Raw genomic sequence first — 57671 nt, forward strand, 5'->3', positions numbered from 1 at the left:
CCCGCCCCGCCGACCCCGAAGACCCCGAACTCCCCACCCCCGACCTGAGCCCCGACTTCACCATCGACACCACCGACACCGACTACACCGTCTTCCAGATCACCCTGCCCACCGACGAAGCCATCGGCGCCACCCGCATCATCGACGCCATCGCCACCGCCCACAACACCTCCCGGGCCACCGCCTTCACCGAACTGCTCCACGGCACCGCCGGCGAGGTGAAAGTCACCCTCAACTGCCACCGCAACCTCGACACCGGCGACATGCACCTCGAAAACCACAAGCTCACCGGCATCGCCCCAGGTACCTGGATGCGCCGGGTCACCGACCTCACCGTCCCCTCCCACTCCACCCACCACGGCCGCTTCGCCACCGAAGCCCAGAAAGCACTCATCGCCGGTATCGACGGCACCTGCCGCGCACCCGGCTGCGACAACCCCGCCGCCACCGCAGACGCCGACCACATCCACCGCTACGACAACAACCCGCACACCGGCACCCGCGAGATGCAGTCACTGTGCCGACGCTGCCACATCCTCAAGACCCTCGGACTGACCGACTACACCCGCCTGACCGACGGCACCACCATCGTCTCCAGCATCGACGACAACCACACCGTCACCACCGTCCCCACCGGACCACTGGCCCACGCCAACCTCACCTTCGACCGACGCCTCGCCCGCAAAACCAGCACCAGGAAAGAGCACCAGAACCTCCGCGACACCTGGAACTACATCACCCGCTTCGCCTTCCAGAACGTCGGAGCCTCCGCCATCATCGTCGAAGAAGCCCCCACCCCTTCTAGTTGATGATCTCCCCGAACGGGGTCTCCAGCCTCACCCGCCACTGCTCCAGGGATTCCGGAGTCTGACGGGTCCATTCGGTAATCTCCCGCACCACCCGTAGCGGGGCCTTACTGCGGTAGGAACGGGTCGGGTTTCCCGGGAACTTCTTGTCCGTGACATTCGGATCATCGAGGAAGTCCCCCCACCGGTTCCACCTCGTAGACATGCGGCGATCCCCCACGCAACGCCGCGATCTCGGCCGCCATCCCGGCACCGTCCACCAGCGCGGTGAAGTACACGTGATTCATCACGACCTCGGGCCGGTAGTTCGTCCGGAACCCCGGCGTGAGAAGCTCCCCGACCACAAGAGCGGCAGCCGTGCCGTGGAAGAAAGGACCCTCGTCAGGAGACATGTGCCCCCACTCGGACTCGAACCGAGACTGAGCGGATTTTAAGTCCGCTGCCTCTGCCAATTGGGCTATAGGGGCGCACACACAACTTACCCGTTGCGTGCGATGACCTCTGACAGCAGCCCGTCGAGAATGTCCTTCTCGCTCACCGTGACGGTCTCCAGTCCCTGCTCCAGGAAACGGGACGTCACGGCGTCCACCACCAGGCAGCCGCCACCGATGACGTCCGCGCGTCCCGGGTGCATCACCGGGTAGGCGCGGCGTGCCTCCACGGTGTCCGCCAGCACCCGACGGGCCGTCTCCCGGAACCCCTCCAACGGGAGAACCGCCATATGCGTCCGCGAAGGATCGTAGGCGTCCAGGCCGAGGTGCACCGCCGCGAGCGTGGTCATCGTGCCGGCCACACCGACCAGCCGGGTCACCGATCCGAAATCGACATGCTCCGCCGCCTCCGCGAGCTGCCCGGCGATGCACTCTGCCGCAGCATCGGTCTCGGACGCCACGGGCGGATCCGAGTGCAGGAATCGCTCCGTCAGGCGCACACAGCCCATCCGAGTCGAGTAGGCACCACCCCGGCCGGCGTCCACCACGAACTCCGTGGAACCGCCGCCGAGGTCGAAGACCAGCGTGTGACCGTCCTGCGGGGGCAGGTCGATGACCGCACCGGCGAAGGAGAGTTCCGCCTCCCGCTCACCAGAGATGACCTCGGCCTGCGCCCCGGAAAGGACCCGCCCCAGGTGACGCCGCGTCATCTCGAAAAACTCCTCACGGTTGGAGGCGTCCCGGGTCGCCGAGGTCGCGCCCATGACCACATCGACCGCACCGAGCGAGACCATCCGGTCGGCGTAGACCTCCAGCGCGGCGTCCACCCGGGCGAGAGCCTCGTCGGCGAACCGGCCGGTGGCGTCGACACCCTGGCCGAGCCGCACCACAATATTGTCGCGGTTCAGTTCGGTGAGGGAACCGTCCTGCTCAACCCGCGAGACGAGGAGGCGGATGGAGTTCGTCCCGCAGTCGATCGCGGCGAAGACGCTCACTTGAGCTCCTCATCCTCATCGAAAGCAGCCTCGACAGAGGTACCCAGGGACTCCGGAGTGGGCCAGTCCGCCGGAATCGCGGTACCGGAGAGCTTCGGGTTGTTCGCCGCAGCCAGTGCCACGGCTTCCGTCCCGAGTCGCACCCGGTCCGGGCCTTCGGCCAGGGCGTAGGCGATGAGCACGTGCAGGCACTTCACCCGGTCCGGCATGCCGCCGCCGGAGAAATCCGTGCCCAGTGATTCGATCGCGTTGCGCTCGGCCAGGTAGTGCTCGTGGGCGGCCCGGTAGTCCGCGGCCAGATCAGCATCTTCCCCGAGACGTGCCTGCATCGTACGCATCACACCGGCGACCTCGAGGCGGGACGCCTCCGCGGTCAGGCGCTGGTCGGTGAGGTAGTAGAGCGTCGGGAACGGCGTGCCGTCGGGGAGCTTCGGGGCGGTCTTCACCACGGCAGGCTGGCCGTCCGGGGTGCGGTAGGAGACCTCGATGGCCCCCCGGATCTTCCGTCCCAGCTGGCGGGACATGATCTCGAAGTCCTCGTCGGACACGCTCATCGGGTGATTCTTCTCTCTGTTGCTCGTGCAGTTACTGTTCGGGCGCAGGATCCGGCGCCACCGGCAGATTCGGTGACTCCCCCTCCGGCGGCGGGGCGTCCTTGTCGGCCTCGTCCTCGGCGTCCGGCGGAGTGGCGACCGAGCCCCACAGCTGGCTGTACCAGGGGGTCTCCGGCTCGTCCGATTCCGTCACCTCACCGGGCACGTAGTCGGCGCCCGAGTCGATGCCCGGATCCAGCAGCCGCCACGCGGTCTCCCCCGGCTCGACCAGACCGAGGCGGGTACGGGCCTGCTCCTTGAGGTAGGCCTCGCTGCCGTACTTCTCGATCTCCTCGGTCAGCGCCTGCTGCTCCGCCTCCTGGCGGTCGATCTTGGCATTGACCTCGGCGATGTCCGCCCGCTGCTCGAAGTAGTTGCGCAGTGGCTGGGAGACCGAGACCATCACCGCGGCCAGGACGAGCACGGTGATCACCAGCACACCAGGATTCACCGAGGACTTCAGCTGCACGAACGACCGTGCCATCTGACGCGGTGCGTCCCTCGCCGCGCGGGCACGGCGGGACCGCGCCTCGGTGGACCGCGGCGCGGGGAGGTGTTCCGGTGACTCCGACATACCGCGGATTCTACTTGGCGGTGAAGCGCGGGAAAGCCGACGCACCGGCGTAGGTGGCGGCGCCCTCCAGGTAGCTCTCGATACGCAGCAGCTGGTTGTACTTCGCGACGCGCTCGGAGCGGGCCGGGGCACCGGTCTTGATCTGGCCGCAGTTCAGGGCGACGGCGAGATCGGCGATGGTGGTGTCCTCGGTCTCACCGGAGCGGTGGGACATCATCGAGCGGTAGCCGTTGTTGTGGGCCAGCGCGACGGCGTCGAGGGTCTCGGTGAGGGTACCGATCTGGTTGACCTTGACCAGCAGGGCGTTGGCGACGTTCTTGTCGATGCCCTCCTGCAGGCGGGCCGGGTTGGTGACGAAGAGGTCGTCACCGACGAGCTGCACCTTGTCGCCGATCTCGGCGGTCAGGGTAGCCCAGCCCTCCCAGTCATCCTCGTTCAGCGGATCCTCGATGGAGACCAGGGCGTACTCCTCGACGAGCTCCTTGTAGACCTGCGCCATCTCGGCCGCGGAGTGCTGGCCACCTTCGAAGTTGTAGACACCCTTGTCGTTGTCGTAGAACTCGGACGCGGCGACGTCGAGGGCCAGGGCGACATCCTTGCCCAGGGTGTAACCGGCGGCGCTGACGGCCTCGTCGATGAGGTCGAGGGCTTCACGGGTGGAGCCGACGGAGGGGGCGAAGCCACCCTCGTCGCCCAGGCCGGTGGACAGCCCCTTGTCCTTGATGACCTTCTTCAGGGAGTGGTAGACCTCGGCGCCGGTGCGCAGTGCCTCGGAGAAGGTCTCCGCACCGATCGGGGCGATCATGAACTCCTGGACGTCGACACCGGAGTCGGCGTGAGCGCCACCGTTGAGGATGTTCATCATCGGGACCGGGAGGACGTGGCCGTTCGGGCCACCGACGTAACGGAACAGGTGCAGGTTGGCGGACTCGGCCGCGGCCTTGGCGACCGCGAGCGAGACACCGAGGATGGCGTTCGCGCCGAGGCGGGACTTGTTGTCGGTGCCGTCGAGCTCGATGAGCTTGGTGTCGATCAGTCGCTGGTCATCGGCCTCGTAGCCGGCGAGCGCCTCGTCGATCTCGCCGTTGACGAAGTCGACGGCCTGCTGGACACCCTTGCCCAGGTAACGGTCGCCGCCGTCACGCAGTTCATGGGCCTCGTGGACACCGGTGGACGCGCCGGACGGGACATCTGCCCGACCGATGCTGCCGTCCTCGAGGAACACCTCGACCTCGACGGTCGGGTTGCCGCGCGAATCAAGGATCTCGCGGGCGTTGATCTGCATGATTTCTGCCATGAGTGGTCAGCCTCCTCGGCTGGGTGAAGGAGCAGGAACGTGGTCGCCCACCATTGTTCCACAGTGGCCCCGGCGTCAGTTCGCGGACTGCCCGAGCGCGTAGTTCGCGGCGGCGTCCCGCACGTCGGCGAGGTACCGGTCGGAATGGTTGTAGGCGAAGACCGCGCCGGCCCAGTCCTCGGAGGTAGAGAGGTCACGGTCGCCCGCGCACAGCAGTCGACCTGCAGCGACTGCTGCGTCCGCGATGTCCTGGGGATCGCCGTCGCCGTACAGACGCCAGGAGTCCGGCAGGAACTGCAGCGGCCCGAGGGCCCGGTCGTACTCGGTGTCCCCGTCGAGCCGGCCGTCGTCGGTGTCGGGGATCTCCATGAAGCCGCCGGTGCCGTCGAGCCGTGGGCCGATGATCTTCCCGTCCTCGACCCCGTAGGTCCCGTGGTGGCTCTCCGCGTAGCCGAGTCCGGCCAGGGTGTTCCAGCGCAGGCCACAGTCCGGCAGCTCCGCGCTGACGGTCTCCGTGGCGTCGAGGTAGGAGGTGAGGAAGTCGTCCGGGATCTGCAGGGCGGACGCTGTCCCGGCGACATCCTCGACCGGGCCCGCGGCAGCCGGCGGGACATCCGCCGGCACCTGCAGGGGGTCCGGGCCGGAGTCACGGGTACCGACAACCAGGGCGCCGACCACCACGATGACCAGCACCAGCGCAGCGACGACCCCGGCGCACCCCGCAGAACGCCTCACTCGGCCGCCCGACAGAGCACGGCACCTAGGGACGCCGCGGACAGCTGGACCTCGGTCGGACCGGCATCCCCTGCGACCGACAGTGAGGCCATGTCCGGGTAGGGGCGTTCGCCGACCTCGATGACCGCACCGGGGATGATGCCGTGGTCCTCCAGATAGCGCAGCAGAGCTCCGTCCCGGTCGCTGACCCGGTCAACGAACAACCGGTCACCGACCGCGGCGTCCGCCAGGGGGACCGTGACGGATTCGGCGACCCGGCCTTCCGGATCCGGGATCGGGTCACCGTGGGGATCGCGGTCGGGGTGCCCCATGGCCGCGTCGATCCGGGCGATGAAGCGGTCCGAGACGGCGTGCTCCAGGACCTCGGCCTCGTCGTGGACCTCGTCACGGCCGTAGCCGAGCTCCCGCTGCAGGTAGGTCTCGAGCAGCCGGTGCCGGCGGACCATCTGGAGCGCGAGCAGACGTCCCTTGTCCGACAGAGTGATGTCCCCGTAGGGGGCGTGCAGGACGAGGTCCTCGGCGACAAGCCGCTTCACGGCCTCGGAGGCGGTCGACCGGCGCTGGCCCAGTTCGGACGCCAGGGTCGACAGGGAGGCCCCGCCGGACTCCCCGGACCCGGCGCGTCCCCATTCCTGGAGGTCGTAGATCTTCTTGAGGTAATCCTGCGACCTGTCGGGGAGTTCGGAGACATGCATGGCGGGGAGTTTACCCGAGGGCACCCTCTCCCCACCCTGCCTGACGCTGCTCCAGCTGACGCCGGAACGTCGAAACCGCGGTCATGAGCCGGTTCTCGGCATCGCCGGGCTTGTCGGACTCCAGCCCGACCATCGGGTAACGGATGTCGGTGGGGATCTCGGTGTCCGGCAGACCGGCGGCGCGGGCGACGGCGATGACCTCCTCCGCCGCAGCCAGGGGGGACGCCGCGGCCTGCAGTCCGGTGACCGCCGGGAACTCCTCGGCCTCCGGTTCCTCCCGCTTGTAGGGCTCCTTGCCCTCGCGGACGCGACCCTCGGCCCACAGCCGGTCCTGCTCCTCGCGGGACACCGGCCGCTCCGCCTCCTCGAAGAGGTAGGGGGCACGGTTACGCATCTTCGCCACGAAAGCACCGGCGACGTGGCCGATGTCGAAGATTCCCCGCCGGTTCGCGATCTCGGCGTGGAAGAGGACCTGCAGCAGCAGGTCGGACAACTCCTTGCACAGTTCCTGTTCGTCGTAGCTCCCGGCGGCGTCCCCTGCCTCGATGACCTCCGCGAGTTCCTCGGTCTCCTCGCGCAGGTAGGTCAGCAGGCTGGCGTGGGTCTGCTCCTGTTCCCACTCCCCCTGCCGTAGCGCGCGGGCCATGAGGGCGACCGCGTCCTCCAGCTCGTCGATGACCGACCCCGGCACCTCGGTGCGGGTCGTGCGTCGCATCCCGGCCACGGCGACCGTGTGCTCGTCGGTGCCGACGATCTCCCCGTCGACGTATCCCCCGCCGGAGACGTCGATCTCAGGTGTCTCAGGAACCTGGGGTGCTGCGGCGGTCGCCGCCGACTCCAGCTCACGGTCCGGCTCCATCGCGACCAGCAGACTGGGTGAGCGCACCAGCTCCTCGCGACGGTTCAACCGCGCCACGACCTGCTCGTTCTCGGGGTCGGTGGTGACCAGGACCTCGGCCTCCTCGACGGTGTGGCCGCCCAGATCGGCGATCACCCATCGGATCCGTACCGGCACCTCCTCGGTGTACGAAACGTCGCCACCGAGCAGCGGGACGGCATCGACCGGGAGCATCGCGGGGAACCGTGGATCCAGGAGTACGACTGACATGCACGTAAGTCTAGCGGGTGACGGGCTCTCCCTCACGCAGGTTGCATCGCGGAACCCCTGCGAGGTCCGTCAGCGCGTTCGCGCACCACTGCAGCAGGTCGTCGTCGCGGAGCGGAACGGCCCGCATTCCGGAGCCCTCTTTGGGTGCCGGAATAAGCACCGTCTTCGGTGTCGGCCGGTACACCGCCGCCGGGAAGAGACGCTTGAGACGTACCTGACCGGAGTCCGGGAGATTGACTGCGGAGAAGCTGATCTTCGTACCCGTCTGGATCACCTCGGTGATGTCCAGGTCACGGCAGAGCATCCGCAGCCGGGAGACGACGGTGAGCCGCTCGACCTCCTCCGGGAAGTCGCCGTAGCGGTCGACGAGTTCCTCGAGGACTCCGGCCAGGGTGTCGTCGTCGGCAGCCTCGGCGAACTTGCGGTAGGCCTCCAGGCGCAGCCGTTCACTGGCGATGTAGGTGACCGGGATGTGGGCGTCGACCGGCAGGTCGATGCGGATCTCCTTCTTCTCCTTGTCCGAGCCGTCGACGACCTCGCCGTCGGCCATCGCGCGGTAGGCCTCCACCGCCTCACCGACGAGGCGGACGTAGAGGTCGAAGCCGACCCCGGCGATATGACCGGACTGTTCCGCACCGAGCACATTGCCTGCGCCACGCATCTCCAGGTCCTTCATCGCCACAGCCATACCGGCGCCGAGGTCGTTGTTCTCGGCGATGGTGCGCAGCCGGTCGTAGGAGGTCTCGGTGAGCATCTCCCCCTTGGGGTAGAAGAAGTAGGCGTAGGCGCGTTCGCGGGAGCGTCCCACCCGGCCGCGCAGCTGGTGCAGCTGCGACAGACCCATGTGGTGGGCGTTCTCGACGATCAGCGTGTTCGCGTTGGCGATGTCCAGGCCGGTCTCGACGATGGTGGTGCACACCAGCACGTCGAACTCCCGGTCCCAGAAACCCTGGACCGTGGTCTCCAGCTGCTCCTCACTCATCTGGCCGTGGGCGACGACGACGCGCGCCTCCGGGACGAGTTCACGGATGTGCGCCGCGGCGTCCTCGATGGACTTGACCCGGTTGTGGACGTAGAAGACCTGTCCGTCGCGCAGCAGCTCACGACGCACCGCCGCGGCGACGTGCCGGTCGTCCTGCGCGCCGACGTAGGTCAGCACAGGGTGCCGGTCCTCCGGCGGGGTGAGGATCGTCGACATCTCCCGGATGCCGGTCATCGACATCTCCAGGGTTCGCGGGATCGGGGTGGCGGACATGGTCAGCACGTCGACGTGGGTGCGCAGCGAGGTGATGTGCTCCTTGTGCTCCACACCGAAACGCTGCTCCTCGTCGACGATGACCAGGCCCAGGTTCTTCCACTGCACACCGGTGGCCAGCAGGCGGTGGGTGCCGACGACGATGTCGACGGTGCCGTCAGCCATACCGGCGAGAGTCTCCGTCGACTCCCTTCCCGAGGTGAATCGGGACAGTTCCCGGATCGTCGTCGGGAAGTCCTGCATCCGGTCGACGAAGGTGCGGTAGTGCTGCTGGGCCAGCAGGGTCGTCGGAACGAGGACCGCGACCTGCTTGCCGGACTGCACCGCCTTGAACGCGGCGCGCACCGCGACCTCGGTCTTGCCGTAGCCGACGTCGCCGACGATGACGCGGTCCATCGGCACCGGCTTCTCCATGTCGTCCTTGACCGCCTCGATGGCGTTGTACTGGTCCTCGGTCTCGGTGAAGGGGAAGGCCTCCTCCATCTGCCGGGTCCACTGGTTGTCCGGGTCGAAGGCGAAGCCCGGTGCCGCCTGCCGGGCGGCGTAGAGCTGCACCAGCTCCGCAGCGATCTCCCGGACCGCGCCGCGGGCCTTCTTCTTCGCGGTCTTCCAGTCCGAGCCGCCCATCTTCGACAGGGCGGGCTTCTCGCCGCCGACATAGCGGGAGAGCATGTCGAGCTGGTCCATCGGCACGTAGAGCTGGTCGCCAGGACCGCCGCGCTTGGACGGCGCATATTCCAGGACGAGGTACTCGCGGCGGGACGCATCGTCCCCCTTGCCGATGGTGCGCTCGGTCATCTTCACGAAGCGGCCGATGCCGTGCTGGTCGTGGACGACGAGGTCACCGGGCTCCAGGGCCAGCGGATCGACCCGGTTGCGCTTCTTCGCGGCCTTGCGCTTACCGGTGGCACGGGAGTCCACCCGGTTTCCGGTGACATCGGACTCGGTGATGAACAGCAGGTCGCGGGTGTCGACACCGCCGTGGGCGACGGCGGCGTAGATGCTCACCGTGCCGGTGCCGGGGGTGTCGGCGGTGGAGCGCTTCGAGCGGCGCATCCGCCCCTGACCGGTGATCCCGTCGAGGTCCACACCGACGGCCTCGGCGGCGATCCCCGCTTCACGGAACCGCCGGAGCATCCGGGCGACGACGGTGGCGTTGGGGGCGGCGTAGGCGACCCGGCCGTCGGCCTCGACCCGTTCACGGACCGTGGCCATCATCCGGCCGATGGCGTCGACGTCGCCGTGCGGGGCGGGTGCCGGGTCGAAGTCGAGGAGCAGTGGCTCGGCGTCCTCCTCCGCGTCCTCGGTCTCCCAGTCGGCGAGGCCGGTCGGCGAGACCGTCCACCAGGGCCGGCCCAGGGCGTCCTGCGTCTTCTCGAGGCTGCGGACACTGCGGTAGCCGGCCCGGTCGACGGAAGCCGTGTTCTTCCTGTCGATCGCGGCGACATCCACCGGGGCCGCGGCGCCCATGGCGGCGACCTCCCACCCGGCGGCGAGGAACTCTTTTCCGGTGGCGATGAGATCCTCGGCCCGACGGGCGACCGCGCCCGGGGTGAGTTCGACCGTGTGGGTGCCTTCCGGCATGAGCTCGGGCAGCGTCTGCATCGTGCCGTCGAAGAGCACCGGGATGAGGGACTCCATGCCCTGCACCGGCATGTGCTGACTGATCTTGTCGAGGGCGTCCGCGAGCTCAGGGTTACCGGCGTTCTCGCGGGCGAGGACGCCGGCGCGCTCGGCGATCGCGTCGGTGATCAGCAGCTCCCGGACGGGGTGGACGAGAACCTCTCCGGGGTCGACGCCGGGGACAGTGCGCTGGTCACCGACGGAGAAGACGCGGACCTCGCTGATCTCATCGCCCCAGAAATCGACACGCACCGGCATCTCCCCGGTGCCCGGGAAGATGTCGAGGATGCCGCCACGGGTGGCGAACTCACCGCGGCGTCCCACCACGTCGGCGTGGGTGTAGCCGAGCTCGACGAGGCGTTCCTGCACCTCGGAGAAGTCCAGCTCCTCCCCCTCCGCCAGGCGGACCGGGGTGATGTCACCGAGACCCGCCATCACCGGCTGGACGGCGGCGCGGGTCGGGGCCACGACCACCTTCAGCTCACCATGTGCCAGGCGGTGCAGGACGCGCATCCGCTCGGCGACGGTGCCGATGCCCGGCGAGAGACGCTCATGGGGCAGTGTCTCCCAGGCGGGAAACTGCGCGACGACGTCGCCGAGCATCGCAGTGAGTTCGGCGGTGAGGTCCTCGGCCTGGCGTCCCGTGGCGGTGATGACCAGCACCGGTGCGTGCTGGGCGAGGGTGCCGAGGGCGAAGGGCCAGGAGGCTTCCGGCCCCTGGATGTGCAGGCGGGAATCGCCGACGTGGGTGACCAGCCCCCGGAGTTTCGGATCGCCGGCGAGGGTACGGAGGACGCCGGACAGGGCGGGGCTGGGACTCGTGCTCATGGTGGTCCATCGTAGTGGTGGCGCGGACGCGGAAGGCGTGCGGTGGGTACGGTACAGTGTCGCTGCAGGACCCGGCGTCTTCCTCCAGGCCGACCGACCTTCCCCCATGGTGTAATGGCAACACTCCGGTTTTTGGTACCGGCATTCCAGGTTCGAGTCCTGGTGGGGGAGCAACGGTAAGTACAGTGGTTCGACATGACCGAAACCTCCCACGCTGTCATCGTGCTCGCCGCCGGCGCCGGCACCCGCATGAAGTCGAAGACCCAGAAGACACTGCACGCCATCGGCGGTCGCACGTTGCTCTCCCACAGTCTCCACGCCGCGGATGCACTCCACCCGTCCCGGATCGTCGCCGTCGTCGGCCACGGTCGGGACCAGGTCGGCCCGGCCGCCGAGACCATCGGTGAGGAACTGGACGCCGAGCTCGCCATCGCCGTGCAGGAGGAGCAGAACGGCACCGGGGACGCCGTCGCCGCCGGCATGACGCAGCTGGAGGACTTCGAGGGCACCGTCATCGTCACCAACGCCGACGTCCCGCTACTCACCGGCGACACGCTCACCGAGCTGCTCGCCGCTCACACCGAGGTCCCCACCGCCGTCACCGTGCTGACCATGCGGCTGCCCGACCCCTTCGGCTACGGGCGGATCATCCGCAACGAGCAGGGTGAAGTCACCCATATCGCCGAGCAGAAGGACGCCACCGACGCCGAGCGCGAGGTCGACGAGGTCAACTCCGGCGTCTTCGCCTTCGACGCCGGCGTCCTGCGGGACGCCCTGACCCGGCTGAACACCGACAACAAGCAGGGCGAGCTGTACATCACCGACGTGCTCGGCATCGCCCGGGACGCCGGCCGTCCGGTCCGCGCCCACATCGCCGACGACGCCCGCGAACTCGCCGGCGTCAACGACCGGGTGCAGCTCGCCGCCGCGGGTGCCGAGCTCAACCGGCGCACCGTCGAGGCCGCGATGCGCGGTGGCGCGACCGTCGTGGACCCCGGCACCACCTGGATCGACGTGGAGGTGCAGGTCGGCCAGGATGTGACGATCCTCCCCGGTGTCCAGCTCAAGGGCCGCACGACGCTGGCCGACGACGTCACCGTCGGACCGGACTCCACCCTCGTCGACGTCACCGTCGGTGAGGGTGCCTCCGTGGTCCGCGCCCACGCCGTCGAGGCGGTCATCGGCGCGCGGGCGGACGTCGGACCGTTCACCTACCTGCGACCGGGCACCGTCCTCGGCGAGGAGAGTAAACTCGGCGGCTTCGTCGAGTCGAAGAACGCGACCATCGGCAAGGGCTCGAAGGTGCCGCACCTCAGCTACATCGGGGACGCCACCGTCGGCGAGTACTCCAACATCGGCGCGTCCTCCGTCTTCGTCAACTACGACGGCGTGAACAAGCACCACACCACGGTCGGCTCCCATGTACGCACCGGCTCCGACACGATGTTCATCGCGCCGGTGACCGTGGGCGACGGCGTGTACTCCGGTGCCGGCACGGTCATCAAGGACGACGTGCCCGCGGGTGCGCTCGTCGTCTCCGGTGGTCACCAGCGCAATATCGAAGGCTGGGTGGAGCGTAAGCGTCCCGGAACTCCGGCCGCAGAGGCCGCGAAGAACGCCCGCGAGAGCGCCGATTAGGGGGTCGGTTGGGCCCCCGCCCGGCCGCGCCCTAACATGATCCGTGTCATACCGCCTGCGTGCACAGGCGTGACCACCCCACCGAAAGGTCAGAAGAAGCCGTGTCCCACTGGATCGACAACCAGAAGAACCTGATGCTGTTCTCCGGTCGCGCCCACCCTGAACTGGGTGAAGCTGTGGCCCGTGAGCTGGGGATCGCCGTGACCCCGACCACTGCCCGCGATTTCGCCAACGGAGAGATCTTCGTCCGGTTCGAGGAGTCCGTCCGTGGGTCGGACGCCTTCGTGCTGCAGTCCTACCCGCAGCCCCTGAACAAGGCGATCATGGAGCAGCTCATCATGATCGACGCCCTGAAGCGCGGCTCCGCCAAGCGCATCACCGCGATCCTGCCGTTCTACCCCTACGCCCGCCAGGACAAGAAGCACCGCGGCCGCGAGCCCATCTCCGCCCGCCTCATCGCCGACCTGATAAAGACCGCCGGCGCGGACCGGATCGTCGCCGTGGACCTCCACACCGACCAGATCCAGGGCTTCTTCGACGGCCCGGTCGACCACATGCACGCGATGCCGATCCTCACGGACTACATCCGCGAGAACTACGGCACCGACAACATCGCCATCGTCTCCCCCGACGCGGGCCGGGTGAAGACCGCCGAGAAGTGGTCCAACATCCTCGACGGTGCCCCGCTGGCCTTCGTGCACAAGACCCGCGACATCGACGTCGCCAACAAGGTCACCGCCAACCGCGTCATCGGTGACGTCGAGGGCCGCACCTGCATCCTCATCGACGACATGATCGACACCGGCGGAACCATCGCCGGCGCCGTCGAGGTGCTCCGCAAGGCCGGCGCCTCCGACGTCATCATCGCCACCACCCACGGTGTCTTCTCCGACCCGGCCCGTGAGCGCCTCAACGCCTGCGGCGTGTGTGAGGTCATCACCACCGACACCCTCCCGCAGAACACGGAAGGCTGGGACAACCTCACCGTCCTGCCGATCGCGCCGCTGGTCGCGAAGACGATCCACGAGATCTTCGAGAACGGTTCGGTCACCACGCTGTTCGAGTGATAGACTCATCGCGTCTCGGCGAGGGCCGGTGAAATCACCGGCCGTTATCGGCGCGAATCCGTTCCCACTGCTTCTCCGTCAGGACAGCACGCGGGGCGAAAACGCCGCGGCCCAGGCCGCGGCTTCTGTCGTTTCAGGAGCCGTTCCTGCCCGCAGCTGAGTCCGAACGTAGTTGTCCCGGTCAGTCGTCCTGACCAGAAACAGAAACGGAGAGCCACATGGCCACCAAGATCATCGACATCGCCGCCCAGCCGCGCACCGAGTTCGGTAAGGGTGCCGCCCGCCGCCTGCGTCGCGCCTGGCGCGTCCCGGCCGTCGTCTACGCCAACCACCAGGAGCCGGTCCACGTCAGCTTCGACCTGCTCGAGTTCCAGGGCATCCTGCGTAACCACGGCGTCAACGCCCTGGTCGACGTCGACGTCGACGGTGAGAAGCACCTCGCCCTCATCAAGTCCGTCGACCAGAACGTGCTGACCTTCGACATCGACCACGCCGACCTGCTCGCCGTGAAGCGCGACGAGACCGTCGAGGTCGACGTCCCCGTCATCGTCGAGGGCGAGCCGACCCCGGGCACCGAGTACATCCAGGACGCCGACACCGTCTCCGTCGAGGCCAACGTGCTCTCCATCCCGGAGGAGCTCACCGTCTCCCTCGAGGGCAAGGAAATCGGCGACCAGATCCTGGCCGGCGACATCACCCTCCCGGCCGGTGTCACCCTCACCTCCGACGCCGAGACCCTCGTCGTCAACTTCACCGCACCGGAGGACAACGAGGCTGAGGCCGACGCCGCCGCCGAGGAGACCGGCGCCGGTGCCGAGGCTCCGGCCGAGGACGCCGCTGCCGAGGCCCCCGCCGAGGACGCGGAGTAGTCACACTCCCCATCCCCCGGCCGCAGCCGGGAACCCCGCCACCCCTTGTGCCCACCGGCATGAGGGGTGGCTTATTTCGTCACCGTATGCTGTGCCATGATGGTGCCCGTGAACACCAACGGAGCCTCCCCACTGCTCGTCGTGGGACTGGGGAACCCGGGTGCCGACTATGAGGGCACCCGGCACAATATCGGCGCGGCGGTCCTCGATGAACTGGGTGACCACTTCAGCGTCAACAAGAAGGTCAACGCGCACGTCGACGAGATCCGCGTGGGCGACCGCAAGGTCGTCCTGGCGAAGCCGCGCAGCTTCATGAACCTCTCCGGCGGGCCGGTGAAGGCGCTGGCCGGGTACTTCAAGGTGAAGCCCGCGCAGGTCGTCGTCATCCACGATGAGCTGGACCTCGACCTCGGTGCGGTGAAGCTGAAGAAGGGCGGCGGGCTCAACGGGCACAACGGCCTCAAGGACATCGCCAAGTCGCTGGGGACGCAGGACTTCCTGCGGATCCAGGTGGGTATCGGCCGTCCGCCGGGACGCATGGCCCCGGCGTCCTTCGTCCTCAAGCGGTTCTCGAAGGCCGAACAGGCCGAGGTGCCGGTCATGTGCGCGGACGCTGCGGACCTGGTCACCGGTCTCGCCGCGGGAACGGTGACGGCATGAGCATCCTCGACGCGCTGAAGGGACTGTTCCGGCGATCCCGGACTGCTCCCACGAAGCCGAAGAAGGAGTCCGTGTGGGACGCGCTGCCCGCCGCCCAGTGGATGGTCGTCGGGCTCGGTAACCCGGGCGCGAAGTACGCGGCTACGCGCCACAACATCGGCTACCGCGTCGTGGACGAACTGCTGCGCCGCCACCGGGAGCAGCTCATCGGTGTTCCCGGTGTGAAGGCGAAGGTCGCCCGCACCGGAGTCGACGAGCACGGCGTCCTGCTGGTGCGCTCCGCGACGTACATGAACGAGACCGGTCTGGCCGTCGCCCCGCTGGCCACGTCGTACGCGATCCCGGCAGACCACGTCATCGCGATCCATGACGAGCTGGACCTGCCCGCCGGCAAGGTGAAGATCCGGATCGGCGGTAACGAGAACGGGCACAACGGGCTGAAGTCGATCTCCGAGAAGCTCGGGACGCGGGACTACGTGCGCATCCGGGTCGGCATCGGGCGCCCCTCCGACGGGCAGTCCGTGGTCGACCATGTGCTGGGTCGTCCCGGCGACGGATCCCTGGCGCGGGAGCTGCTGGAGGACGCCGTGCGCACCGCCGCTGACGCCGTGGAGATCATCGCACGACGGGGTGTGCCTGCCGCGCAGAACGAGATCCACGGGAGGTAGGGTGCGGAGGTATGGCCTCTGTTTCCCCGCTCTCCCCGCGGTCCTTCCGCAACGACCCTGACTACTTCCTCCCCCAGGCCCTCGGTGGTTTCGTGGCGTCCCACCCGGACGCCACCTGGAACACCGCCGGGTACATCGCGCGTCGTTCCCCGGTCGTCGACGTCGACGGGAACCCCGCCGTCGCCGTGATCTCCGGCGGAGGTTCCGGCCACGAGCCCATGCACGCGGGTTTTCTCGGTGAAGGCATGCTCGCCGCCGCCGTGCCCGGCCTCATGTTCACCTCCCCGAATGCGGTACAGGTCACCGAAGCGACCCGCGCCGCCGACGCCGGCCGGGGCGTGGTCCACATCGTGAAGAACTACACCGGGGACGTCATCAACTTCCGCGTCGCCCGGCAGGGCCTCCCCGGGATCGACACCCGGGAAGTCATCGTCGCCGACGATGTCGCCACCTCCTCCGACTCCGGTCCGGGTCGCCGCGGTACCGGAGCAACGATCCTCGTGGAGAAGGTCGCCGGGGCGTCCGCGTTCCGCGGCGACGACCTCGACGAGGTCACCCGCCTGGCCCGCGTGGTCGCCGAGGGGTCGCGGTCCATGGCCGCAGCCCTGACGCCGGGACACCTGCCGACGAGCGGGCGCTACACCTTCGACCTGGGCGAGGAGGAGATGGAGGTCGGCGTCGGCATCCACGGCGAGGCCGGTGTGGACCGCACCGACGTGGCCACCGCCCATGAGACTGTCGCCCGGCTGGCCGGTGCGGTGGTCGGGGATCTCGGACTGACCGGGGGCGACCGCGTCCTCTGCCTGGTCAACGGGCTGGGTGCGACGACGAACCTGGAACTCGACCTGGTCTTCGACGAGGTGCTGCGTTTCCTCGCCGACCGGGGAGTGACCGTGGTGCGCAGCATTGTCGGGAGCTACGTGACCTCGGTGAACATGGCCGGGATCTCGGTCACCCTCACCCGGCTGGATGATGCTGACGGCGACACCGTCGTGGAACTGATCGACGCCCCGACCGCTGCCCCTGCCTGGCCCGTCACCGTCGGCGTGGATCCGGAGCCGGTGGACGCCACCACGGTCGTGCCAGAGGATGTGCCGGGGACAGCGGAGTCGGCGGTGAATCAGTGGCTCTCCGACTTCGTCTCGGGTGTGGTGGCCTCCGTCGACGATCTCACCGAGCTGGACCGGCTGGCCGGTGACGGTGACTTCGGCACGAATATGCAGGCCGCCTTCGGTGACCTGCCGAGTCCGCTCAAGGGCACGGACGCCGAGGTTCTCGCCGCCCTGGCCAGCCGGCTGTTCATCCGCGCCGGTGGCACCTCCGGCGCGGTCTTCGGCACGATGTTCCGTGAGATGGCGACCACCGCCGCCCGGGGTGCGTCCGCCGCGCTGACCGCCGGCGAGCTCGCCGAGGCGCTGACCCGTGCCGCGGATGCCGTCACCGAACTCGGTGGCGCGAAGCCCGGTGACCGGACCATGGTGGACGCCCTTGTCCCCGCCGCGGAGGCCGCCCGGGCCGCTGCCGAGGCGGATCCGGAGGCTGCCCCTGACCTCGCCGCTGTCCAAGAGGCCGCCATCGCCGGTGCCCGGTCCACCTCGGAGATCACCGCAACAAAGGGTCGGGCGTCCTACCTGGGCGAACGTGCCCGGGGTGTCATCGATCCCGGGGCGCTCGTCGTGGCCTGGCTCTTCGGTGATGCCGGGGAGATGAACTGACCGTGGCGAAGAAGGCGACGGAACCGGCCCCGGTCGCCGGGGTGTACGAGGGCGACTACGGGATCATCGAGCTGGAGGCGGACCCGTACTCCGGATCGGGCTGGCTGATCAGTATCAACGGTGTGCCGAGTTCCCATATCGAGATCGGGGCGCCGAGGGAACTGGCCTTCGAGTACATGCGGTGGATCGCTTCGGCGGTGCAGGCGCAGGTCAACGGCGGCTTCCTGGCCCCGCGGCGGATCACCCACCTCGGCGGTGGAGCCTGCACCATGGCCCGGTACTTCGCGGACGTCTTCCCGGACTCACGGAACACGGTCGTGGAACTCGACGGTGAGCTGGCGAAGCTGTCGCGGCAGTGGTTCGACATCCCGCGCAGCCCCAGGGTGAAGATCCGGGTCGATGACGCCCGCGAGGTCGCCGCGTCCTTCACCCCGGCCAGCCGCGACGTGGTCATCCGGGACGTCTTCGCCGGGGCGGTCACCCCGGAGAGTTTCACGACCGTGGAGTTCTTCACCGACTGTCACCGGGGGCTGGCGTCCGACGGGCTCTATGTCGCCAACTGCGGCGACCACTCCGACCTGCGCGGTGCGAAGGCGGAGCTGGCCGGGATGGCGGAGGTGTGGAGCCGTCTCGCGGTGATCGCCGATCCGCCCATGCTCAAGGGACGCCGCTACGGCAACATCATCCTGCTCGGCTCCGATGTGGAGATCGCGGCACCACCGGTCAAGGAGCTGCTCGGCGGCGGCGTGCCGTCTCAGTTCAAGGATGATGCGTGGGTGCGGAAGTTCATGTCCGGGGCGGTGCCGCGGCGGGATCCTGTCTGAGACCAACGCCTGGGGTGCCCTGGGAACGTGACGATCGCCCTGGGGTCGTGTCGCTTTAACTGTGGTCAAGCGACGCAACCCCAGGGCACGGGGACCATACCCGGGGCGATCCGCCGCCCGACGATTCGACCGGGTGCAGGCGGTGTACCAGCAGACGTAACCGCACTTCCCCGAGTCTGCATCACCGTTTACCCGGGTCCATGGCACGGACGCCTGGAATATGTGACGCAAACTCGGCAGCCTCCCCGCACCGTGACCGGCACGCGGCGTCCGACGAGGGGACAATGGAGGCCATGAACCCACTTCCCTCCCCCTCTGTCGTCCTCGGTACCTGGTCCTGGGGCTCCGGTGACGTCGGCGGCGACACTGTCTTCGGCAACCACCTCGACACCGCCGACCTGAAGCCCGTGGTGGACGCAGCGATGGCCGCCGGCCTCACCCTCTTCGACACCGCCCCCGTGTACGCCATGGGCGCCTCCGAGACCATCCTCGGCGAGCTCCTCGCCGACTACGACCGGGAGAGCTACCAGCTGTCCACGAAGTTCACCCCTGGGATCGTCGACCAGTACGGCGACTCCATGGAACAGATGCTGGACGCCAGCCTGTCCCGCCTGCGCACCGACCATGTCGACGTGTACTGGATCCACAACCAGGACGATGTCGAACACTGGACCCCGCAGCTCATCCCCCTGGTGCAGTCCGGGAAGGTGCGGCAGGTCGGCGTCTCCAACCACAGTCTCGCCCAGATCGGGCGGGTCGTGGAGATCCTGGCTGAGGGTGGCGTCCCGCTGTCCGCGGTGCAGAACCACTACAGCCTGCTCTTCCGTGACTCCGAGACCACCGGGGTCCTGGACTTCTGCCACGAGCACGGCATCTCCTTCTGGCCGTACATGGTCCTGGAGCAGGGCGCACTGACCGGCGCCTACGGTGTAGGAAACCCGCTGCCGGAAGGCAGTGGGCGGGCGGAGAGCTACAACCCGGTCCTGCCGCAGCTCACCGAGCTCACCGCCGCCATGGCCCGGATCGGTGAGGCACACGGCGGGCTGTCCGTCGCCGAGGTCGCCACGGCCTGGGCCCGCGGCAAGGGCACCGTGCCGATCATCGGCGTGACGAAGACCCGGCACATCGACTCCCAGGTCCGCGCCGCCGGTCTCTCCCTCACCGAGGCAGAGAACGACGAGATCGAGCAGCTCGCCGCCGCCACCGGGGTCGAGGTCCGGGGCGGCTGGGAGAAGCCGCTGCAGTAGCCGGGCACCGGTAACCGGGCACTGACCGGGTAGGATGATCAGCCGTGTCAGATACCGCCAGTTCCGCCAGCCCGTCCACCGTCGCCGCCGAGTCGCACCGTCGCCGCACCTTCGCCGTCATCGCCCACCCGGACGCCGGTAAGTCGACGCTGACCGAGGCCCTGGCTCTCCACGCCCACGTCATCAACGAGGCCGGCGCGGTCCACGGCAAGGCCGGACGCAAGTCCACGGTCTCCGACTGGATGGAGATGGAGAAGGACCGCGGTATCTCGGTAGCCTCCTCGGCTCTGCAGTTCGAGTACGCACCCGAGGGCCACGAGGGCGAGCCGTACATGATCAACCTCGTCGACACCCCCGGTCACGCCGACTTCTCGGAGGACACCTACCGCGTCCTCACCGCCGTCGACGCCGCCGTCATGCTCGTCGACGGTGCCAAGGGTCTTGAGCCGCAGACCCTCAAGCTGTTCCGGGTGTGCAAGGCCCGCGGCCTGCCGATCATCACCGTGATCAACAAGTGGGACCGCCCCGGTAAAGAGCCGCTGGAGCTCGTCGACGAGATCGTCACCGAGATCGGCCTGCAGCCCACTCCGCTGTACTGGCCGGTCGGCGAGGCCGGTGACTTCCGCGGCCTGGCGAAGCTCACCGCCGACGGCGAGCCGGAGGAGTACATCCGCTTCCTGCGCACCGCCGGCGGTTCCTCCATCGCCCCGGAGGAGCACTACTCCCCCGCCGAGGCGTCGGAGAAGGAAGAGGGAGCCTGGGACACCGCCGCCGAGGAGGCCGAGCTGCTCGCCGCCGACGGTGCCGTGCACGACCAGGAGCTCTTCCTCGACTGCACGACCTCCCCTCTGATCTTCGCCTCCGCGATGCTGAACTTCGGCGTCCACCAGATCCTCGACACGCTGTGCGCCCTGGCCCCCGAGCCCGGTGCCCGCGAGTCCGACCCGAAGGCGGTCGAGGCCGCGGCGTCCTCCGGCGGTTCGGCGGTCGAGAAGATCCGTGAGGTCGACGAGGCGTTCTCCGGCGTGGTCTTCAAGGTCCAGGCCGGAATGGACACCCACCACCGCGACAAGCTCGCCTTCATGCGCGTCGTCTCCGGTCGCTTCGAGCGCGGCATGCAGGTCACCCACGCCCAGTCCGGCCGCACCTTCTCCACGAAGTACGCGCTGACCGTCTTCGGCCGCGACCGCACCACCGTCGAGGACGCCTGGCCCGGCGACATCGTGGGACTGGTCAACGCCGGTGCGCTGGCCCCCGGTGACACGATCTATGCAGGACGCCGCGTCCAGTTCCGCCCAATGCCGCAGTTCGCCCCGGAGAGCTTCCGGACGCTGCGCGCGAAGACGCTGGGCAAGTACAAGCAGTTCCGCAAGGCCCTCGACCAGCTCGACTCCGAGGGCGTGGTGCAGATCCTGCGCAACGACGCCCGCGGTGACGCGAACCCGGTGATGGCCGCCGTCGGTCCGATGCAGTTCGAGGTCATGCAGGCCCGGATGGCCGGCGAGTACAACGTCGAGACCGTCACCGAGCCGATCCCCTACCAGGTCGCCCGCCGCACCGACGCCGCATCCGCGCCTGAGCTGGGACGCCAGCGCGGTGTGGAGATCTTCACCCGCACCGACGGCGAACTCATCGCCCTGTTCGGTGACAAGTGGAAGCTCGCTTTCGTGGAGAAGGAGCACCCGGAGCTCACCATGGAGCCTCTGGTCGCGGACTAACTGTCCTTCTCGGGGAAGGTGACGGAGACAGTCAGTCCCCCTTCCGCCCGAGGTGCGAGATCCAGTACTCCGCCGTGGGCGGTCACGATCCGTTGGGCCACGGCAAGCCCCAGTCCAGCGCAGACTCCTGTCCGATGCCGTCGACGACTACGGTTCGCTGGAGGAGGCGTCCCGGTGGGTCGCGCCTCCGGAGACCTCCCTGGATGTCGCGGGAGCTGCCGTCGACCTCGGTCCGGTGGACGGGGCGGCATGGCTCGACCAGAACGGCGCGGCCTACGGACTGTGCCGGACCTACGCCAACGAAGTCTGGCATTTCGAATATTTCGGCGACGCCCCGCCTACCGGATACCCCGCCATGTACACGGATGCCGCCCATGATCCCCGGTTGCTCTGACCTCTCCCGATCAGCCCAGCAACTGCACCAGCCCGCGGGTCAGTGCCCCGGTCCACCCCGCCATCTCGTGGCCGTGGGTGGAGATCTCGCAGGTCGCGGGCACTCCGGCGTCCACCAGGGCCCGGTGCACCGCGAGTGTGTGGTCAGCCATGGTGGTGTTGCCCGCGCCCGGGCGTCCTTCACCGGTCCCGGCACTGAGGTGGACCCGGATGCCCTCCGGCGGGGTGCCGGCAGCGGTGCGTTCGCGGATCTCCGCGGCGACCTCTCCCCCGGCCTGCTCAGAGTCCCAGGCGGGGTACCAGAAGGAACCTGAGGTACTCACCGCGTAACCGACCGCATCCGGCCTGCTGAGGACGAGGGCCAGCGCCGACAGTCCGCCGAGACTCTCCCCGGAGATAACCGTGCGCTGTGGGTCAGCAAGAACGCTGACCTGCTCCCACGCCCACGGGATCACCCGGTCGGCGATGAGTTCCCGGTACGCCGCGGAGCGGGTGAGCAGCTCATAGCGTCCTGCATAAGTGTCCACCGCGACGACGCCGGTCCGGGGCAGGCGTCCTGCAGCGTGAAGACGACGCAACGCGGCGGGCAGGGCGGTCGCCGCCCAGTTCCGGCCGTCGCTGAGAACCAGGACATAGTCCGCATCCGGGAGGTCAGCGGTCCACAGGGAGCGACCGTCGAGCGGGGTCTCCTCCCACCCGGGACTGTCCGCGGAGTCCCAGCCGGCCTGCTCCGGCGCCTCCGACATGACGAGCCTGCCGGAGGCTTCCCCGAAGCCCTCCGACCAGGCGGCCGGGTGCCACGCCGGGTGGTCGAGCACGTGCGGCACGGTCTGACCGACAACGGTCATCCAGCGGACGCGGGAATCGGGCTCGGCGTCGACCTGCGCGGCAAGCTCCCCGGTCACCGGCATGATCCGGTAGGACGCGACGAGACCCTCGGGCACCTCCACCGTCGACTCCCACCGGTCGCCGACCCGGTTCATCCGGTGGAAGTCCGGGTCATGGTGGTCGTGGACCCCGGTGACGTGGAGGTGGACGCGGTCCACCGCGGGCATGTCGGTGGGAGCGCTCCAGGTGAAGGTGATCAGCACTCAGACCAGACTAGTCGGCCCAGTGTTGCAGGACGGCGTCCGTGTCGAGCACCACGCCGGCGCGGCGGCCGGTCCACTGCAGGGCGAGCCGGTGCTCGGTGCCGGAAAAGTCACCGAGGGCGTCGGCGACGAGGAAGGGCTGCACCCCGCCCATGAAGGACTCCACCGCGGTCACCGAGCAGCCGATGGAGGCGTAGACGCCGGTGATGACCAGCTGATCGCGGCCCAGAGCGGCGAGCTGCTCGTCGAAGTCGCTGTAGGCGTAGGCGGAGTAGCGCCACTTGGTCAGCACACGATCCCCGTCGACAGGGGTGACCTCGTCGATGATCTGCGCACCCTCGGGGTTGCCTGTCAGGCCCGGCCCCCACCAGTCGTTGAGCAGGGCGCGCTTCTCCACCGGCTGGTCGGAGGGCTGGGCGGTGTAGAACACCGGGATCCCCGCCGCGCGGGCCCGGGCGATGAGCCGTGCGGTGTTCGGGACGAGACTGGCCAACGGCTCAGCCGCCGGGTCGAAGGGCTTCAGGAAGTGCCGCTGCATGTCGTGGACCAGCAGGGCGCTCCGCGTGGGGTCGGGGGTCCAGTCGACGACCGGCTCGGGCCAGGAGTCCGGCAGGTCGTAGGAGATGAGATCAGGCAGATCAGTGGCCATGGATGAGCTCCTTCGCCGGGACGATGCCCAGCCCTTCGAGGATGGTGCGCAGTTTCGCGCCGGTCTCGGTGAACTCGGAGTCCGGGTCGGAACCGTCGACGATGCCGGCGCCGGCCCAGGCGGTGACGCGGTCCCCGTCGAACTCGGCGGCCCGGATGGAGACGACCCAGTCTCCGTCACCGTCGGCGTCGCACCAGCCGGCGGTCCCCGCGAAGTAGCGACGGTCGGCCTTCTCGAGGTCATGGATCCGGTCCATGGCTTCGCGGGTGGGGACGCCGGCGACCGCTGGCGTGGGGTGCAGCAGACGTGCCAGGGAGAGGGCGTCCGTGCCCTCGGCCGCGGGATCCCTGAGCCGTCCGGTGATCCGGCTGCCGAGGTGCCACATCTTGTCGGTGGCCAGCAGTTCCGGCTGGTCAGGAACCTCGAGCTCCGCACACCACGGGGCGAGGGTCTCGGCGATCATGTCGACGACGAAGGCGTGCTCGTAGTGGTCCTTCGGCGAGCCGGTCAGTCTTTCCGACCGGCGGCAGTCCTCCACCGGATCACTGCTGCGCGGCGCGGATCCGGCCAACGGGTGGCTGATGATCCGGTCACCACGACGGGAGATCAGCAGCTCGGGACTGGCCCCGAGAAAGGCCTGCGCCCCACCGAGCGGGACGGAGAAGACCCAGGCATTGCGGTTGCGCGCGGTGAGCCGACGCAGCAGGGACTCCCACTCGGGGCGCTGGTCGAGGGTGGCCCGCACGGCGCGGCCCAGGACGACCTTACCGAGGTCGTTCTCCTGCACCAGGGTGTCGAGCGCGGCACGGACGGCACCGGTGTAGGCGTCCTCCAGACCCGGGTCAACGGCGACAGGATGGACGCCGGCGCCGGTGAACTCCGGGCCGACCCCGACGGCGAGGGTGCCCGGGGTGAGCGGCAGGTCGGTGGCGTAGAGCCGGTCACCGGTACCGGTGCGGTGGTCGAAGGGCAGGGCACCGACGACGGTACGGCCGGGTTCCCACTCCGCGATCGGGCTGAGATGCCCGGAGGGGACGTGGATGCCGGTGGTACCGCGGCGGAAAGAGAAGTCGCCGCGGCGGGAGGGCGCCAGGGGCTGCAGCAGAGGATCAGGCATGGAGTGTGGCTCCTCCGTCGACGTAGATCTCCTGGAGCACGACATGCCGCGCCTCCGGAGAAGAGAGGAAGACGACGACCTCGGCGACGTCGTCGGCGGTGGCGATCCGGCCGAGCGGGATGCCTAACCGGGCGGTGGCGAGGTCGCCGCCGAGGACGCGGGCCTTGCCGGCGGCGGCGTCGTCTCCCCAGTAGTCGCGCTGCATGGCTGTGTCGGTAGACCCGGGATTCACGACATTGCAGCGGATCCCGTCGGCGGCGACCTCGAGGCCGAGACTGCGGGTGACGGCGGAGGCTGCGGCCTTGGAGGCGGCGTAGACGCCCATGCCGTGGCGGGGGACGCCCGCGGCGTTGGAGGCGATGACGGTGATCGCCCGGTCGGTTGCCGCACCCTCCTGCGACAGTCCCTGCGCCGTCATGACGCGGGCGGCGGCCCGGGTGACGAGGAAGGTGCCGCGGGCGTTGACGGCGAAGACGCGGTCGAAGTCGGCGGGTTCCGTCTCTGCGACGGAGACACCCGGGCCGAGGACGCCGGCACCGTGGATGACACGGGTGATCCGGCCCGCCCCAGCAGCCGCGGAGAACAGGTCGGAGACGGCGTCCTCGTCGGAGACATCGCAGGTCACGGTGCGGATGTCGGCAAATGCCGGGAGGTCGCCGACAGCAGAGGCGAGGGCCTGCGGGTCGCGGTCGGCGAGAATCAGGGTGGACGGTCGGTCAGTACGGCTGAGGAGCAGTCTCGCGACCGCGGTCCCCATACCTCCGGCAGCGCCGGTGACTACAGCAACATCACTCACGACAGGTGAGGCTAACTTATGGATCCATCTCCGTCCAAGCCCCGGTGAAACATGTCACAGAAAATGTGCTGACCCGAGCGCCATGAGCATGACGGCGGCCAGCACTCCGGCGGTCCGGGCTACTGCGACACTGTTGTGCCGCATCCGCTCGAACTGGCGCCCCACCCAGGACTGTGGCCTCACCCGGACGTAGCCGACCGCCAGAGCCGTCAGGAACGGGAGACTCAGCGCGACACTCGCGTACCCGATCATGCCGACATACCGGGTCGCAGCGCTGAAGTCCCCGGCGCTCATCACGAGAATGCCCGCGAAGAAGGGCCCGGAGGTCGCGGACTGGACCAGACCGAGGATGACACCGGTGCCGAGCGTGGCCAGGGTCGGCGTGCGGAGCGGGCCGAGGATCCGCTCGACCATCGCGGAGCTGTCTCCCTTCCCCAGCAGCGCCATCATGCCGATGAACCAGCCGGTGGCGACAAGCAGGATGCCGAAGATCGGCGAGTCGACGAAGGTGCTCACCGCGTCCCCGATCCCGTCGAAGACCAGGAGTGAGAGCAGCGCGAGCACGAGGACGCCGAGCCAGTCACCGATGACCAGCAGGGTGGCGATACGGGCGTAGGCGCCGCGCCGGCCACCCGCCGAAGCGACCGGCAGCATGACGCCGACGGCGACGATCACACCGATCAACAGGACGTTGAGGGTGTCGACCAGGGCGTAGGACATCACGTGCAGCACGCAGGACAGCCTACAGGTCGCCCGCCGTTGCCAGGGTTCTCCGAGGGTCCGTACAGTGCTGCCCTCATATCCATGCAGTCGATGTGCAACATTGCACCAGCTGTGCAAGAATCTCCCGCATGGCTAAACTCCTCTACCGGATCGGACGATCCGCATACCTTCACCGATGGCGGTTCATCGCCGTCTGGATCCTCATCCTCATCGGTGCCGGCTCCGCAGCCGCCGGCCTGATGAAGAACACCTCCGAGTCGATGACCATCCCGGGACTCGAGTCGCTGGAGACCAATGACAAGGTCATGGAGATCTTCGGCGGGGACGACTCCCTCGAAGCCCCCACCGGGACCGTCGTCGTCCGCGCCCCCGAGGGACAGACCCTCGAGGACACGGACGTCAAGGCCGACCTCGACAAGCTCATCGCCGACCTGCAGGGCAGCGACAAGATCAAGGACACCGACGCCATCGTCGATCCGCTGACCGCCGCGGCGGGCATGGAGCAGCAGCTCACCGAGGCGAAGACCCCCCAGCTCAAGGCCCGGGGTCTGAGTGACAGGGAGATCACTGCCGCGATCGACGCCGATGTCGCCGACCTCTCCCCCGTCAGTGACAACGGCCGTACCGGCACGTTCACCGTCACCCTCGACGCGGAGAACATGCAGGACATCAAGCCCGAGGACGTCACCGCGGTCACCGATCTCATCGACTCCGACAAGACCGGTAACCTCGACATCTCCTACAACGGCAACGCCTTCCAGACCATGGAGGTCGGCGGTTCGTCCGAGCTCATCGGTATGGCCGTCGCCGCCGTGGTCCTCATCGTCACCTTCGGTTCCTTCGTCGCCGCAGGACTGCCGCTGCTCTCCGCCATCGTCGGCGTGGGCACCGGCATGCTGCTCATCTACGCAGGTACCGGTCTGACCGACACGATCAACTCGACCACCCCGACCCTGGCCACGATGATCGGCCTGGCCGTCGGCATCGACTACGCCCTGTTCATCGTCTCGCGGTTCCGCAACGAACTCATCGCCCGGGTCAAGGGCGAGGATCTCGAACCGAAGGAACTCGCCGCCAAGTTCAAGGAACTCCCGGCCCAGGAGCGTGCGCACCTCGCCGGACTCTCCGTCGGCAAGGCCGGCTCCGCCGTGGTCTTCGCCGGCCTCACCGTGCTCATCGCCCTGGCCGCGCTCTCGATCATCAACATCCCCTTCCTCACCGCGATGGCTCTGGCCGCGGCCCTCACCGTCGCCATCGCCGTCGTCGTGGCGCTCACCTTCCTGCCGGCCGTCCTCGGCGCGGTGGGCACCAAGGTCTTCGCCGCGCGTGCTCCGTGGGTCAAGGCCCCGGACCCCGAGAGCGAGAAGCCGACCATGGGCCTCAAGTGGGTCCGCCAGGTCCGCAAGCGTCCGGTCGTCTTCCTCGGCGCATCCGTCCTCGCCCTGCTCCTGCTCGCCATCCCGGTGCTGAACATGCGCCTGGCGATGCCCACCGACGGCACCGCCAACCTCGGCAGCCCGCAGCGCACCGCCTACGAGTGGATCGACGAGGACTTCGGTGCGGGCCGCAACGCCCCGCTCGTCGCGCTCGTGGACGGCAACGGACAGGACCCCGAGACCGCACAGAAGTCCTTCGCCGAAGCGGTCACCGAGATCAGCCAGGTCGACGGCGTCAAGCACGCCCAGCTCACCCAGATGACCGAGGACGCCGGCTACGCGCAGATCCTCATCACCCCGACCACCGGGGCGACCGACGAGGTGACCAGCGAGACCTTGGAGAACCTCCGCACCCTGGAGGGGACCTACTCCGACAACACCGGCGCGTCCTTCGCCGTCACCGGCGTCACCGCCATCTACGACGACATTTCCGACCGTCTGTCCGAGGTGCTCATCCCCTACGTCGCCATCGTGGTGGTGCTGGCGTTCATCCTCCTGATGGTCGTCTTCCGTTCGCTGTGGGTGCCGCTCATTGCGGCCCTCGGCTTCGCCCTCTCGGTGGCCGCCACCTTCGGCGTCACCGTCGGCATCTGGCAGGAGGGCTGGTTCGGCATCACCGATGATCCGCAGCCGCTGCTGTCCTTCCTGCCGATCATGCTCATCGGTATCGTCTTCGGACTCGCGATGGACTACCAGGTGTTCCTGGTGACCCGTATGCGCGAGGGCTACGTCCACGGCAAGACCGCGGGCAACGCCGTCTCCAACGGCTTCAAGCACGGTGCCCGCGTGGTCACCGCCGCCGCCCTGATCATGATGTCCGTGTTCTCCGCGTTCATCCTCATGGACGAGGCGCTGATCAAGGTGATGGGTTCCGCCCTGGCCCTGGCCGTCTTCTTCGACGCCTTCATCGTCCGCATGACCATCGTCCCGGCCACCCTGTTCCTGCTCGGTGACCGCGCCTGGAAGCTCCCGAAGTGGCTGGACAAGATCCTGCCGAAGGTGGACGTCGAGGGAGAAGGTCTCGTCGGCGAGGACGCTGACGCGATCCTGGGCGCGAAGGACAAGAAGGAAAAGGTCGGGTCCGGTGCCTGAGCAGACTCATGAACCCGTGCTGTCCCTGCGGGAGCAGAAGAAGGAGGAGACCCGACGTGCGCTGTCCCGGGCCGCCGCCGAACTGCTCCTCGCCGAGGGCACCGAGAACATGACTGTCGCCGCGATCGCGGAGAAGGCGGGAGTGTCCACCCGGACCTTCCACAACTACTTCCCGCGTCGCGAGGACGCCCTGCTCCTCTTCATCGAGGACACCCTCGATGACTGGTGCCGTCAGGTGGAGGACGCTCCGGAGGGCGAACACCCCCTGGACACCATGCACCGCCTCATCGGTGACCGTCTCAGTGACGGCACCCACCCGGAGGGCGCCCCGGAGAATCCCGGGACACTGCTGAACCTCATGACCATCGGCGACCACCTCAGTGCGGTCACCGGAGCGAAAGAGAAAGCCCGGGTCCAGCACGTCGCGGACGGTCTGCTGGAGGCACTCTACCGGCGCCCGGGACACGGGATGTCCCGGCAGGGTGTGGCACTGCTGCTCATCTCCTCACTGGCTGCCGGGGCCCTGGCCGTGGAACCTGCCCGACAGAACAGCACCGGCACGGAGTGCGGGAGCATTCCGCCGTGGGCCTGGCCGAGCAGCGGCCCGCAGGATGCCCCCTCCCGACTGGAGGAGAGTTTCCGGCTGCTGCGTGCCGGCTTCGGCGGGTAGCCGACACCCGGGACAACCCTGAACCGGCCTGAACCGGCCTGACCGGGGGAGCGGAGATATCCGCTCCCCCGGTTTCGTCTGTCCGGGGCTTTCTTTCTCTCAGGTTCTTTCACTGACGCGACCCACCGGGCGGTGTAACGTAATCTCCCGTACAGATTCTCAGGGCGGGGTGGAATTCCCCACCGGCGGTGAAAGCCCGCGAGCGCCACCTCCACCAGGTGGGTCCAGCAGATCCGGTGTGATTCCGGAGCCGACGGTCACAGTCCGGACGGGAGAGAAAGGCTGGACACCTCATGTCCGGATCATTGTTCACCTCATTACTCGACGCGCAGTGGACCATCGGCGACACCGCCATCCTCTGGCGCGAGATCATCGGCAACGGCTTCGGTATCGCCTCAGCGATCGGCGGCATGCGCCGCGTCGTCTGGGCCTGGCCGGTCGGCATCATCGGTAACGTGCTGCTGTTCACGGTCTTCCTCGGCGGTGTCTTCCACACCCCGCAGGACCTCGACCTCTACGGCCAGGCAGGACGCCAGGTCATGTTCCTCATCGTCAGCACCTACGGCTGGTACCAGTGGCAGAAGGCGAAGCAGGCCGGGATGCGGGAACCGGACCAGACCGACCCCTCCCGGTCCATCGTCACCGAGCCGGCGAACACCTACGAAGCTGTCCAGCCGCACTGGGCCTCCGCGAAGGAACGGCTGTTCATGCTGGTCGTCGCAGTGGGCGGCACCTGCGGCTTCGCCTGGATCTTCTCCTCACTCGGATCCTGGGGCCCCTGGTCGGACGCCTGGATCTTCACCGGCTCCCTGCTCGCCACCCTCGGCATGGCCCGCGGCTGGACCGAGTTCTGGCTCATCTGGATCGCGGTGGACCTGGTCGGCGTCCCCCTGCTGTTCTCGGCGGGGTACTACCCCAGCGCAGTGCTCTACCTCGTGTACGCCGCGTTCGTCGTCTGGGGCTTCGTGGTGTGGTTGAAGGTGCAGCGCGAGACGCGGGCGCGCGAGCTGGTGGAGGGTCCGTCAGACGCCCCGGTGCAGGTCCTCCACAGCGCGTCATCGACCGGCGTGAGTACCGGTCACCTGCACTGACGCGTCCGCTGCCGTGGCGGTGCGCACCGCCGATGTACTGGATATGTCGGGCAGACTGCCGTAAGGTGCACGGGGTATATTGATCGGTTCCGCACACCTCCTCGTCGCGGGCCGCCACGTGGAGGAGGAAGCCCCGTAGTGACCACCATGAGAAATGTCGGCGAAGACAGCGCCATGGATGTGACTGACGGAGCGGGAACTGACGGGACTCCGTCGGTCACCTCCTCGGTCCGTCTCAGTGGCCTGCCCGTCCGGATTCTCAACTACCTTGTCAAGCCCCGCTGGTGGTTCGAGATCGCGATGATCTACGGCATCTACGCCGTGTACTCGCTGATCCGCAACGGCGTCCACGATGTCGAGGAGAAGGCATTCTCCAACGGCCAGTGGATCCTCGATGCCGAGGACAGGTTCGGTCTGGCCTGGGAACGTGGCCTCAACACCTTCCTGGACACCACCCCCTCGGTGGCAGCGGTATGTGCGGTCGTCTACGCGTCGCTCCACTTCATCGTGACACCGGGAACACTGGTCTGGCTCTATGTGAAGCACCACCGTCACTACCGTTTCACCAGCACCGTCCTGATCCTGACCACCTGCCTGGCACTCGTCGGCTTCTACACCCTGCCGACCGCACCGCCGCGGATGTTCGACGGTGAGGGATTCGTCGACATCATGGCGAAGACCGGCACATGGGGCTGGTGGCCGGAATCCGGCACCCCGGCCTCGGACAACATCTCGAACCAGTTCGCCGCCATGCCGTCCCTGCACTGCGCCTGGGCGACCTTCTGCGGCATCGTCATCGTGATGTACACGAAGAACCACGTCGTCCGCGTCCTCGGTGCCCTGTACCCGGTCCTCACCTACTTCGTGGTGATGGGCACCGCGAACCACTACCTGCTCGACGTCGTCGGCGGGCTGGTCACCCTCCTCGTCGGCTTCATCCTGGCCTGGCTGCTGCGGATGGCATGGCAGGCCTACCTGGCCCGGCACCTCGATCCGCAGATCGTCACCCAGCTTTCCGCGAAGGGTGCCGCCTAGCACTTCAGAGGCTCCGCACCTCAGTGGATCAACGCTCCGGCAGCTCCTCGAGCACAGCCCGGATCTCCCCACGGACGCCGTCTCCGATCTCCGCGAGCGTCGCGGGAACGAAGGCGGCGTCCTTCGTCTTGTCGACGAGCACCGCACGCACACCCTCCGCGAAGTCGGGCAGCTGCCGGGCCCGGGAACCCAGGGCGAATTCGGCGTCCAGCGCCTCGCGCAGGGAGTGCTGTGACGAAAACTCCAGCAGCGCAGCCATCGCTTCCAGGGAGCTCGGGCTCGCCGGGGCCAGGAGGTCCCGGGTGAGGGACGCAGTGGCGTCTGTGGCGTCCCTCAGACGGGCGGCGATCTCCGGCCAGCGGACGCCGTCCATGAGCTCGACGATGCGTCCCGCCATCTCCGACAGGGCCGACTCCGGGTACTGCGACTCCTGGACCGCCGTGGCGAAAGCCGCGTCCGCGCCCTCAGCGAAGAGCCGGTCGGCAAAGACGTCGGCGTCAGGCACGAGGTGGGTGGCCAGGCCGGTCCACAGCAGATCCCCGGCAGTCAGCCGGTAGGCGGTCGCTGCGAGCCAGAGGCCGAGCTCCAGGGAGGGCCTCCCCTCGTCCGACTGCGACGGCAGGTGGGTGAAGACGTGGGAGATTCCGACGTCGGTGATGAACCCGATGGCGGCCTCCGGCATCGAGGCCCAGGTCTTCGGGGTGATGACGCGATGTGTCGCGTGCATGGACACGCCCATGCCCCCGCCCATGGTGATCCCGTCGAGCAGCGCGATGACAGGCTTGGGGAAGGTGGCGATCGCATAGTTGACGTCGTACTCCTCAAGGAAGAACGTGTCACCGGGCGCGCGGTCCCCCGCCAGGTCTGTCTCCCGCACCGAGCGCACATCCCCACCCGAGCAGAACGCCTTCGGGGACACCGACCGGATGAGGACCTGCCGGATGCCGTCATCTGCGGCGAAGCGGTCGAGGGCGGCGGCGATGCCGCGGATCATGTCGAGATTCAGGGCATTGAGGGTACGGGGTCGGTCGAGGGTGATGACGCCGGTGGTACCGGCGCCGGTGCCGAGCACTGCGACGGTCACGTCAGCGGCATTGGTGAGTTCAGATTCAGACATGGTTCCCATGGTGACACAGGTCACGGGGTATGTGGAATGAGCCAAGGTTCGATCCCTGTAGGTGAATGACGGACACCCATGATCGACAACATCTTTTGTTTGCTAGAGTGATCCACATCACCAGTGTCGGTACTCCGACCCGAGCCCCCATGAAGGGACCCACGATGACCACTGCCAGCTCCAGCACCCCGACCGTCCACCTCGACCCCGCGGTACAGTCCGTCGGCCACATGCTCCGCCGCCGTGTCGCCGCCACCCCGGACCGTCGGGCCTACAGCTTCCCGACCGAGGACGGCAGCTGGGACGTCGTGACCTGGGCACAGCTCGGGATCCAGGCGGCCGAGGTCGGCGCCGGACTCGTCAGCCTCGGCGTCCAGCCCGAGGACCGGGTCGCCATCGCCAGCACCACCCGCTACGAGTGGGTACTGACGAACTACGGGATCATGGACGCCTCGGCGGCGACCGTCACCGTCTACCCCACCACCATCGCCGACGACGTGCAGTTCATCCTCGACGACTCCGACGCGAAGATCGTCTTCGTGGAGGGTGCCGAGCAGCTCGCCAAGATCACCGGTCTGCGCGACCAGTTGCCCAAGGTCGAGCACGTCGTCCTCATGACCGGCCGGATCCCGGAGGGCACCGACACCTCCTGGGTACTCACCATGCTCGATCTGCGTCACCGTGGCGTCCTCGCGCTGCGCGAGAATCCTGCCATGGTCGATGAGCGTGTGGACGCCACGACGATGGAGCACCTGGCGACGCTGATCTACACGTCAGGAACCACCGGCCGACCCAAGGGTGTCCGCCTGCCCCACCGGGTGTGGGTCTTCGAGGCATACACGGCCGATGCCACGGCGAAGTCCGCCGGCGAAGACCTCCTGACCATCGACGACAAGCAGTTCCTGTGGCTGCCGCTGGCACACGTCATGGGCAAGCTGTTCATGGTGCTGCCGCTCCACTACGGCTTCGAGACCGCCGTCGACGGACGGATCGACAAGATCGTCGACAATCTCGCGGTGGTGAAGCCGACGTTCATGGCGTCCGCCCCGCGTGTCTTCGAGAAGGCCTACAACGGCGTCGAGGCGGCGATGGTGGCCAAGGGCGGCATCACCGAGAAGCTGTACCGGTGGGCGGTGAAGAACGGCGGCGCCGTCTTCGAGGCAGACCACGGCGTCGGTCATGCGGGCGCCTTCACCCGCTGGCAGGCGAAGCTCGGCGACAGGATCGTGCTATCCAAGGTCCGTGAGCGCTTCGGCGGCAGGGCCCGCTTCTTCATCTCCGGTTCCGCCGCCCTGAACCCTGAGATCAGCCGCTGGTTCGGCGCAGTCGGCATGCCCGTTCTGGAGGGTTACGGACTCACCGAGTCCAGCGCCGGAACCACCCTGACACAGCCCTCCCAGTACCGCACCGGCTACGTGGGGCGTCCCCTCAACGGCATCGAGGCGAAGGTGGACAGCGACGGCGAGCTGCTGTTACGCGGCCCGTCGATCATGGACCGCTACCACAACAACCCGGAAGCCACCGCCGAAGTCTTCACCGAGGACGGCTTCTTCCGCACCGGCGACATCGCCGAGATCGACGACCAGGGGCGGATCCGTATCACCGACCGCAAGAAGGAGCTGTTCAAGACCTCGAACGGCAAGTACGTCGCCCCCGCACTCATCGAGTCCACGTTCCGCGGACTGTGCCCGGTGGCCAGCCAGATGGTCGTCATCGGCAACAACCGGAAGTACGTCGGAGCCCTGATCACCCTCGACGACGCCGCGATCACCGCCTGGGCGGAGAAGGCGGGGATCACCGGCAGTTACAAGGAGATCGTCTCTTCGCCGCAGGTCCACGGGCTGGTCGGCGGGTACGTCGATGAGCTGAACGCCACGCTGAACCGGTGGGAACAGATCAAGACCTACCGGATCCTCCCGCGTGATCTCACCGTGGAGCGCCAGGAGATCACCCCGTCGCTGAAACTGCGCCGCAAGGTCATCGCCGAACATTTCAACTACGACATCGAGAAGCTGTTCGAGGAGTAGGAACGGCTACTTCTCCTTCGCCTTGACCCTGGACTTCTCCAGGTCACCGGCGACGTCGGGGACGTAGCGGAACTCGGTGCGCGGGGGGCGCTCATAGGTCGAGTCGCCTTCGGGGCGGGCAGGGATCTTCGGGGGATTGTTCTCGACTTTCTCCCACGGCACCGACTCGAGGATGTGGTTGATGACGTTGATGCGCGAACGCTTCTTGTCCTCACTCTCCACCGTGTACCAGGGGGCAGTCACGGTGTCCGTGTGCGCGAACATCTCGTCCTTGGCCCTGGAGTAGTCCTCCCACCGGGTGATGGACTGCAGGTCCATCGGGGAAAGCTTCCACTGGCGCAGCGGATCCTCGCGCCGTGAGGTGAAGCGGCGGATCTGTTCGTCGTCGGAGACCGAGAACCAGTACTTGCGCAGCATGATGCCGTCCTCGACGAGCATCCGCTCGAACACCGGGGCCTGGTGCAGGAATCTCCGGTACTGCGCGGTGGTGCAGAAGCCCATCACGCGCTCGACGCCGGCCCGGTTGTACCAGGAGCGGTCGAAGATGACGATCTCGCCGGCGGTGGGGAGCTTCTCCACGTAGCGCTGGAAGTACCACTGCCCCTGCTCGCGGGAGGTGGGTGTCGGCAGCGCCTCGACCCGGCAGTACCGCGGGTTGAGGTACTGGGTGATGCGTTTGATCGCGGATCCCTTACCCGCCGCGTCGCGTCCCTCCATGATGATGACGACGCGGGCCCCGGTCTCCCGGACCCACTGCTGCATCTCCACGAGCTGGGCCTGGAGTTCCTCCAGCCGTTTCTCGTAGGCCTTCTTGTCGAGCTTCGGCGGTGAACCGACGGATTCGTCGGCGCCGGTGGTCGGGACATTCCTACTGTTCGCGGACATGCCCGGAGTTTACCGCGCACGGTCTTCGGCGGCCCTGCGACGAATTCCCCCGGGAGTACCCCTTGTCGATCACACATTCGATGGATATAATGATCATTACTGAAAGTGTATATCTCTGGCGACCGTAATACATCACCTGATCGAGAGGAACGGCCGTGGACGACGGCAACGGGTGGGACATCCCCGAGCCCCGACCCCCGGTCGGCAGCGTGGTCGATCTACAGGCCGCACTGGACGCTCTCGGCGCTGCGGTGGAGGCGGTTGTCGCGCACGGCGCCGACACGTGGGCCCGGTTGAACCAGTACGACCGCACCCATGCGGCGAAGCGGATGGAGGCGTCCCGTAAGAAGTTGTCGTTGGCGGACGCCGCTTTCATCACCGCCCATGAGGACGCCATGTCGGACATTCCGGCACGTCGGGTCCGCCTCATCAGCCGGATCCTCAACATCACGCGGCGCGAGGCAAAGGTCAGGCTGGCCGCGGCGACCCGGATCAGTGGGCGTCCCGATCCCTGGGCCGCGGATCCCGGTGCACCCGTTCCCGACTACATGCCGTACCTCGCGGACGCAGTAGCCACCGGCGACGCAGCCTGCACCGCCGTGGAGAAGGTCGACCGGCAGATCCGCGCCCTGCCGGCCTCCGTCCAGGCGGAGATCACGGCAGCGGCGGATGAACCCTGCGCCACGCTGGTGAGGACGCAGGGACCGGATTCACTGGATTCCCTGCGGAACTTCCTGCTCGACCTGGCCGGTGCAGAAGAGACGTACACGGACAAGGACCATCAGCGGTTGCGGTCCTTCACCGTGGGGCGCCAGGGCATCGACGGGATGACGCCGGTACGCGGACTCCTCACTCCGGAGGCTGCGGCGACACTCACCCGCCTGATGATCGACCATGCATCCACCGGTTCCCTGTGCGACGGGAGGGACGAGGCGAACGAGGACACACGAACCCCGGATCAACGCCGGCATGACGCCCTGCTCGCCGGGTACGGTCCGGACAAGCCGTTGGCGACCGGACGTGGTGCGACCACCATCGTCGCGGTGATGGGCATCGACCAGCTCTCCTCCGGACGCGGCACCGCTCTGACGGACGTCGGTGTCCATGTGCCGGTCTCCACCCTTGTCAAGGACCCGGAGAGCATCACCGGCTGCCTGCAGATCCAGGGATTCGAGGGGCGCACCCTGTTCTTCGGCCGGACCCGTCGGCTCGGCAGCCTCGACCAGTAACTCGCACTTGTCGGTGAGGAGGGGATGAGTTCGGCCCCGGGATCGGACTCGCCACCGGCCGCAAGCCTCATGCACCACATTGTCGGGTGGTCAGCAGGGGGCAGGACAGATCTGGACAACTTCACCTTCGCCGCTCCCCCACAGCATGCGTTGGTGGACGACACACAGACCGACCCTGACCGGTGGTGGACGCACGTCGCGCCTCCTGAGTCCGGACGCCGCGTCGACCGGATCCCGCCGCAGAGCGCAGACCCGGACCGGGCACCGGTCCACAACGACCACCCGACCGTCTGGCGACATCCCGGGGTGACGCGGCGGCGCAGGTTCCGGGACAGGGACCTCAACGGTGAGGACCCTGCGGACAGTGACACACCGTGAGAGGCGGGAGGATCCAGCCCCCGGCACACGTCCCGACACCACCCCAGCGGAGGTAACACCTGTGTGAAATATGCACACGGACCCTCCGCAGCTCTTGCATGCCCTTCTGCCGCAATCTAGCGTGTTGCGTATAGCAGCCGTAATTGCATAATCCGCAACGTATCACCGTCCATCAGCGTCAGAGTCCACAGCCCGATCCGGAGGACACCACACCATGCAGCACTTCGACGTCATCATTCTCGGCACCGGTTCCATGGGAGGAGCGGCAGCCAACGCCCTGGCAGAACGCGGTGTCAGCGTCCTGGGCATCGAGGCCTTCGAGCCCGGCCACGACCAGGGCGCCGCCCACGGCGGGACCAGGATCATCCGTCAGTCCTATTTCGAGAGTCCGGACTATGTTCCCCTGCTCCGCCGGTCCTACGAACTCTTCCGGAAACTCGAAGAGGAGTCCGGACGGGACATCATGCAGCTCTGCGGCGGGATCTACATCGGCGACCCGGACAGTGTGACCTTCGTCGGGTCGAAGGTCGCCTCCGAGCTGCACGACCTGGACCACGAGATCCTCACCGCCGACGAGATCCGGGTCAGGTTCCCCACCATGGACCCGGCCGACGATGCGCTCGGGCTCTACGAGGCGAACGCCGGCTACGTCCGCCCCGAGGAGACGACCATCGCCAATGCCGAGGTCGCAGCGAAGAAGGGCGCCACGCTCCACTTCCACGAGAAAGTGCTTTCCTGGCGCACCACTGACGACGGGAGCCTGACCGGCGGAGTTGAGGTCACCACCGACAAGGCCACATACACGGCCGACAAACTCATCGTCTCGCCCGGCGCGTGGGCACCGGTGATGCTGCCCGAACTGAATCTCCCGCTGCAGATCGACCGGATGATCTTCTACTGGTTCTCCCCCGACTGCACCGAGGAGGTCCCCTTCGGGAGCTGGAGCGAGGAGAACCACCCCGTCTACATCGAGCAGACCAACGGAAACGACCAGATCTACGGTTTCCCCGCGACCGACGGCCCCGACGGAGGCGTCAAGCTCGGCTTCTTCAGGAAGGGAACCCCCACCACCGCGGACACCATCGACAGGAACGTCTACGACCAGGAGATCGATGAGATGCGGGCCCGCGCCGTCGAGCTGTTCCCCCGCCTCACCGGCGCGGTCGTCCAGGCGAAGACCTGTCTGTACTCGGTGACCCCGGACGAGCATTTCGTCGTCGGCCCGCACCCTGACCATCCGCAGGTCATCGTGGCCTGCGGCTTCAGCGGTCATGGCTTCAAGTTCGTCCCGGTCATCGGAGAGATCCTCGCCGACCTCGCCGTCGACGGGGCAACCGACCACGAGATCTCCCTGTTTGACCCGGCAAGGTTCCGGTCGACGCCGGGGCAGGACCAGGGACAGGGGCCGGCTCAGCGCCAGCGACCGACCGAGGACGCCAGTTCCGCGAGCTGTCCCGCAACTCCGGCGAAACTGTCCGGGGTCAGCCGATGATTCGGGCCGGTGACCGTCAGCACCGCCTCCACGATGCCGTCGGGCAGGTACAGCGGGACCGCGACCGCCGTGATGTGGTCCTCCCACTCCTCGTCGGAGCTCGCCCACCTCTGCTCCCGCACCCGGTCGAGTTCGGCGGTGAGCGCCTCGGCGGTCACGATGGTCCGGTCGGTGTATGCCTCCAACTCGCGGGCGGCGTCCTGCGCTGCATGTCCGTCGGTCAGCGCGAGCAGCAGTTTTCCGGAACTCGTCGCATGTCCTGGCGTCCTGCGTCCCAGGTAGTGGTGCGGGGAGAGCAGTCCGGCACCGACGGCCTGGGCGACGTTGACGGCGTAGATGTCGTCGAGGACGGCGACATTGGCGGTCTCACCGGTCGCCTCGGCCACCCGGTCACAGAGCAGCTGCGCGGCACCGGAGAACCCGGCGCGGTCAGTCACCGCGCCGGCGAGTCGCAGCAGTCCGAATCCCAGCCGCCACTGTCCGCCGGCACCGTCCTGGTCGACGAGGTCGTGGTCGGCAAGCGTTGCGAGCAGCCGGGTGGCGCTGGACTTGTGCACCCCCAGGTGTTCGGCGATCTCCCCCGTCCCCGCCTGCCCGCGGGACGCCAACAGGTCAAGTGCCGCAACGGCCCGGTCGACTGACTGCACTGACTGACTTCCCATACCCGCACCGTACGTAGCAGATTGCGTATCACGCAACCTGGCACCACCTGCCGCACCGTCACGAGGAGTCCTCCGATGTCCGTCCTCCCCACCACCGTCTCCCCCACCGACCGCATCGTCATCGTCGGCGCCGGCGTCGTCGGCGCCGCCCTCGTCGATGAACTGGTTCTCCGCGGCGCGACCGATGTCACGCTCATCGACCAGGGACCGCTCTACGCCACCGGCGGGTCCTCCTCACATGCACCCGGCTTCGTCTTCCAGACCAATCCCTCCAGGGTGATGAGTCTGCTGGCCCAACGCACCCTGGACAAGCTCGACGGGCTGGAGCTCGACGGCGCACCACTCATGGACCGGGTCGGCGGACTGGAGATCGCCACCACGGACACCCAGCTGACCGAGTTGAAACGACGTCTCGGTTTCGCCCGGGCCTGGGGTGTGCCCGCCGAACTCGTCGGCCCGGAGCGCGTCGCCGAACTGTGGCCGGGGCTGAACACCGACCTCATTCTCGGAGCACTCCACTCCCCCACCGATGCTGCGGTCCACTCCGCCCGGGCCGTCGAGTTCCAGGCCCGGCGCGCTGAGGCGGGCGGCGCCCGCGTCCTCGGACTCACCCGCGTCACGGAGGTGCTCACCGGGGATGACCGGGTCACCGGCGTCGTCGTGGAGGACGCGGGCGACACCGGTGCCGGCAGAGAGGCACCCCACACGATCCCGGCCGATGTCGTCGTCACCTGCGGCGGGATCTGGGGCCACCCGCTGGCGAAGGCTGGTGGCCTGCGCGTTCCGATGCACCCGATGGAGCACGGCTTCGCGTGGACGGGCCCCGTCCCCGACCTGCCCGGGGCCAGACCGGACGGCACCCCGCTACGGCCGGAGGAACCCGCCAGGCCCATCGTCCGTCATCAGGGTGCCGGCATCTATTTCCGCGAGTTCGGCGACCGGATCGGTATCGGGGCCTACGAGCACCGCCCGCTGCCGCTGGACCCGGACGACCTCACCGACACCGCCCACATGCTCGCCACCGGGGAGCATCCGGCGAAGCGTCGGTTCACCCCGGAGGACTTCGCGTTCACCCGTGAGGAGATGGGTCGCATACTCCCGGCGGTGAAGGACCTGGACCTGGAGGACGAGTTCAACGGCGTCTTCTCCTTCACGCCGGACGGTGGCCCGATGCTGGGCCCGTCGCCGCACGTCGACGGCTTCTGGTGCGCCCAGGCGGTGTGGGTGACGCAGTCCGCCGGCGTCGCCCAGGTCATGGCGGACTGGATGCTCACCGGGAACCCCGGCATCGACACCCACGAGCTGGACCACACCCGTTTCGATCCTGCGCTGCTCTCCGACGGGTGGATCCGGGGTCGCGCAGCCGAGAACTATGACGAGGTCTACGACGTCCACTTCCCGCATCAGTCCACCGGGGTGACCCGCGGACTGAAGACCAGCCCCTTCCACCTGCGCATGGAGCAGGCCGGGGCGGTGTTCGCCGAGCACAACGGATGGGAGCGCCCGCTGTGGCACGAGTCGAACCGTACGCTGCTGGAGGACCCGGAGTTCCTCACCCGGGACGCCCGCGTCATCCCGGGACCGGTGGAGCCACCCACCCCGGAGTCCGTCAACGCTCCGGTCCCGGTCGCTGTCCCCCGCAAGGACGCCTGGGGGCGTGTCAACTGGTCGCCGGTGGCCGCCGCCGAGGCCTGGGCCACCCGCAACCGGGCCGCACTCTACGACATGACCTCGCTGACCCGGATCCTGGTGCGTGGCGCCGGCGCGACGGAGTTCCTCGAGGAACAGTGCTCCAACCTCATCGACAAGCCGGTCGGCAGGACCCTTCCGGTGGTCTACTCCCTGCTGCTCGACGAGGCCGGCGGCGTCCTCTCGGACGTGACTGTCACCCGCCTCGGCGACGAGGAGTACATGCTGGGTGTCAACGGGGCGATGGACGTGACCCGGTTGACGACGCGGGCCGTCGGCCGGGGTGCGGTGACCGTGGATGACATCACCACCTCGACCTGCTGTCTCGGACTGTGGGGGCCACGGGCCCGGGACATCCTCACTCCGCTGGTCGAGGGCGACATCAGCAACGACGGCCTGAAGTACTTCCGCGGTCAGAAGATGTTCATCGCCGGCGTCCCGGTGCTCATCCAGCGCGTCAGCTACGTCGGTGACCTGGGCTGGGAGATCTACACCCCCGCCGCCCACGGGCTGCGGCTGTGGGACGCCGTCTCCGCTGCCGGCGCCGTCCACGGGCTGGTCCCCGCCGGCCGTCTCGCCTTCAACAGTCTGCGGACCGAGAAGGGCTACGTGTCCTGGGGCGCGGACGTCACCCGGGAGAACACCCCGGCGGACGCCGGACTCGACTTCGCGGTGAAGGGCGCGGACCGGAAGCCGACCCCGTTCACCGGGCAGGACGCCCTGGCGGAGCAGCCGTCGAGAGGAATGTCCCTGGTCACCTTCGTCGCCCGTCTCGACGCCGGAACCCCGGAGGCGGGATCACCGGTGCGGGTGGGGGACGCGACGGGCTGGGTCACCGGTGCCGATTCCGGCTACGTCACCGCACAGACCGTAGGCACCGCCTGGGTGCCCGCGGAGTATGCGGCCCCGGGAACCGCACTGCGGATCAGCAGATTCGACCGGGACATCGACGCGGTCATCGTCGACGGCCCGGTCGACGACCCGGCGGGACTGCGGATCAGGCGGTGACGGTCCCGGCGACGGTCCCTGCGTCCGCGGCGGTGCGCTGAAGCAGGTCGACTGCCTCCGCCACCAGCGCGTGGGCGCGGGAGCTGCGGCGCAGCATCACGAGGACGCGGCGGCGGGGCGCGGAGGGACCGTCCAGCGGCACCCGGACGACCGGCAGGTCGGAGCTGAGCTGCACCAGCCGGGGGACCAGACCGACGCCGAGGCCACGGGAGACGATCTCGACGCTGGACACCCAGTCGGCGACCTCGTGGACGACCCGGGGTGTCGCACCGGCGGCGGTGAAGGCGGTGGTGAACAGGGCGCGGTAGGTGGTGCCGGGGTGGTCGGCCACCCACGGGTCGGTGGCGAGTTCCTCCAGCCGTACCGTGGCGCGTCCTGCCAGGGGGTGGTCGGCGGGGAGGAGTACGTCGAGGGGGTCGTCGAGCAGCGGGATCTGCTCGATCTGGGAGGTCTCGGTGTCCGGGGCGGCCTGCATCGACACCGTGACGGCGACGTCGAGCCGCTCGGCGGTGAGCAGGTCGATGCAACGGTCCGGTTCTGCCTCGGTGATGGTGACGTCGAGAGCCGGGTGGTCGTGGTGGAGCCGGGCGGCGACGGTGGACAGCAGGGCCCCGGTCGCCGAGGAGAAGCCGCCGAGCCTCAGGGTGGTGGGCTCCTGCCCCGGGGTGGCGTCCCGGACCTCGCCGCGGATCTCCTCCCAGAGTGCGACGAGTGCGTCCGAGCGGTCGACGAGGGTGCGACCGGCAGAGGTGAGCCGGAGTCCGCGTCCTTCCCTGGCGACGAGCGGGACACCGACGGCGCGCTGGTACTCCCGGAGCTGGGCGGAGACCGCCGACGGGGAGTAACCGAGGATGTCCGCGGCGGCGGTGACGGTGCCACAGGAGGCGAAGGTCCGCAGCACGGTGAGGCGGTGATCGATCATGGTCAGATCATACGGAAATACTGCACGATATTGTCGATGAATCTGCCATTTATTTCCACGACCGGGGGCTATACATTTGCCCCATGACTCTCGCGCAGCACACGACCGCCAGTACAGCCACCACCGGCCACCGCGACCGCATGCTCGGCCTGCTGCGACGAAGACCGCCCCGAACCTCCCTGGAAGCCCCGCTCTACACCGACCCCGACCTGTTCTCCCTCGACATGCAGGGCATCTTCGCCACCCAGTGGTTCTTCGCCACCACCGAAGCCGAGATCCCGGAACCCGGCGACTACGTCACCGTCGACATCGGCACCCTCTCACTGATCATCGTCCGCGACGACGACGGTCAGGTCAACGCCCTCCACAACGTCTGCCGGCACCGCGGAGCCCGCGTCATGACCGACCGACGCGGCACCACCGCCCGCCTGACCTGCGCCTACCACTCCTGGACCTACGCCACCGACGGCACACTGCTGCACGCGTCCTCCCCCGGCGAGACCTTCGACCGGACCTGCTTCTCGCTGCGCACCGCGCACGTACGCTCCGTCTGCGGCCTCGTCTTCGTCTGCACCGCCGCCGAGCCGCCCACCGACATCGACGACCTCGCCGCCACCGTCACCCCGTACCTCGCCGGCTTCGACATCGCCTCGGCGAAGGTCGCCACCCGGATCGACCTCATGGAGGAGGGGAACTGGAAACTCACAATGGAGAACAACCGGGAGTGCTACCACTGCGGCGGGCACCCCGAACTCGCCTGCTCCCTCTTCGCCACCTGGGGGCTCACCGCGGACACCGTCCCGCCGGAGCTCGCTGCCGACTGGGACCGTTCCCTTCTCGCCGACGCCGCCCTCCGGGAACGCTGCACCACCCACGGCCTGCCCTGGGACATCGTGGAGCACCTCACCGACCGCGACGCCGGGTTCCGAATCTCCCGCGAGGCCCTCGACAAGGCCGGCGAGTCCTTCTCCGTCACCGGTGAGCGGCTGTCCCGGAAACTCATGGGTGACCTGCCGGACTTCCGGCTCGGCCGCACCTCGCTGCATGTCCAGCCCAACGCCTGGTTCCACGGACTGTCCGACCATGTCATCACCTTCGCCGCCTACCCGGTCAGCGCAGACCGGACCCTGGTGCGCACCACCTGGCTCGTCGCCGAGGACGCCGTCGCCGGCGAGGACTACGACGTCGACGAACTCACCCACGTATGGCGGCACACCAATTCGCAGGACGCCGACTTCGTCCAGCTGGCCCAGCAGGGTGTCTCCTCCCCCGCCTACGTCCCCGGCCCCTACATGCGCAGTGAGGACCAGGTCGAGGCCTTCATCGGTTGGTACACCGACCACATGATCCGGCACCTGGATCACCTGGATCACCTGGATCACCTGGATCACCTGGATCCCGGGGAGCGCTCATGAGCAGCGTCATCGTCGAACAGTTCATCCCGTCTGCCGTTCCTCCGGTCAACGGCGTTCCCCGGCGTCCCCGGCGTCGACTCGACGCGACCGGGTCGGTCATGCCCTGGGCCGCCGACGCAGCCACCGGTGCCCGGGCGGAGATCCTGGCCCGCGACTTCGCCGGTATCGCCCCACCCTCGGCCCCCGAGGAGTTCGATGTCGAGGTCACGGAGATCCGGGACGAGACGCCGTCGATGTTCACCCTCGTCCTGCGCCGGACCGACAACCGGCCGTTCACCCACCGGGCCGGGCAGTTCGTGCGCCTCGGCGTCCCCGTCGACGGTCCGGACGCCGAACCGGTCGACCGGTGCTACTCGGTCTCCTCCTCCCCTGTGCTGTCCGTCTACGGCGACCGTTCCACCTTCACCGTCTGCGTGAAGAAGGTGCCCGGCGGCAGAGTCTCCACCTGGATCCACGAGCAGCTCTCCTGCGGCACGATCCTGGAGGCGCACGGGCCGCTCGGGGCCTTCCACCTTCCCGACGTCGACCGGCGTGCCCGCTACCTGCTCTTCGCCGCGGGCGCCGGGATCACCCCGGTCCTGTCGATGGTCCGCACGCTCGTCGCGCTTCCCGGGCCGGTGAACACCGTGGTCGTCTACCATGCGCGCACACCGCTGGAGTTCGCCTTCGCCGGAGAACTCCGTGATCTCGCCGACCGGACGCCCGGCCTGACCCTCTGCCTGTCACTGGGGACCCTCACCCCGGCCTCCGCCGCGGGCTGGACCGGAAATTTCGGTCGACTGTGCCCGGACACCGTCAGCCAGCTCACCGACGACGCCTGCGGACGCCGGGTCTTCGCCTGCGGTCCGCCCGGCTACCTCGCCACCGCCCGACAGGTCGCCACCGACCTCGGGGTGCCCCGGAACGCCGTCCACGAGGAGACCTTCAATGACACCACCACCTCTGTCGACCCGGTACCTGCGGATACTCCCGCCCCGGCCGCCGTGCTCCCCGCCGCAGCCGGCTGCACCGTCGTCTTCCGCCGCTCCGGTGGCAGCGTCGAGGTCGCACCCGGCGAAACCCTCCTCGAGGCAGGGCGCCGCGCCGGTGTGCCACTGCGTTCCCAGTGCGGCAACGGCGTCTGCGGGTCCTGTGCGGTACAGAAACTCTCCGGGGCGGTCGACATGGACGACCACGGCGGACTGCGGCAACGGGAGATCGACGGCGGGAAGATCCTGCTGTGCTGCTCGCGGGTTGAAGCGACCACACCGGGCACCTCCGTCGTCCTGGACTGCTGAGCCCCTGACCGCTTGGTACGCTGGGCCCCATGATTCTCATCAACGTCCGCTTCCGTCCCCTGCCCGAGTACGTCGACAACTTCCGTGAGGTCGTCGCCGACTTCACCGCCGCCTGCCGCGCCGAGGACGGCTGTCTCTTCTTCGAGTGGTACCGCAACACCGACGATTCCGACGAGTACCTGCTCATCGAGGCCTACAGGGACGGCGCCGATGTCGCCCACGTGCAGTCCGACCACTTCAAGGCGGCCTGCGAACTGTTCCCCACCGTTCTCTCCGAGACCCCGCAGATCATCAACGACCACATCGACGGTAAGACCGAGTGGGACCGGATGGCGGAGTTCTCGGTCGACTGACACCAGATGATGAGGTGACCTACCGTGACGGTCAGTGTCTTCGAGCTCTTCCGTATCGGTGTGGGCCCGTCCAGCTCCCACACCGTCGGCCCGATGCAGGCCGGACTGCGCTTCGCCCGGCTGCTGCATGAGCGGCGTGAGAGCGCCGGGACGGAGACCGACCTCACCGGCACCTCCACCACACCGGCCGGCACCGTGGCCGGTGGCGCGGTGTCCCGCCCGGCGGGCATCACCGTGATCCTCTACGGTTCCCTGGCCGCAACCGGTGCCGGGCACGGCACCCTGGGGGCCTGTCTGCTCGGACTTGACGGGTGCGACCCGGCATCCGTCACCCCGGACCGTATGGAGTCCCGGCTGCGGGAGATCCGCGACACCCGGACCATCCACCTCGCCGGCGACCCCTCCATGCCGGTCACCTGCGGCTTCGAGGACATCATCCTGCGTCCCGCCGTGGTGCGCACGGTGCACACCAATGCGGTGACGTTCAGCGCCCTCGAGGCCCGCGACGGTGACAGTGCAGCCGCCCCGTTCTCCGAGACCTACTACTCCATCGGCGGCGGCTTCATCCGCACCGCCGACGAGACCGCGTCCGGCATTGTCCTGGCCGGGGAGGCGACCTTCTCCTCCGCGGCGGAACTGCTGCAGCGGGCGGAGGACGCCGGGAGCGTCGCCGCCGCCCAACGTGCCTGTGAGCGGCTCGTCCGGTCCGACCGGGAGATCGACGGTCAGCTCGACGCGATCGTCCAGGCGATGGACGCGTGTGCCGAGCGGGGCATGGGCGCCGACGGCGTCCTCCCCGGCGGCCTGCTGGTCCGCCGCCGGGCCCACCGGTGGTACACCCAGCTCACAGACGAGGACCCGACCTGTACCGCGGAGTTCTCGGAGGACTGGGTGAATCTCGTGGCTCTGGCGGTCAACGAGGAGAACGCGGGCGGCGGCCGGGTGGTCACCGCCCCGACCAACGGGGCCGCAGGCATCATCCCCGCGGTGCTCTTCTACGCCCGGACCTGGACCCGGGCAGGGCGGGCCGACCAGCGGGAGACCTGGCGGAGGTTCCTGCTCGCCGCCGGGGCCGTCGGCTCGCTGTACAAGGAACGGGCGTCGATCTCGGGGGCGGAGGTCGGCTGCCAGGGTGAGGTCGGGTCCGCGGCGTCCATGGCCGCCGCGGGGCTCGCCGAGGTCCTCGGCGGGACGCCGGCCCAGGTGTGCAATGCGGCGGAGATCGCGATGGAGCACTCGCTCGGTCTGACCTGTGACCCCGTCGCGGGCCTGGTGCAGATTCCGTGCATCGAACGCAACGCCATCTCCGCGGGCAAGGCGATCAATGCGGCGAAAATGGCGATGCGTGGCGACGGCAGTCACCGGGTGAGCCTCGACGAGGTCATCGAGACCATGCGCCGGACCGGGGCGGACATGTCCGACCGCTACAAGGAGACCGCCGGCGGCGGCCTGGCGACCACCGTGGCGGTCAACGTCCCGGAGTGCTAACCGTTCCCGCCGATCTCCTTCTCCGGGCCCTGGGTACTCATGGCCTCCTCCAGCTCGCCACGGAGTCTGGAGATGTCGTCATCGGTCCAGCCGTCACCGACGACCGCGGTGAGTCCGTCGATGACGGAGGTCCCGTAATTGTGGCCGTGGCCGTCAGGAACCTTCGCGGCGCGGGGGAGATCCAGGGTGACCTGCCAGAAGGTGACGAAAGGCATCCAGGTCATCGCCGGGGTGCGGTCGAATCCGGCGGCCTCCTTCAGCCAGTCGGGACGTTTGAGGATGAGGTCCGGTGACCACCACACCACAGGATCCGAGGGGTGCTGGAGGTAGAGCACGCGCGGCGAGCGCCACCCGTCGCTGCCGTCCTCACGGTTGAGTTCATGACGCCAGGCGGTGATGTCCCCGGCATTCTCCGCGAACCGCACGGTCATGCCGCCGGAGTATTCCGGCAGGGCCTCGCTGGTTCCCGGATCGCGGCGGGAGACGAAGTCACGGTGCAGCTCATTGCTGTTCGGTGGACCCATCAGCAGCATGCCGTCGACGGCGCCGGCGATGTCACGGATACCGGAGAAGGCACTCTCCGCGGCGGTGGTGCCGAGGGACTCACCGTAGATGTACAGCTTCGGACGGGCATCCTCGGGCAAGGTGTGCCACCAGTCGACCACGGCGGTGATCAGTTCACGGCCGTAGTCCTCCACCCGGTCTCGGTCGGTGACGAACTGGACGGCACTGGGCACGTCCGAATACTGGGCGGAGGCGATGGCCGAGTCGCCGTCGAACATCAGCTCGAAGGCCTGGGCGGTGGTCGGATTCACCCAGCCGGTACCGGTCGCCGGGGCGACAAGCAGGGCCTTGCGTTCCTCGGCGCCGGTACGCTGGAGCTCACTGACGACATGCTGGGCACGCTCACGGTCGTCGTCGCCGTCGTCCATGCCCGCATAGGCGCGGATCGGCTCCTTCGACGGGCGTCCGGTGAGATCCTCCAGCTGGTCCTTGTACAGACCCAGCGCGGTGAACCGGGTGCCGTAGGCCCCGAGATCCTCCCACTCGGTCGGCGATCCCGGGCCACCGGAACGCTCACTGGCGTACGGCTTCACCAGGTCAGGCCGGACCGGCTCGGAACTCACGGAGAAGAACTGCTCCGTCGCCCGGCGGATGGTGCCGGGCAGCACGAAGTCGACGATGAGGACGGTGGCGATCGCCACGGCTCCCCAGGACGCCAGAAGTCGCAGACCGTAGCGGGAGTTGTTGCCGGGCACGGCGGTCGCCAGCACCCCGGCGAAGGCCGAGACGGCGCGGCCGATGGCGACGAACAGGGCCCACACCAGCAGGCCGACCGGCAGGACCAGGAGGAACTGGGCGAGGGTGTAGGACCGCGCGCCCATGAGCTCAGCGAGATACTGCTGCCAGCGCACGGCACGGATCATCCAGAGCAGCAGCGCAACCGGGATGATGACCAGCAACGCGATCCGCACCCTCCCCCACCACACGGCGGGGATGCGCCGGCTGCCGGTCAACCGGTTCCACAGCGGTTCGATGACGTCCCGGCACCAGAGGTTCCAGTTGAGCAGCAGGAACAGTCCGATGAGGTGCCCGGTCGCCGCGGACAGCCCCGAGGCGATGCCCTGGTACAGCCAGGTACGCGGCACCAGCGACGGGGTCAGGGACAGTGCGAAGGCGATGCCACCGAGGACAAGCCCCCAGATATTGGGCGGCAGCGGGCGGCGCAGGCCGAAGAATCGCGCGATCCGTGACCGGGATGCCCGGGCATCATCCGGGGAGTCGTTCAGGTGCTTCTCCAGGACCTCCTCAGACATGTCCCTCCTCTCGCATTTCGGCCACCTCGAGCCACCGCATCTCACAGTCGTCGTGTTCTGACCGTACTCCCTGGAGTTCCCGGTCGAGGTCGGCGAGCAGCGCTGTGTCGATGTTCCCGTCGGCCGGCATTGCGGCGTCGGCGAGCTTCGCGGTGAGGGTGTCCACCTTCGCACTGAGCTTCTGCATCTTCCGCTCCAGCGCGTTGAGCTCCTTCTTCAACTCGCGGTCCTCCTGGGCGGACAGACCCGGGGAGGACGCCGCACCGGACGCCGTGCCTGACGCGGCGTCCTGCCCCGGAGACGCGGAGGACGGGGCCGACGGGGCCGCCGGGGCGGCGATGAGCTCGCGCCGCCGGTCGAGGTACTGCTGGATTCCGCCGGGCAGGTTGGTCAGCTTCCCGTCGCCGAACAGTGCCCAGGTCGAGTCACAGATGCGCTCGATGAGGTAGCGGTCGTGGGAGATGACGACGAGGGTGCCCGCCCACCCGTCAAGCAGACTCTCGAGCTCCTGGAGGGTGTCGATGTCGAGATCGTTGGTCGGCTCGTCGAGCAGCAGGACGTTCGGCTCGGCCATGAGCACGCGGGTGAGCTGCAGGCGGCGTCTTTCGCCACCGGAGAGGTCACGGATCGGGGTGCGCTGCCGCTTGGCGGAGAAGCCGAGGCGTTCGGCGAGCTGGGAGGCGGTGAGTTCCTTCCCGCCGATCTCCACACGGGTGGCGACGTCCTCTACGGCGTCGAGCAGGCGTCGTTCGCCGTCGAGGTCCTCGAGTTCCTGGCGCAGCCACCCGATCTCGACGGTGCGTCCCTCAATGCGCTTACCCGCCGCCAGCGGGTACTCCCCCGCCAGGGTGCGCAGCAGGGTGGTCTTGCCGGAGCCGTTGACACCGACCAGTCCGATCCGCTCGCCGGGGGCGAGCCGCCAGGTGAGGTCGTCGACGAGGACGCGGGCCTCCGGGGGCGGGGTGGTGACCGTGGCGTCCTCCAGCTCGATGACCTTCTTGCCGAGCCGCTTCGTGGCGAAGCTCATGAGTTCGACGTTGTCTCGCGGCGCAGGGACGTTCTTGATCAGCGCCTCTGCGGCCTCGATCCGGTAGCGCGGCTTGGAGGTACGGGCCGGGGCACCGCGGCGCAGCCAGGCAAGTTCCTTGCGGGCGAGGTTGGCGCGGCGCTGCTCCTCGGCGTCCGCCTGGCGGGCGCGCTCGGCGCGGGCGAAGGTCCAGTCGTTGTAGCCGCCCTCGAAGACGTCGATGGTGCCGTCGTGGACCTCCCAGGTGGTGGTCGCGACGGTGTCGAGGAACCAGCGGTCGTGGGTGACGACGACGAGCGCACAGCGACGGTGCAGCAGGTGCTGTGCGAGCCACTCCACGCCCTCGACGTCGAGGTGGTTGGTCGGCTCGTCGAGGATGACCAGGTCGAGGTCGCGGACCAGGGCGGCGGAGATGCCGACTCGGCGTCGTTCGCCACCGGACAGCCCCTCCAGCGGGGTGTCCATCCCGGCACCGTCGCCGAGGTCGTTGACGCCGATGCCCTCCAGGACGTCGCGGATCCGCGGGTCGGACGCCCACTCGTGGGTCTCCAGTGTGCCGGATGCACCGGTCAGTCCGGACAGGACCGCCTCGCCGACGGTGGTTCCGGGCAGGTCACTGTCCTGGGAGACGACCGCCATGCGCAGGTTGTTGTTGCGGGAGACGCGTCCGGAGTCGACGGTGTCGAGCCCTGCGAGGATGCGGATGAGCGTGGACTTGCCGCCGCCGTTGAGTCCGACGACACCGATCCGGTCGCCGCTGTTGACCCCGATGCTCACACCGTCGAGGAGGGTCTTGAGCCCGTAGGACTTGTCGACGTTCTCGAGGTTGATGAGGTTGACTGTGCTGGCCATGGAGTTCTCTCAGTGCTTCTTTCGGGGTTCAGGCGGGTCGTGTGCCGTGGGAGGAGGACGCGGCGACGAGGGTGGGGCCGGTGTGTCCGGCGACGGAGACGGCGGTGGCGACCTCGACGGCGTGCTCGCGGTCGGAGCAGAGCATCGCGACAGTCGGACCGGGACCGGCGACGACGGTACCCAGGGCTCCCGCTTCACGGGCGGCGGTGAGGGTACGACGCAGTTCCGGACGCAGACTCACAGCTGCGGACTGCAGGTCGTTGGCCAGGAGGTCGGCGAGTTCGGTCGGGTTGTCGGTGAGCAGGGCACGCTGCACGGCGGTGACGTCGCCGACCCGGACATCGGGGCGCTCACCGCGCGCCACCGCGTCCCGCTGGACGTCCAGGCGGTCGAGGACCTCCTGGTATGGCAGCGGACGGGGATCGAGCGCCAGGGCCCAGTGCCGGGTACCGCGACTCATCACCGGAACAAGGTCGGCGGCACCGGGCGTGGTGCCGGTGGCCATCACCGTGCCGCCGAGCAGGTGGGCGGGTACGTCCGGTCCGAGGGACACCGCCAGGTCCTGCAGCTCGGCGTCGGTGGGTCGGGGCGCGAGGGAGTAGCCGGCGTCGGCGGCACCGTCACCGTGGAGGAGTTCGCGGGTGGCGACGAGGGCTGCTGCGGCGTCGGCGGACTCTGCGTCGGTGTCCCCGGTGTCGCTGATGTCAGGGATCCCACGGACGATGTCGATGTGGATCTGCGGCAGGACGGCCTGCGGTGCAAGGCGGTGGTACCGCTCCACGACGGCGGTGACGGCGGCGACAGCGGCGAGTCCCTTGTCTCCGTCGGAGGCCGGCCGCGAGTGCTTCCCGGTGACGTCCACCCCGGTGATCTCCGGGACGTCCGACGGGCCGGTGACCGTAACGGTGACGGTCTCGGTGAGGTCGAGAGCCTGACGGACAGTGACGCGGTCACGGCGACCGTCAGGGTGGCGGTCGCCCACACTCGACCAGAGGGTCAGCATGCCCTGGGCCGTCGCCGTGGCGGCTCGTGGCAGTCCGGTGTGCTCGGCGGGGTCCGGCATATCGGGGGCTGTCATTGTCCGGTGTCCTGCGGTGAATCCTGGGCAGAGGCCAGAGAGGCGACCGCGAGGTCGACGAAGGAACCGGTGTCGAGCTTCTCACCCCGCTCCTTCGGGTCGATACCCGCCGCGGTGAGCACGGCCTCCGCGTCCGCCCCGGAACCGAAGTGTCCGGAGAGGGCGGCGCGCAGGGTCTTGCGGCGCTGGAGGAAGGCTGCGTCCGTCACCGCGAAGACCTCCTTGCGGAGGGTCTCGGGATCGTGACTGGTCAGGGCATCCTGCCAGGGTCGGTCGCTGTCGGTCCACCGGTCGATGCGCACCAGGCCCGAGTCGATCTTCGGGGCGGGCCAGAAGACATTCTTGCCGATGGTGCCGGCTTTGGAGACCGCGCCGTAGAACCCGGCCTTCACACTGGGTACGCCGTAGATCTTCGACCCGGGGGACGCCGCGAGCCGGTCGGCGACCTCCAGCTGGACCATCACGAGGACGCGGCGGATCGACGGGAACTCCTGCAGCAGGTGCAGCAGCACCGGGACCGAGACGTTGTAGGGCAGGTTCGCGACCAGGGCCGTCGGGGCGGGGACTCCTGCCTCGGCCAGATCCGCTGCGGTGAGGGTGAGTGCGTCATGGTCGATGACCGTGACGTCGTCGGCGCGGGCCGGGGCGAACTCCACGATGGTGCGAGGAAGCCGTGCGGCGAGCCGCTTGTCGAGCTCCACGGCGGTCACCCCGCCTGTTCCGCCGACCTGCTCCAGCAGGGCGAGGGTCAGGGAGCCCAGCCCCGGGCCGACCTCGATGACGTGGTCGTCGGTGGACAGCTCGGCGGCCGAGACGATGCGCCGCACCGTGTTCGGGTCGATGACGAAGTTCTGCCCCATCTTCTTCGTCGGGGTGATGTCGAGTTCCGCTGCCAGGGCCCGGATCTCGCCGGGCCCCAGCAGGCGTACCGTGTTCTCTTCGCTGTCCGTCACATGTCGAGGATAGCCTGTCGGGGACGGACGATCTATCAGCGGATCTCTCAGCGCATACCCATGCTGGAGGTGCAGGCGGGCCAGGCACCCCAGCCCTGTGCGGCCTGGACCTTCTCGGCCACGGCGATCTGCTCTTCGCGGGAGGCCATGTAGGCCTCCGGGGCGTACTCGGTGCCGCCGAACGCGGCCCAGGTGGACGGGGTGAACTGCAGGCCGCCGGAGAAGCCGTTGCCGGTGTTGATGGACCAGTCGCCGGTGGCCTCGCACTGGGCGAGCTGGTCCCAGACGGAACCGTCGGAGACGGAGGGGGCGGAGGAACCGGTGCCGCGGCGCACGACGCGCTCGGTGGCGGGCTTGATCTCCTCGCGCTTGAGCTCGTCGCGGTTGGTCTCGACACCGTTGAGGGTGTGGACGCGGACGGTGACACGGGCGGTACCGGCGGTACCCTCCTCGATGACCTCTTCCTCACCCTTGGCCATGTCCGGGTCCTCGATGACCTTCTCCGGCGGGGCGATCTCCTGCTCCTCGGTGACCTCCTCGGAGGTCTTCCGGGTGACGTCGATGTGCATGTCGTCGGTGACCGGGGTGTCCGCGGACGGGGTGACGACATCCTCCTTGCCCAGCGGGGCACCGCGCATCTCGAGCACGTCGGCCACGGTCGGGGCGGACATGGTGAGGCGGGCGGGGGTCTCGTCCGGCTGGCCGTCGTTGAGCGTGAAGATTTTCGGCGAGGTGATGTCGAGCTCCATGCCGTCGAGCGGAATGGCCGAGGTACTGGCGGTGGTGGAGCCGGCGTCGATGTCGAGCTCGTCCAGGAGCTCGGAGACCGTCATCTTGGTGGTGTCGACGGTGCGGGACTGACCGTCGACGACGAGGGCGACCTGCCGGGCGGAGCGGACCGTGACGTGGGAGCCGTCGGAGACGGACTCGCTGAGGCCCGGGGTGACGAGGTCGCCGTCGGAGACGTCGACGCCCTCGGAGGACAGGATCGACTCAACGTCGCCGCGGACGGTGCTGGCCTTGAGGATCTTGCCGTTGACGTCGAGGGTGACGTCCTTGTGGTTGGTGGCGACGACGGCTCCGCCGACCACGAGGGTGGCGAGCATACCGCCGGTGGCGACACGCAGCGGGACGGAGCGGGTGTGGTTGATGCGGTGGAGGGTCGACTTGTTCTTCACTCAGATCACGATACGGTAACGATGCGCTGGCGGCAAAGTTATGTGACAAGTGTCCCGTAATTATTCCGTGATCCGGTAGAGCTCACGCGCATTGCGTGTCACCTGGGCACCTAGTGCCTCTGGAGTCACACCCCTCACTTCTGCGACACAGCGGGCGGTGTATCCGACGAACGCCGGTTCGTTCCGCGCACCGCGGAATGGTTCTGGCGTCATGAACGGTGCATCGGTCTCGACGAGGATCCGCTCGGTCGGGCAGATCCGTGCCGCCTCCCGCAGTTCCTCATTGCGTCTGAAGGTCACGTTGCCGCAGAAGCTCAGCCAGTAGCCACGGTCGGCCGCCGCCTGCGCCACCCCCAGCGGCGAGGAGAAGCAGTGCAGCATGATCCGCAGATCGTCCGGGGCGTCCTCCAGGACACGCAGCAGGTCGGCGTCCGCCTCCCGGTTGTGGATCATCAGCGGCTTGTCCAGCTCATGGGCCAACGCCATGTGCCAGCGCAGCGCGGACTCCTGGACGTCCAACGGGGCGGTCCGCTCCGGCTCGTGGGTGATCCAGTAGGTGTCCAGCCCGGTCTCCCCCACCGCCACGCACCGCGGATCGGCGGCAAGCTCACGGAGCTGGTCCTGCACACCGTCCTCGAAGAGCTGGTCCGCCCTGGTCGGGTGGATGGCGCAGGCCGCGAAGACCCGCTCGTCGGCGTGGGCGGCCTCGAGAGCCTGGACGGACTCGGCGAGGTCGTCGCCGACGGTACAGACCTGATGCACGCCCACCGCCGCGGCACGGTCCATGATCGCGGCCACCTCGTCCTGCGTCGTCGCCCTGCAGGACGCCAGGTGGGTGTGCGCGTCGAAGAGTTCCGGCAGCGGCTCGGGCGGGACAGGGGTCAGACGCTTCTTCTTCGACATGGCTGTCAGGTTAGCGGTGCTCCCCGAAGAACTGCAGTTCCAGGTCCACGGTGCGGCGGAAGTACTTCCGTGCCAGGGCGGCGTCTTCCTCGGAACGCGCCCCGGCCCGGTCGATCTCGGCGCGGAGGAAGTCGATGAGCTGGTGGAACCCGGGGTAGTCGTGCAGCCGGACCCATTCGGCGTGGACATGTCGGGTCGGGTAGCCGTTCTCCGCCGTGCCGTGGTCGCGGTTCTCCGGCCGGGTGGCCCAGTCCAGGTAGAGCCACTCGCAGACCAGCAGGACGCCGAGGATCGCGGCATAGTTGCGGGTGTCAGCGGCATCGGCGAAGAGCTGCTTGAAACCCTCGGTCGCCCTGGTGTCAGGGACCGAGGTGTCCGCACCCAGTTCGGCGGCGGCCTGGCGGAAGTAGGTGTCTTCGTCTCCGGCGACCTCGCCGAGGAACTGGGCGAAGCGGTGGCGTGAGTCGTAGTTGTCCGCGGTGGCGACGGCCGCACCGAGCAGCGCCATGAAGCCGTCGGCGAAACGGTAGTCCTGGACCAGGTAGGTCGCCATGTTCTCGTCCGGCAGGGTGCCGGCGAAGAGCTCGGTGACGAAGCGGTGGGTGGCGGCGGCCTCCCAGGTTTCCGCGTTCTCCGCCCGCAGCGTGTCGCTGAAACGGGTGGTGGGCCGGGTCGTGGGCGCAGCAGAGTCTGCCATGACAATTCCTCCGCGAGTGTGAACTCGATCAGGTTCGACGGGTCTCATCTCAGCCCGGGCCTTCTCCCGGGCACCCCGTGTCACCGACCGAGGGTACCTGCAGAGGTGTTCCGGGGGAGCACCGTGCACGACGCTGCTGAGAGCGCACTGAGCATGTGTCGCTGACCAGGGGAAAGGAAACCCACCGAGAGAGCACACGTCAACCGTTGCAGCCACTGGACACCCACGTATTCCCTTGATGTCATCCCCACCGCAAAGGAGCACCGCCGATGACGACCCCTGCCACACTGTCCCTTACTCCCCGGACCACCCTCGTCCTGTTGCCCACCTCGGTCCTGCCGCTCATCGATTCGAGCCTTGTCAACGTCCTGCTCCCGACGATCAGCCGCGACCTCGGTGTCACGGAGAGTTCCGCCCAGCTCGGGGTCTCCGCCTACATGCCCGCCGCCACCGCCGGCATCGTGCTCTCCACGACCTGCCTGCGACGTTTCGGTACCCGGCACGTCTGGACCGGAACGGCCCTCGTCTTCGCCCTCGCCTCCGCCCTCGTCGGACTCAGCGGGACACTGCCGCTCTTCGTCACTGCCCGGGTTCTCCAGGGTGCGGCCTGCGGCTTCATCAAGCCGGCAGTCCAGCAAATTGCCGCCGACCTCGTCGGACGCGACGGCATGCGGTCCGCCCTGGCGACCATCGGACTGCCCGCGGTCATCGCCCCGGCATTCGGCCCGCTGCTCGGTGGAGTGCTGGTGGACGCCGTCGGTTGGCGCATCCTCTTCCTTGTCAACGTCCCGCTCGCCGCCCTCGCCCTGATCCTCGCCCGCGGCGTGCTGCCGACGACCCCGGGTCGCCGGACGCCGCTGGGCCTCGGCCAGGCGCTGCCTGGCGTCCTCGGCATGGTCGGTCTGCTCTGGGTTGTCAGTGCGGTCGGCACGCTGCCTGCCGGATTCACAGTCCTCATTGCGGCGGCCGCCATCGTGGTCATCGCCGTGTTCTGTGTGGCGGACCTGCGCTCGACCCCTCCCCTGCTCGACATGTCCCTCTACCGCGGACTGCCTTTCGCCACCGTGATGCTGCTGTGCCTCGTCATAGGCGCGGTCTCCTACGGGACGCTGCTGTCGACTTCCCTGCACATCCAGTCCGATCTGGGGCAGCCCGCGTGGGTGGCCGGAATCCTGCTGGGGGTGCAGGGATGCGGCGCCTTGGCGTCCCGCAGTCTCATCAAGGGACCATGGAAGAACATGGACGCCTTCCCTGTCATCGCCGCCGGACTTGTCGTCGCCGCGGTCGGGACGCTCGGCATACAGGCCGTCGGGTCCTGGAACGCGGTCACCGTTGCCGTGGCCGTAGTCGCGTCCCTGATCCGTGGTCTGGGGCTGGGGGCGTGCACGCTGCTCGCCCTGTCCGCCGCCTACGAGGTCGTGTCTGACGGCCAGACTCCGGCAGTCGGAGCGCACACCCGGCTGATGCTGTAGATCGGTGGCGCCCTGGGCACCGCGGCAGTCGGGGTGTGGACGTCATCCGCGATGACGCTCGGCGTCCTTGTCGCTGTGGTGTCCCTGGCGGGTGCTGCCGCAGCTGCGGCTCTCAGACTGTCTCGGGGTCACGGTGCCACTGTGTGACGTACCCTCGGTGACCATGAAAGATCCTGCCGCATTCGGACGACGACTGCACCACGCCAGGGTCGACCGGGGACTGTCCCAGACCGGCCTCGCCGCCGGGATCTGCTCCCCAACTCCATCTCCCGGTGGGAGGACGGGCAGAGCGTCCCGGACCGCAGCGCCCTGG

50 protein-coding genes, 2 tRNA genes, 3 pseudogenes and 2 riboswitches are annotated in these 57671 nt (G+C 68.4%); of the genes and pseudogenes, 26 read left to right on the forward strand and 29 right to left on the reverse strand.

The genetic code is table 11. From position 1 onward, the window contains the following. The coding region (locus CVA01_RS14810; RefSeq protein WP_170209648.1) for an HNH endonuclease signature motif containing protein at positions 1-809 on the forward strand (809 nt) is incomplete at its 5' end. On the opposite strand, the pseudogene arr reads toward CVA01_RS14810, so the two are convergent. The 10 genes and pseudogenes from arr to mfd all read right to left on the reverse strand — a co-directional run bounded on the left by arr (position 802) and on the right by mfd (position 10940). Next, positions 802-1198, reverse strand: a pseudogene (arr, locus tag CVA01_RS00975) (NAD(+)--rifampin ADP-ribosyltransferase). The gene CVA01_RS14810 and the pseudogene arr sit on opposite strands and share 8 nt — an antisense overlap. Position 1199: 1 nt before the next feature. Continuing rightward, a tRNA-Leu gene (locus CVA01_RS00980) sits at positions 1200-1273 on the reverse strand. A gap of 11 nt (positions 1274-1284) precedes the next feature. After that, on the reverse strand, positions 1285-2232 hold the full coding sequence (locus tag CVA01_RS00985) for a Ppx/GppA phosphatase family protein (protein WP_141327927.1): 948 nt from the start codon (positions 2230-2232) through the stop codon (positions 1285-1287). Continuing rightward, positions 2229-2786: a DUF501 domain-containing protein gene (locus CVA01_RS00990; RefSeq protein WP_014010513.1), complete on the reverse strand. Its 558-nt coding sequence runs from the start codon at positions 2784-2786 to the stop codon at positions 2229-2231. Before CVA01_RS00990 ends, CVA01_RS00985 begins: the two co-directional genes overlap by 4 nt. Before the next feature lie 31 nt (positions 2787-2817). Then, complete coding sequence (locus tag CVA01_RS00995) at positions 2818-3399, reverse strand: FtsB family cell division protein (RefSeq protein ID WP_014010514.1); 582 nt, start codon at positions 3397-3399, stop codon at positions 2818-2820. 10 nt (positions 3400-3409) lie between these two features. Then, a complete protein-coding gene (gene eno / locus CVA01_RS01000) occupies positions 3410-4696 on the reverse strand; it encodes a phosphopyruvate hydratase (RefSeq protein ID WP_073883930.1) in 1287 nt (428 codons plus the stop codon). 75 nt (positions 4697-4771) lie between these two features. Then, the gene (locus CVA01_RS01005; protein ID WP_141327929.1) at positions 4772-5431 is read right to left on the reverse strand and encodes a lytic transglycosylase domain-containing protein; all 660 of its coding nucleotides are present in this window, start codon (positions 5429-5431) and stop codon (positions 4772-4774) included. Beyond that, positions 5428-6126 (reverse strand): metal-dependent transcriptional regulator, encoded by a 699-nt coding sequence (locus CVA01_RS01010; RefSeq protein WP_141327931.1) that lies wholly within the window; start codon positions 6124-6126, stop codon positions 5428-5430. Before CVA01_RS01010 ends, CVA01_RS01005 begins: the two co-directional genes overlap by 4 nt. A gap of 10 nt (positions 6127-6136) precedes the next feature. Then, positions 6137-7234 (reverse strand): MazG nucleotide pyrophosphohydrolase domain-containing protein, encoded by a 1098-nt coding sequence (locus tag CVA01_RS01015; RefSeq protein ID WP_141327933.1) that lies wholly within the window; start codon positions 7232-7234, stop codon positions 6137-6139. A gap of 10 nt (positions 7235-7244) precedes the next feature. Then, the gene (gene mfd, locus CVA01_RS01020) at positions 7245-10940 is read right to left on the reverse strand and encodes a transcription-repair coupling factor (protein WP_141327935.1); all 3696 of its coding nucleotides are present in this window, start codon (positions 10938-10940) and stop codon (positions 7245-7247) included. Positions 10941-11040: 100 nt separating this feature from the next. Between mfd and CVA01_RS01025 the strand changes: the two genes are divergently transcribed. From CVA01_RS01025 to CVA01_RS01070, 10 genes are all read left to right on the forward strand, one after another. Further along, positions 11041-11111, forward strand: a tRNA-Gln gene (locus CVA01_RS01025). A 24-nt stretch (positions 11112-11135) separates the two neighbouring features. Further along, positions 11136-12578: a bifunctional UDP-N-acetylglucosamine diphosphorylase/glucosamine-1-phosphate N-acetyltransferase GlmU gene (gene glmU, locus CVA01_RS01030; protein ID WP_141327937.1), complete on the forward strand. Its 1443-nt coding sequence runs from the start codon at positions 11136-11138 to the stop codon at positions 12576-12578. 101 nt (positions 12579-12679) lie between these two features. Next, entirely contained in the window at positions 12680-13645 is a 966-nt protein-coding gene (locus tag CVA01_RS01035) for a ribose-phosphate diphosphokinase (protein WP_141327939.1), read from the forward strand. A 218-nt stretch (positions 13646-13863) separates the two neighbouring features. After that, entirely contained in the window at positions 13864-14514 is a 651-nt protein-coding gene (locus CVA01_RS01040; protein WP_141327941.1) for a 50S ribosomal protein L25/general stress protein Ctc, read from the forward strand. A 99-nt stretch (positions 14515-14613) separates the two neighbouring features. Continuing rightward, positions 14614-15174: an aminoacyl-tRNA hydrolase gene (gene pth, locus CVA01_RS01045; RefSeq protein WP_244938075.1), complete on the forward strand. Its 561-nt coding sequence runs from the start codon at positions 14614-14616 to the stop codon at positions 15172-15174. Next, positions 15171-15842 (forward strand): aminoacyl-tRNA hydrolase, encoded by a 672-nt coding sequence (pth, locus tag CVA01_RS01050; RefSeq protein ID WP_073883924.1) that lies wholly within the window; start codon positions 15171-15173, stop codon positions 15840-15842. Before pth (CVA01_RS01045) ends, pth (CVA01_RS01050) begins: the two co-directional genes overlap by 4 nt. Positions 15843-15853: 11 nt before the next feature. After that, a complete protein-coding gene (gene dhaL / locus CVA01_RS01055; RefSeq protein WP_141327945.1) occupies positions 15854-17557 on the forward strand; it encodes a dihydroxyacetone kinase subunit DhaL in 1704 nt (567 codons plus the stop codon). Positions 17558-17559: 2 nt separating this feature from the next. Beyond that, on the forward strand, positions 17560-18381 hold the full coding sequence (locus CVA01_RS01060) for a spermidine synthase (protein ID WP_014010529.1): 822 nt from the start codon (positions 17560-17562) through the stop codon (positions 18379-18381). A gap of 293 nt (positions 18382-18674) precedes the next feature. Beyond that, complete coding sequence (locus tag CVA01_RS01065) at positions 18675-19628, forward strand: aldo/keto reductase (protein ID WP_170209649.1); 954 nt, start codon at positions 18675-18677, stop codon at positions 19626-19628. 44 nt (positions 19629-19672) lie between these two features. Further along, the gene (locus CVA01_RS01070) at positions 19673-21346 is read left to right on the forward strand and encodes a peptide chain release factor 3 (RefSeq protein ID WP_073883922.1); all 1674 of its coding nucleotides are present in this window, start codon (positions 19673-19675) and stop codon (positions 21344-21346) included. Here the strand turns inward: CVA01_RS01070 and CVA01_RS15555 are convergent. Beyond that, positions 21343-21447 (reverse strand): hypothetical protein, encoded by a 105-nt coding sequence (locus CVA01_RS15555; RefSeq protein ID WP_373862650.1) that lies wholly within the window; start codon positions 21445-21447, stop codon positions 21343-21345. The two genes, CVA01_RS01070 and CVA01_RS15555, sit on opposite strands and share 4 nt — an antisense overlap. Here CVA01_RS15555 and CVA01_RS15040 point away from each other — a divergent pair. Beyond that, positions 21399-21740, forward strand: coding sequence for a M15 family metallopeptidase domain-containing protein (locus CVA01_RS15040; RefSeq protein ID WP_174775585.1), 342 nt, complete (start codon positions 21399-21401; stop codon positions 21738-21740). The genes CVA01_RS15555 and CVA01_RS15040 overlap by 49 nt on opposite strands. 10 nt (positions 21741-21750) lie before the next feature. Here CVA01_RS15040 and CVA01_RS01085 read toward each other — a convergent pair whose 3' ends face one another. The 5 genes from CVA01_RS01085 to CVA01_RS01105 are packed head-to-tail and all read right to left on the reverse strand — an operon-like array spanning position 21751 to position 26124. Continuing rightward, complete coding sequence (locus CVA01_RS01085) at positions 21751-22830, reverse strand: alpha/beta hydrolase-fold protein (RefSeq protein ID WP_141327949.1); 1080 nt, start codon at positions 22828-22830, stop codon at positions 21751-21753. A gap of 10 nt (positions 22831-22840) precedes the next feature. Beyond that, the gene (locus tag CVA01_RS01090) at positions 22841-23479 is read right to left on the reverse strand and encodes an isochorismatase family protein (protein WP_141327951.1); all 639 of its coding nucleotides are present in this window, start codon (positions 23477-23479) and stop codon (positions 22841-22843) included. Continuing rightward, the gene (locus tag CVA01_RS01095) at positions 23469-24596 is read right to left on the reverse strand and encodes an isochorismate synthase (RefSeq protein WP_073883919.1); all 1128 of its coding nucleotides are present in this window, start codon (positions 24594-24596) and stop codon (positions 23469-23471) included. Before CVA01_RS01095 ends, CVA01_RS01090 begins: the two co-directional genes overlap by 11 nt. Further along, on the reverse strand, positions 24589-25392 hold the full coding sequence (locus tag CVA01_RS01100; RefSeq protein ID WP_141327955.1) for an SDR family oxidoreductase: 804 nt from the start codon (positions 25390-25392) through the stop codon (positions 24589-24591). Before CVA01_RS01100 ends, CVA01_RS01095 begins: the two co-directional genes overlap by 8 nt. Before the next feature lie 54 nt (positions 25393-25446). Next, positions 25447-26124, reverse strand: a complete 678-nt coding sequence (locus tag CVA01_RS01105) for a hypothetical protein (protein WP_141327957.1) — start codon at positions 26122-26124, stop codon at positions 25447-25449. A gap of 119 nt (positions 26125-26243) precedes the next feature. Between CVA01_RS01105 and CVA01_RS01110 the strand changes: the two genes are divergently transcribed. From CVA01_RS01110 to CVA01_RS01125, 4 genes are all read left to right on the forward strand, one after another. Beyond that, entirely contained in the window at positions 26244-28643 is a 2400-nt protein-coding gene (locus tag CVA01_RS01110; RefSeq protein WP_141327959.1) for an MMPL family transporter, read from the forward strand. A gap of 16 nt (positions 28644-28659) precedes the next feature. Further along, the gene (locus CVA01_RS01115) at positions 28660-29313 is read left to right on the forward strand and encodes a TetR/AcrR family transcriptional regulator (protein ID WP_141328125.1); all 654 of its coding nucleotides are present in this window, start codon (positions 28660-28662) and stop codon (positions 29311-29313) included. A gap of 151 nt (positions 29314-29464) precedes the next feature. Then, positions 29465-29597, forward strand: a riboswitch (FMN riboswitch). A 9-nt stretch (positions 29598-29606) separates the two neighbouring features. Beyond that, positions 29607-30404 (forward strand): nicotinamide mononucleotide transporter family protein, encoded by a 798-nt coding sequence (locus CVA01_RS01120; protein WP_141327961.1) that lies wholly within the window; start codon positions 29607-29609, stop codon positions 30402-30404. Between the two features lie 147 nt (positions 30405-30551). Then, positions 30552-31439 (forward strand): phosphatase PAP2 family protein, encoded by an 888-nt coding sequence (locus CVA01_RS01125; RefSeq protein WP_141328129.1) that lies wholly within the window; start codon positions 30552-30554, stop codon positions 31437-31439. A 28-nt stretch (positions 31440-31467) separates the two neighbouring features. Here CVA01_RS01125 and CVA01_RS01130 read toward each other — a convergent pair whose 3' ends face one another. Then, complete coding sequence (locus CVA01_RS01130) at positions 31468-32556, reverse strand: enoyl-CoA hydratase/isomerase family protein (RefSeq protein WP_244938077.1); 1089 nt, start codon at positions 32554-32556, stop codon at positions 31468-31470. 164 nt (positions 32557-32720) lie between these two features. Here CVA01_RS01130 and CVA01_RS01135 point away from each other — a divergent pair, with 164 nt between their 5' ends. Then, entirely contained in the window at positions 32721-34583 is a 1863-nt protein-coding gene (locus tag CVA01_RS01135; protein WP_141327963.1) for an AMP-dependent synthetase/ligase, read from the forward strand. A 6-nt stretch (positions 34584-34589) separates the two neighbouring features. Here the strand turns inward: CVA01_RS01135 and ppk2 are convergent, their stop codons facing one another. Continuing rightward, a complete protein-coding gene (ppk2, locus tag CVA01_RS01140; RefSeq protein ID WP_141327965.1) occupies positions 34590-35468 on the reverse strand; it encodes a polyphosphate kinase 2 in 879 nt (292 codons plus the stop codon). 155 nt (positions 35469-35623) lie between these two features. Here ppk2 and CVA01_RS01145 point away from each other — a divergent pair, with 155 nt between their 5' ends. The 3 genes from CVA01_RS01145 (at position 35624) to solA (ending at position 38567) form a co-directional block, all read left to right on the forward strand. After that, a complete protein-coding gene (locus CVA01_RS01145) occupies positions 35624-36697 on the forward strand; it encodes a DUF222 domain-containing protein (RefSeq protein ID WP_141327967.1) in 1074 nt (357 codons plus the stop codon). A gap of 153 nt (positions 36698-36850) precedes the next feature. After that, positions 36851-37075 (forward strand): hypothetical protein, encoded by a 225-nt coding sequence (locus CVA01_RS01150; RefSeq protein ID WP_141327970.1) that lies wholly within the window; start codon positions 36851-36853, stop codon positions 37073-37075. Between the two features lie 214 nt (positions 37076-37289). Next, positions 37290-38567 (forward strand): N-methyl-L-tryptophan oxidase, encoded by a 1278-nt coding sequence (gene solA, locus CVA01_RS01155; RefSeq protein WP_141327972.1) that lies wholly within the window; start codon positions 37290-37292, stop codon positions 38565-38567. Here the strand turns inward: solA and CVA01_RS01160 are convergent. Continuing rightward, the gene (locus tag CVA01_RS01160; protein WP_082796444.1) at positions 38486-39229 is read right to left on the reverse strand and encodes an IclR family transcriptional regulator; all 744 of its coding nucleotides are present in this window, start codon (positions 39227-39229) and stop codon (positions 38486-38488) included. The genes solA and CVA01_RS01160 overlap by 82 nt on opposite strands. A 75-nt stretch (positions 39230-39304) precedes the next feature. Between CVA01_RS01160 and CVA01_RS01165 the strand changes: the two genes are divergently transcribed. After that, positions 39305-41926: a GcvT family protein gene (locus tag CVA01_RS01165; RefSeq protein ID WP_141327974.1), complete on the forward strand. Its 2622-nt coding sequence runs from the start codon at positions 39305-39307 to the stop codon at positions 41924-41926. On the opposite strand, the gene CVA01_RS01170 is transcribed toward CVA01_RS01165, so the two are convergent. After that, positions 41916-42848, reverse strand: coding sequence for a LysR family transcriptional regulator (locus CVA01_RS01170; protein ID WP_141327976.1), 933 nt, complete (start codon positions 42846-42848; stop codon positions 41916-41918). The two genes, CVA01_RS01165 and CVA01_RS01170, sit on opposite strands and share 11 nt — an antisense overlap. Before the next feature lie 83 nt (positions 42849-42931). Here CVA01_RS01170 and CVA01_RS01175 point away from each other — a divergent pair, with 83 nt between their 5' ends. From CVA01_RS01175 to CVA01_RS01190, 4 genes are read left to right on the forward strand one after another with little or no spacing between them, the layout of a single operon-like run. After that, on the forward strand, positions 42932-44263 hold the full coding sequence (locus tag CVA01_RS01175; protein ID WP_244938078.1) for an aromatic ring-hydroxylating oxygenase subunit alpha: 1332 nt from the start codon (positions 42932-42934) through the stop codon (positions 44261-44263). Further along, positions 44260-45540, forward strand: a complete 1281-nt coding sequence (locus tag CVA01_RS01180) for a flavin reductase family protein (RefSeq protein ID WP_141327978.1) — start codon at positions 44260-44262, stop codon at positions 45538-45540. The genes CVA01_RS01175 and CVA01_RS01180 overlap by 4 nt, the downstream gene beginning before the upstream one ends. Positions 45541-45569: 29 nt before the next feature. Beyond that, complete coding sequence (locus tag CVA01_RS01185; protein WP_141327980.1) at positions 45570-45893, forward strand: putative quinol monooxygenase; 324 nt, start codon at positions 45570-45572, stop codon at positions 45891-45893. Between the two features lie 24 nt (positions 45894-45917). Further along, on the forward strand, positions 45918-47381 hold the full coding sequence (locus tag CVA01_RS01190) for an L-serine ammonia-lyase (RefSeq protein WP_141327982.1): 1464 nt from the start codon (positions 45918-45920) through the stop codon (positions 47379-47381). Here the strand turns inward: CVA01_RS01190 and CVA01_RS01195 are convergent. The 9 genes and pseudogenes from CVA01_RS01195 to CVA01_RS01225 all read right to left on the reverse strand — a co-directional run bounded on the left by CVA01_RS01195 (position 47378) and on the right by CVA01_RS01225 (position 55886). Continuing rightward, positions 47378-49198: an alpha/beta-hydrolase family protein gene (locus CVA01_RS01195; RefSeq protein ID WP_244938079.1), complete on the reverse strand. Its 1821-nt coding sequence runs from the start codon at positions 49196-49198 to the stop codon at positions 47378-47380. The two genes, CVA01_RS01190 and CVA01_RS01195, sit on opposite strands and share 4 nt — an antisense overlap. After that, positions 49191-49772 (reverse strand): ATP-binding cassette domain-containing protein, encoded by a 582-nt coding sequence (locus tag CVA01_RS15635; RefSeq protein WP_441580846.1) that lies wholly within the window; start codon positions 49770-49772, stop codon positions 49191-49193. Before CVA01_RS15635 ends, CVA01_RS01195 begins: the two co-directional genes overlap by 8 nt. Positions 49773-49790: 18 nt before the next feature. After that, positions 49791-50189, reverse strand: a pseudogene (locus CVA01_RS15640) (ATP-binding cassette domain-containing protein); the annotation flags it as partial. Positions 50190-50303: 114 nt separating this feature from the next. Then, a pseudogene (locus CVA01_RS15645) lies at positions 50304-51077 on the reverse strand (ATP-binding cassette domain-containing protein); the annotation flags it as partial. 28 nt (positions 51078-51105) lie between these two features. Continuing rightward, entirely contained in the window at positions 51106-52155 is a 1050-nt protein-coding gene (locus CVA01_RS01205; protein ID WP_141327987.1) for a 4-diphosphocytidyl-2C-methyl-D-erythritol kinase, read from the reverse strand. Beyond that, positions 52152-53108 carry a 16S rRNA (adenine(1518)-N(6)/adenine(1519)-N(6))-dimethyltransferase RsmA gene (rsmA, locus tag CVA01_RS01210; protein ID WP_014010558.1) on the reverse strand — a complete coding sequence of 319 codons (957 nt, stop codon included), beginning with the start codon at positions 53106-53108 and terminating at the stop codon, positions 52152-52154. The genes CVA01_RS01205 and rsmA overlap by 4 nt, the downstream gene beginning before the upstream one ends. 47 nt (positions 53109-53155) lie before the next feature. Next, positions 53156-54286 carry a resuscitation-promoting factor gene (locus CVA01_RS01215; RefSeq protein WP_141327989.1) on the reverse strand — a complete coding sequence of 377 codons (1131 nt, stop codon included), beginning with the start codon at positions 54284-54286 and terminating at the stop codon, positions 53156-53158. 60 nt (positions 54287-54346) lie between these two features. Beyond that, positions 54347-55189, reverse strand: a complete 843-nt coding sequence (locus CVA01_RS01220) for a TatD family hydrolase (protein WP_141327991.1) — start codon at positions 55187-55189, stop codon at positions 54347-54349. Between the two features lie 10 nt (positions 55190-55199). Beyond that, positions 55200-55886 (reverse strand): TenA family protein, encoded by a 687-nt coding sequence (locus CVA01_RS01225; protein WP_141327993.1) that lies wholly within the window; start codon positions 55884-55886, stop codon positions 55200-55202. Then, positions 55874-55974, reverse strand: a riboswitch (TPP riboswitch). Its footprint overlaps the gene before it by 13 nt. A gap of 181 nt (positions 55975-56155) precedes the next feature. Here CVA01_RS01225 and CVA01_RS01230 point away from each other — a divergent pair. Next, entirely contained in the window at positions 56156-57358 is a 1203-nt protein-coding gene (locus CVA01_RS01230) for an MFS transporter (protein WP_141327995.1), read from the forward strand. The last annotated feature ends 313 nt before the right edge of the window (positions 57359-57671 follow it).

This window comes from Corynebacterium variabile (genome assembly GCF_006539825.1).
Lineage (GTDB): Bacteria > Actinomycetota > Actinomycetes > Mycobacteriales > Mycobacteriaceae > Corynebacterium > Corynebacterium variabile.

Coding starts and splice junctions, on each gene's coding strand:
- CVA01_RS00990 (WP_014010513.1), bottom strand. CDS start 2,786: ATGAGCGTGTCCGACGAGGACTTCGAGATCATGTCCCGCCAGCTGGGA.
- CVA01_RS00995 (WP_014010514.1), bottom strand. CDS start 3,399: ATGTCGGAGTCACCGGAACACCTCCCCGCGCCGCGGTCCACCGAGGCG.
- eno (WP_073883930.1), bottom strand. CDS start 4,696: ATGGCAGAAATCATGCAGATCAACGCCCGCGAGATCCTTGATTCGCGC.
- CVA01_RS01010 (WP_141327931.1), bottom strand. CDS start 6,126: ATGCATGTCTCCGAACTCCCCGACAGGTCGCAGGATTACCTCAAGAAG.
- CVA01_RS01015 (WP_141327933.1), bottom strand. CDS start 7,234: ATGTCAGTCGTACTCCTGGATCCACGGTTCCCCGCGATGCTCCCGGTC.
- mfd (WP_141327935.1), bottom strand. CDS start 10,940: ATGAGCACGAGTCCCAGCCCCGCCCTGTCCGGCGTCCTCCGTACCCTC.
- glmU (WP_141327937.1), top strand. CDS start 11,136: ATGACCGAAACCTCCCACGCTGTCATCGTGCTCGCCGCCGGCGCCGGC.
- CVA01_RS01040 (WP_141327941.1), top strand. CDS start 13,864: ATGGCCACCAAGATCATCGACATCGCCGCCCAGCCGCGCACCGAGTTC.
- pth (WP_244938075.1), top strand. CDS start 14,614: ATGGTGCCCGTGAACACCAACGGAGCCTCCCCACTGCTCGTCGTGGGA.
- pth (WP_073883924.1), top strand. CDS start 15,171: ATGAGCATCCTCGACGCGCTGAAGGGACTGTTCCGGCGATCCCGGACT.
- dhaL (WP_141327945.1), top strand. CDS start 15,854: ATGGCCTCTGTTTCCCCGCTCTCCCCGCGGTCCTTCCGCAACGACCCT.
- CVA01_RS01065 (WP_170209649.1), top strand. CDS start 18,675: ATGAACCCACTTCCCTCCCCCTCTGTCGTCCTCGGTACCTGGTCCTGG.
- CVA01_RS01090 (WP_141327951.1), bottom strand. CDS start 23,479: ATGGCCACTGATCTGCCTGATCTCATCTCCTACGACCTGCCGGACTCC.
- CVA01_RS01095 (WP_073883919.1), bottom strand. CDS start 24,596: ATGCCTGATCCTCTGCTGCAGCCCCTGGCGCCCTCCCGCCGCGGCGAC.
- CVA01_RS01110 (WP_141327959.1), top strand. CDS start 26,244: ATGGCTAAACTCCTCTACCGGATCGGACGATCCGCATACCTTCACCGA.
- CVA01_RS01120 (WP_141327961.1), top strand. CDS start 29,607: ATGTCCGGATCATTGTTCACCTCATTACTCGACGCGCAGTGGACCATC.
- CVA01_RS01125 (WP_141328129.1), top strand. CDS start 30,552: ATGAGAAATGTCGGCGAAGACAGCGCCATGGATGTGACTGACGGAGCG.
- CVA01_RS01130 (WP_244938077.1), bottom strand. CDS start 32,556: ATGTCTGAATCTGAACTCACCAATGCCGCTGACGTGACCGTCGCAGTG.
- CVA01_RS01135 (WP_141327963.1), top strand. CDS start 32,721: ATGACCACTGCCAGCTCCAGCACCCCGACCGTCCACCTCGACCCCGCG.
- ppk2 (WP_141327965.1), bottom strand. CDS start 35,468: ATGTCCGCGAACAGTAGGAATGTCCCGACCACCGGCGCCGACGAATCC.
- solA (WP_141327972.1), top strand. CDS start 37,290: ATGCAGCACTTCGACGTCATCATTCTCGGCACCGGTTCCATGGGAGGA.
- CVA01_RS01160 (WP_082796444.1), bottom strand. CDS start 39,229: ATGGGAAGTCAGTCAGTGCAGTCAGTCGACCGGGCCGTTGCGGCACTT.
- CVA01_RS01165 (WP_141327974.1), top strand. CDS start 39,305: ATGTCCGTCCTCCCCACCACCGTCTCCCCCACCGACCGCATCGTCATC.
- CVA01_RS01170 (WP_141327976.1), bottom strand. CDS start 42,848: ATGATCGATCACCGCCTCACCGTGCTGCGGACCTTCGCCTCCTGTGGC.
- CVA01_RS01175 (WP_244938078.1), top strand. CDS start 42,932: ATGACTCTCGCGCAGCACACGACCGCCAGTACAGCCACCACCGGCCAC.
- CVA01_RS01180 (WP_141327978.1), top strand. CDS start 44,260: ATGAGCAGCGTCATCGTCGAACAGTTCATCCCGTCTGCCGTTCCTCCG.
- CVA01_RS01185 (WP_141327980.1), top strand. CDS start 45,570: ATGATTCTCATCAACGTCCGCTTCCGTCCCCTGCCCGAGTACGTCGAC.
- CVA01_RS01195 (WP_244938079.1), bottom strand. CDS start 49,198: ATGTCTGAGGAGGTCCTGGAGAAGCACCTGAACGACTCCCCGGATGAT.
- CVA01_RS15635 (WP_441580846.1), bottom strand. CDS start 49,772: ATGGCCGAGCCGAACGTCCTGCTGCTCGACGAGCCGACCAACGATCTC.
- CVA01_RS01205 (WP_141327987.1), bottom strand. CDS start 52,155: ATGACAGCCCCCGATATGCCGGACCCCGCCGAGCACACCGGACTGCCA.
- CVA01_RS01220 (WP_141327991.1), bottom strand. CDS start 55,189: ATGTCGAAGAAGAAGCGTCTGACCCCTGTCCCGCCCGAGCCGCTGCCG.
- CVA01_RS01225 (WP_141327993.1), bottom strand. CDS start 55,886: ATGGCAGACTCTGCTGCGCCCACGACCCGGCCCACCACCCGTTTCAGC.
- CVA01_RS01230 (WP_141327995.1), top strand. CDS start 56,156: ATGACGACCCCTGCCACACTGTCCCTTACTCCCCGGACCACCCTCGTC.